The following is a 55,229-nucleotide window of genomic DNA, read 5'->3' on the forward strand; positions in this document are numbered from 1 at the left end:
CGACGCTTGCATCACAGAAAACGCGCCGCATAATCAGATCAACCAGATGAGCCAAACTCTCTCTTAGATTAGGCTGCCAGTGGTCCCAAAAAACCTGACGACGGACAATGTTGGCGTGATTGAAGAGAGCAGTGGCGTTCAGGATCACTTCGAAGAGCAGAACCGCAAAGGCTGGTGGGCCAAGTGCCGCGACGACCGCGAGCTTGATCGCCATCGAGATCACAATCTCGACCGGGTGAAAACGAAGCCCGGTTGTCGCATCGAAATCAAGGTCGGCATGGTGCATGCGGTGCAACCGCCAGAGGGCAGGGACTGCGTGAAACATCACGTGCTGCAGATAGATGGCGAGATCGAGCAGTAGCATGGAGACGAGTGCGACTGCCCAGACGGGGATTTCGAGATTGTTGAACAAGCCCCAGCCGCGATCTTCGGCCATCACGGCCAACCCAACGGCAAGGATGGGAAAGGTCAGACGCAGGATCACTGTGTCGACGATGACCAGCGCCAGGTTATTGGTCCAACGGATCACACGCGGAAAGTCCCGGTGCCGGCGCGGAGCCGCAATTTCCCACAGTGCCATGGCGGCCAATACGCCCAGAAAGGCCGTCAGGCGAATTTCGGGTTCCGCAACAAGGATGGTTTCGATCACTTTCCAGCCTCCTGCGATTTCAACCCGATACCATGGCTCGCGTGCGGGTTTGACGATGACGTCGTTGCCTCTCCTTCGTTGGCTTCGGACGCATTGGAAATGTCGAGACCTTGCGCATGCGACTCTTCGAGACAATCGGTCTCCAATTGCAAGGTGACCATGTGAAAGCCGTGCTCGTGGGTGAGCCGGTTATAGGCGCTTTCGAGAATGCTGGCGGCGTCAGCGGAATCGGCATGGCGCAAGTGGGCCGAAAACGCGTGTTTGCCACTTGTCAGGGTCCAGGCATGCACGTGATGGACATCGAGGACATGCGCCTGTTCGCGAAGATCGGCGATGACGGCCGGGAGGTCTGTGTCTTCCGGGGTCCCTTCCATTAGGATGTGAACCGCTTCGCGGATCACGCCGATGGAGGCCCAGAGGAGCACGACGCCAAACGCAGCTCCGAGGATCGGGTCGATCGCGAGAAAGCCGGTGAACTTGATGACCAGGGCGGTCACGATGATCAAGAGGCTGCCGACAAAGGTTTGGATGATGGGCCAGAGCGCGCCGCGCGCGTTCAGGTCATCCCGGCTGGACTTCCACATAAGGCTCAGCGAGATGACCTCGGTGACCAATCCACCAAAGGCCACCCAAAGCATGGGCCCCGTAGGAAGATGGATCGGATTGCCGAGCCGCATGACGCCCATCCAGATCACGAGAAGCGCCATGCCCAATAGAAAGCCGCCATTGACGAGCGCACCGATGATCTCGGCACGATACCAACCGAAACTGCGCTCCGGATCGGCAGGCCTGCGGGCGATACGCTGCGCGACAATCGCCACCAAAACCCCACCGACCGCCGAAAGTGTGTGAAATGCATCCGAGAGGACGGCAATAGAGCCGGTCCGGAGCCCCACGGCGAGTTCAATCACGAAATAAATACCCGTCAGCCAGGCGGAGATGACCAGCGCCTTGCCTGACGTGGGCATGTGTCCGGAGTGAGAATGGGATGTCATGTCAGCTCTCTTTCCTTGTAGGGCGGCGTTCGCGCCAAATCGCGACAAGCAGGGACAATGCGGTAAACCCGCCGAGGGCGACTGCCGTCCAGGTGGCGGTGCGGGCATCCCCGTTCATGGCCTCGCTGCCGAGATGCGCGAGAAGAAAACTCGCCGGGATGATTCCGGCCAGGGTCGCAAGCGCGAAGCGCCACAGATGCAATTTACTCAGCCCGGCCGCATAGCTGATCATGTCGAAGGACAGAAACGGCAACAGCCGGCTTCCGAAAACCAGAAAAGTCAGGGTGTTCTGCGACCCGAGAAAGTACGGGCCTGTCTTTTGGCCGAAGTGGCGTTCGACGAAGGGTTGGCCGAGCCAACGGGCGAGGAGAAAGGCGCCGAGTGCCCCGAGTTCCGCACCGAGGACGACAAGTAACGTCCCGAACGTGTGGCCATAAGCGGCGCCAGCAGCGAGCGCGATCGGGGCGGAGGGCAACGGACTAGCAACGATTGCCGCCGTCATGAGCGCGACCACAAGTATGGGCCCCGTAAGTCCCGCGGCATCGATCCAGCGGTCAAGGTCCTCACGTTCGGGAAGATTGATGTCAAAGCCCAGAACATCCGGCAATGCTAGAACGGAGATCGCGAGCACCAGAAGGAGCAGTAAGGCAAGCCGAAACATCATGGCCAACCCCACGGCTGCCTGGCGTCCTGTTCAGAGTTTTGTTGTCTCGCGCCTATCATGAGGCGTGACATAGGACTTCCAGTCGCTGGAAGGTCAAGGGCCAACATCACGTTGATACATTTTGCGACAAAGGAAGTTCGGGTCATTTGGGAAAGATCAATCTATTCTACGCGTTATGACATGCCGAACGAAAACCAGAGATCATAGACGCTCGCAGGGCCTGCGAAGCGCGAAGGCTTTGTGCGGGCTCCTTGGCTTGGTGATCCCGGCGAGTGGCTTCGTGCTGCCGCAAGTCGGAACGGCTCAGACGCATGCTACTCTTTTTGATCAGGTTGAAGACGTCGTTCTGCCGTCGAAACCGGGCGCGCATGAGCCGTCTCTTGCGAGCCACAATGGCCTGCTCTACATGAGCTGGCTCGAGCGCGAAGGGGATCAAACCAAAGTCATGATGGGCCGCCGGTCCGCGCAAGGCTGGTCCGAACCACGCCTTGTGCATCAGGGGTCCGATCTCTTCGTGAACTGGGCGGACTTTCCCGGCATCGCGCTCTTTGACGATGGCACGATCGCGGTTCACTGGCTTCGTGAAATCGGTCCGTCGAGTTTCGACTATCAAGTCGAGACCGCGCTGTCGCGCGACGGTGGCGCGTCGTGGAGCGAACCGCTGATCCCCCACGAGGACAGGTCTTTCGAGCAGCACGGGTTCGTGTCGATGCTGCCAGCGGGTGAGGAAACTCTGGCCGTCATCTGGCTCGATGGGCGGGCCTATGGAGCCGGGCGCGACGAAACATCCACAGTGTCTGACGCCATGCAATTGCGGGCAACGACGCTGGCAAGCAACGGCTCTCTCGGCCGCGACGTTGCCGTCGATCTGCAAACTTGTTCCTGCTGCCAGACAAGCCTCGCCGCGACCGGGAATGGCACGATACTCGCCGCTTATCGAGACCGGACGGATGGAGAAATCCGGGATATCTCCGTCGCGCGGCTGACGGTTGATGGATGGCAAAGGCCCGTGACGGTTCACAATGATGGGTGGGAGCTGGCAGGATGCCCGGTCAATGGTCCGGCAATTGCTGCCGATGGCCATGACGCGGCCGTCGCATGGTTTACAGGCGCGAACGACCTTGCGGCTGTCAACGTGGCCTTCTCTGACGACGCGGGCCGCAGCTTTGGCGCGCCTGTCCGGGTCGATCTCGGCAATCCAGTCGGCCGGGTCGATGTCGAGCTGCTCGAGGACGGGACCGCGTTGGTGTCCTGGGTCGAATGGACCGACGGGAATGAAGCGCTCATGTTGTGCCGTGCGGAAAAGGAAACCGGATGTGTTGCACAGGAGGTGCTGGCGACAAATTCGGCAGGTGCGTCCGTGAACTTTCCAACCATGGCTCGGCTGGACCGTGACATCTTCATCGCCTGGACCCAGCCTGAAGAGACGGGCGACCGCATCGCCATGCGCCGGGTCAGACTGACGGAGATCGACTGATCATGTCCGCCCCGCCACATATCCTCGTGGTCGATGATCATGCCGAAATTCGGCAATCGGTCACACGCTATCTTCAGAAAAACGGGATGCAGGCCACCGGCGCGGGCAACACGTCCGAAATGGATGACCTTCTGGGCAAGGAAACCATCGATCTGATCGTGCTGGATATCATGATGCCCGGAGAAGACGGGCTGGCAGCCTGTGCGAGGTTGCGGCGCGAGCATCGGATGACCCCAATACTCATGCTCACCGCGCTCGGCGAAGATGACGATCGCATCAATGGGCTCGATACGGGGGCCGATGACTATCTGGCAAAGCCTTTCAATCCACGCGAGCTTCTGGCCAGGATCAATGCCATTCTGCGCCGTGCGGGCGATGCACCACACGGCGGCACGCTTGCAGGAAAACGCGCGAGCTTTGCCGGAGTAACCTTTGACCATGATGCAAGCCAGGTGACCAAGCAGGACGGCACGGTAAACACGCTGACAACTGCAGAAGCGAAGCTGCTGTCGGTCCTTCTGGAAAGCCCACGCGTCGTCATCAGTCGGGATGAGCTGCTCGAGTTGAGCGCCGGGCGCATCGCCGGGCCTTTCGATCGGACGATAGACAACCAGGTCTCCAGACTACGCAGGAAGATCGAACCGGATGTCTTGCGGCCGCGGATCATCACGACCGTGCGCAATGGCGGCTATTGCTTGAATTGCGATGTGGATCTGGAGAGCTGATGCGCATGGGGTTTCGCACGCAGATTGCCATTCTCGTTGTGTCGGTCCTTTTCGTCGCCCAGGTCGTCGGCTTTTGGCTCTTCGTGGATGAACGTTCACTTGCGGTGCAGGCAGCCATCGGGAGCGAGGCGGCGGGGCGTGCCGCCAATGTTGCCCGCCTCATCGAAGCCGCACCGCCCGATTTGCGCGATGAAATCGTCGCGGCGGCGACCTCGCCTCTGGTGCGCTTCGAACTGGGTGACGCGCCGTCGGTCACGCATACGCATCATGACGAGAACGGTGCCGTGGAGGCCCGCATTCGTGCGCTTTTGAACGATGGTTACAGTCGAGACATCCGTGTGGAGGTCCATGAAATCGAACAGGGTCTTCTCCCGTTGCCGAATCTGTCGCCAGAAATGGCCGAGATGCACGCTGAAATGATGCGAGGCAGTTTGGCGGCCATCGAAATGGAGGTATCGATCGCAATTGCGGGTGGCCGCTGGTTGAACGTCGCAACAAGGTTCGAGCGTCCGCCGATACAGTGGTCCTGGGCGTCCACGCTGTCATTTGTACTGACATCGGTGGTGCTGCTTCTGGCGGTATTCTGGTTTGGCCTGACGCGGTTGACGCGGCCACTCAACGAGCTCGCAGCGTCCGCGGAGAAATTCGGTCGGGGAGGAGGGCAGGGGCCGATTGCGCCTGTCGGTCCGACAGAGGTTCGGGATCTGACGATTGCCTTCAACGACATGCAGGCGCGCCTTGCACGGTTCGTCACGGACCGCACCCAAATGCTTGCGGCACTTGCGCATGACCTGCGGACACCCCTGACAGCGCTGCGGGTCCGGGCCGAAATGGTGGACGATCCCGAGACCAAAGACGGCATCGCGACATCGCTCGAGGAAATGCAGGAGATGGTCGAAGCCACGCTCGCCTATGCCCGCGGCGTCGGGCAAGGCGAAGAGTTACAGCGTGTCGACGTGGCGGAATACCTCTCTGAACTCTACAAGAACACACAAGGCGACCTTGATCTGCAAGTGGGCCCCGAGGCAGTGGTGCAGATCAAACCCATGGCCATGCGGCGCGCGCTGCGCAATCTGATCGACAATGCACAACGCTACGGTCGCTACCCCGTTCTTTCGTGGGATGTGTCCGGGGCGAGCGTTGAAATACGGGTCGACGATTGCGGGCCCGGGATCCCTGAAAACCGCATCAGAGAGGCGTTCCAGCCCTATCAGCGGATCGAACAATCCCGATCACTGGATACAGGCGGCCATGGACTGGGGCTCTCCATCGCGCGCAGTATCGTCCTGGAACATGGCGGTACCATAGACTTGTCGAACCGCGATGAAGGCGGGTTGCGCGCTCGCGTTATGCTGCCTCTGACCGGCACGTCCGACGTTGGGGAACGCTTGGATCGGGGATCCCACGACCCACTGCAGGTGCCAGGACACGGGACCTGACCAGGCATTCCAGCTGCTCTGTTGATACATATCATTACAAAAAACCAAAGCGCCAAACGTTCCTGAATTCTTGCATGTCCGCTAGAAAACAAGGCAATCGACATGGAATGAGGCAGAACCATGCAATCAAGAAACCGATTCCTGATGTCCAGACGCGCGTTCGCGGGCAGTTTGGGTACAACACTCCTATTTGCGCCGTCCGTTGTCACCGCTGAGACCGCTGAGCCAGTTCGACGGAACGTCTCGTCCTTTCGTACCCACGCTTGGGAAGACCATTTCGACACCCTCGGGGTTGGGTTGGTCATCTCTGACACGACATCGATGGTCCTCCAACATTGGACCGCTGAGGGAGAGATGCGTCTATATCCGACGTCTGTTCCGATCTCGGATGAATTGACACGGCGCGGCTACACAGAAGTTGTAGAGAAGCGCGAGAACCCGAGTTGGGCGCCGACGCCATCCATGCGCGAACGCAACCCTGAATGGCCACTGCGCATTCCGGGCGGTGATCCAGCCAATCCGCTTGGCACGCGGGCCCTTTATCTTTCTTGGCAGTATTACCGGATCCACGGCACGCAAGACACGCGCAAGATCGGTCGTCGCTCATCGAATGGCTGCATCGGTCTTTACAATGAACACATTGAAGAGGTGTTCGATCGCGTCCCGGTCGGCACACAGGTCAAGCTGATCTGATGGGACGATACACTCTCATCGCGGTTGCTCTGGCAGCATTACTGGGCTTTGGTTTTTGGTGGTCGGGAGAAGGCGATGTACCGGATGTCGCGGCAGGCACGGATAGAATTGGTCCAGCAATAGTCGATGTCGTGGTGCCGGAGACGCTTTCAGCGAATGCAGAAATCGGCAAAGCCGCATTCGAGGCAAAATGCGCGGCCTGTCATGGCGCGAATGCAGCCGGACAGGATGGCGTCGCACCTCCCCTTGTTCACAAGATTTATGAACCGAGCCACCACGGCGACGCGGCTTTTCTTCTTGCAGCCAAGAATGGCGTCCGCGCGCACCATTGGCGCTTTGGCAACATGCCGCCAGTCGAAGGCGTGACCGATGGCGATGTGAAAATGATCGTGGCCTATGTGCGCGAATTGCAGCGCGCGAACGGGATCAATTGAGGAACAATGAGGAGAGCAAAATGCAATTGAAGACTTGGATAACAGCTGCGGCCATCTCGGCTGTTGGACTGGCGGCGCTCGCACATTCCGGCGCGACCGGGGTGATGAAAGAGCGAATGGATGCCATGGGCGAAATGGGCGACGAGATGAAGCGCCTGACGCCCATGATGCGTGGCCAGACCGCCTATGACCCGGACGTCGTGCGCAATGCGGCTGACACGATGATCGGTCACGCGGGCACCCAGATGACCGAGCTGTTCCCGGAAGGCTCGAGCGGAATGCCCTCGGAGGTGAAAGATACCATATGGACCGATTGGGAAGAGTTCGAGGCGCTGGCGGAACAGCTCCAACTTCTTTCCGAAGGGTTGTCCATGGCTGCTGACAACGGGCTAAAAATGGCGGGCGCGGACGGCGGAGCCACCATGGATAGCGGTGCCATGATGGGGGGGCAATCCATGATGGGAGGTCAGACCATGATGGGCGCCGGGTCGATGATGAATGACTTAGGAATCGAAGAGCTCGCCGAATTGCCGGCTGACGCGGTCTTCATGATGGTCAGCCAGACCTGTGCGGCGTGCCACACCAAGTATCGGGCGGAATCAAATTAGATGCGCAAGGCGCTTATCGGGGTCTCGTTTATCGCAGCGGGGGTGGCGGCGGCGTTCGCGGCCCTGTCAGTCTGGCCCATTGGCACGGACGTCGCGGAGATCGCACTGGAGGGTGATGTCAATCGCGGGGCCTATCTAGCCAGAGCGTCCGGCTGCATCGCGTGTCACACCAATTTCGAAAAAGGCGGCGCTCCTCTCGCCGGTGGTGTTGAACTCGAAACGCCGTTCGGTTCCATCTATTCGCCAAACCTGACCCAGGACCCGGTGCATGGTATTGGCGACTGGACCATCGAAGAATTCGCAAAAGCGGTTCGGCAGGGCATTTCACCAGACGGCAAGCCCTATTATCCTGCGTTTACCTATCCGTTCTACGCGAATTTCACTGATCAGGAGATCGCTGATTTATGGGCGGCATTTCAAACCGTCGCTCCGGTGGACGAGGCTTCGCAGGAACCGGAGATGCCGTTCCCGTTCAATCAGCGAAGCACTCTCAAGATTTGGCGCGCGTTGTTCCTTGAACCACCGCGCACCGACCCTGCTCCGGAAAACGGCGATCTGTGGAATCGCGGTCGCCAGCTGGTTGAGGGCGCGACGCATTGTGGCGCCTGCCATACTGGGCGCAATCTGCTTGGTGCCCGAAATATCGACACAGAACATTTCAAGGGAAGCGACATGCTGCCCGGTGGTGGCAAAGCACCTGCGATTGACTACGAGACTCTGCGCGCCCGCGGTTGGGATGTCGATAATCTGTCCTACGCGCTTCGCACAGGCATCACTCCGTCAGGTGACGCATTTGGGAACGCCATGGGCGAAGTGGTTCTCTATGGTACGCAGTTTTTGACGGATCAGGATCTCGAAGCCATTGCCACCTATCTTATGGATGATCACGGCTGACTGCAGGCCGAGCAAGGGAAATCCAATGAAACCAAACCGCCGAGATTTTCTGCTGGCGGCAACTGCCGCCTTGGGGCTCCCCAAGCTGGCTCTTGCCCAGACAGGATTTGCGCCATTGAATGCGCGCACCGCCAATATTCGACTTCTGCCTGAAAAATATGGGGAAACCCAGATTTGGGGATATAACGGTTCGGCACCGGGTCCGGAAATCCGGGTGGCTCAGGGCGCACGCGTTCAAAGGCGTGTGATCAATGATCTGCCTGATGCAACCTCTACCCACTGGCACGGGATCCGCATCGACAACGCGATGGATGGAGTTGCAGATCTCACCCAGGACGCCATCGCACCCGGGTCATCGTTTCAGTACGATTTCGTGGCACCTGATGCGGGCACATACTGGTATCACGCGCACAACCGTTCGTTCGAACAGGTAGCACGCGGCCTTCATGGCGCGCTGATCGTCGAAGAGCCGGAGCCGATTGATATCGACCGTGACGAGGTTCTGATCCTTGACGATTGGCTTGTCGATCCTGAGACCGCGCAGATCGCAGATACCTTCGGGGCGATGCACGATCTGAGCCATGCCGGGCGGCTTGGCAACTACATCACCACGAATGGAACCTATAACCTTGCACTGCCGGTAAAGCGGCACGAACGTCTGCGCCTGCGCATGATCAACGCTGCAAACGCGCGCATCTTTCAACTGGCGCTCGATGGTCTCGAAGGCTGGATTGTTGCGCTCGATGGCATGCCCCTCGCTGAGCCAAGACCGATCGATGGGAGTTTCGTCCTTGCGCCCGCGCAGCGTGTCGATCTGATCGTTGACGTGACCGCGGAAACTGGTGGCGCCGGACATATCGTGCAGATCGACCGCGACGAGAGTTTCTCGCAGGTGGCATTCGAAGTGACTGGAGACGCTACTCGAGCGCGCCGGGACGCTCCCCGCGCGCTGCCCCCGAATGTCCATGCGATGCCCGATCTGGCCGAGGCCACAAAACTTGAATTGCTCATGCAGGGCGGTGCCATGGGCGGCATGATGGGTGCGATGATGGGCGGGCAGATGTCGTCCATGCGCGACATGATGCAATCCGGCAACTTCTGGGCGTTCAACGGAGCGGTCGGCGGCATGGACGGCGCACCGCTCGCGGCCATGTCGCGCGGTGAGACGGTGCGTCTTAAGATCACCAATGACACCGCGTTCCCCCATGCCATGCATCTGCACGGAATGCACTTTCACGAGATTGCACCCGACGGCAGTCTTGGGACGCTTCGGGATACAACGCTACTGGATCGTGGCGAGGTCCGCGACATTGCGTTCGTGGCCGACAACCCCGGCAAATGGCTGCTGCATTGTCATATGCTGTCGCACGCAGTTTCGGGCATGATGACCTGGATCGACGTGGCATGAACCGGGGCACTGCCTTTGTCGGGGCTGTTTCTATCGCCATGATTGGAGCGGGGATCCTTTTCTGGATGGCCAATGCGGCAGGCTCCGATAGCGGGGTCATGCCGAAAGACGTGGATTTCACCGCGGGCCAAACCCTTTACGTCGAGAATTGTGCGTCCTGCCATGGTGCCAGTCTGGAAGGGCAGGAGAACTGGCAAAGCCCCGGCGAGGAAGGTCGCTTGCCAGCACCGCCGCATGACGAGACAGGACACACCTGGCATCACGCGGATCAGGTTCTTTTTGAGTACACCAAGCTTGGTGGCCGCGCACTGATGGCCGCTCAGGGCATGGAGTTCGATAGCAGTATGCCAGGCTTCGGGGATCAGCTTTCCGATCAGGAGATCTGGAACATTCTTGGATACATCAAGTCGACCTGGCCCGACCGAATACAGGAAATGCAAGCGGTGCGGACCGAAGGCGAGACACGGAAGAGGGAAAATTGAGATGAAAATTCTTTTGAGGCTGGTTTTGGCGTCGGTCCTCGTTGTCCCACTTGCCGTTCAGGCCGACGGTCTGAGCGAAGATCGCGTCAAGGAACTCGTGCTTGAGGCTATTCGCGAGAACCCCGAGATCGTATTGGAGGCGGTTCAGATCATAGAGCAGCGCGAGCAGCAGCGTCAGGCCGCAGCCGCTGCAACCGTTCTATCCGAGAACCGCGATCTACTGGAAAACGACCCGAATGCGCCGGTGCTCGGCAATCCAGAAGGAGATGTGACAGTTGTCGAGTTCTTCGACTACAACTGTCCTTATTGCCGCCGCGTGAAGCCGCGTATCGAAGCATTGCTGGAAGCAGACCCGAATGTCCGGCTGGTCTATCGGGAGTGGCCAATCCTGGGCGACGGGTCCGTCTTTGCGGCACGGGCAGCGCTCGCCGCACGCGAGCAGGGCAAGTACGAAGAGTTCCACTGGGCGCTTATGGGGATGGCCGGACGGGCCGAAGAGGCCTCTGTGATTCAGATGGCCGGGCAGGTTGGACTGGATGTCGCGCAATTGCGGCGCGACATGGAGGCTCCGGAAATCGATGCGCATATCGCAGCGTCGATGGAGCTGAGCCGTGCGCTCGGTTTCAATGGAACACCATCCTTCGTGATCGGCGATGCGCTCGTTCCCGGCGTTATCGAGGCGGACCAAATGATTCGCCTCGCGGAAGAAGCGCGCGCAGCCGGCCAGTGATCCTAGATTGGCGCCGCCTCGTATCCGGCAGACTTGATTGCTTCGATCACGGCCCCGTCGGTTTGGGATGTTGTGACTTCAACCGTCCGGGCGTCGAGGTCGGTTGAAACCTTCGCTGCGGGATCGAGAACTGCGATTTCTTTTGTGATTGCAGCGGTGCAATGGCCGCAGCTCATGTCTGGGACGTGGAATTTCATGTGAAGTCCTTTCCTGACTTGGGCACGAGATAGGGATTCCAGCAGGTGGAAGGTCAAGTGGAAGTTGGTGGGTAAGGCAAAACAAAAAAAATTTCATCTGCCCTATTGAGCCTCCAGTCACTGGAAGCCCTATATCCGTTGTGAACTCAGATGAGGCGAACCGACATGACTCAAAATCCGCAAGTCACTCTTGGCATCGAAGGCATGACCTGCGCGTCTTGCGTTGGTCGTGTGGAAAAGTCCCTTTCGGCGCTGGAAGGCGTCTCCGATGTCTCCGTCAACCTTGCGTCTGAATCGGCACGGCTGTCCGTCAACGATCCGGCCCGTTTGCAAGACGCTGCTCAGGCGCTGGATACGCTGGGCTACCCTGCGCGGACTGCGAGGGTCACTCTCAACATTGCGTCCATGTCCTGCGCCTCCTGCGTCGGGCGGGTCGATAAGGCGCTGGCTGACGTGCCAGGTGTCCTGTCCGTGACCGTGAATCTCGCCGCCGAGACAGCCGTCGTCGAATTCCTTGAAGGTGCAGTCGCGACGGCTGATCTGATGGCTGCGACTGCGGCAATTGGTTACCCGGCCGAGGTCGCGGAAGCGAATGCCAGCCAGTCGCGCGTTGAGCGTAAGGCAGAAGAAGCGGACAATTTGCGCCGCAACGTCCTCTTGGCGGCGGCTCTGACACTTCCGGTCTTCGTTCTGGAGATGGGCGCGCACCTGATCCCGGCCTTTCATATGGTCATTGAGAACAGTATCGGGGCCCAGACATCCTGGGTCATCCAGTTCGTTCTGGCGACGATCGTTCTCTTCGGACCCGGCAGGCACTTTTTCCTCAAGGGCATTCCCGCGCTGCTCCGCGGTGCGCCGGACATGAACAGTCTTGTCGCGGTAGGCACAGGGGCCGCTTGGATCTATTCGGTGGTCGCAACCTTCCTGCCCGGACTGCTGCCGGAAGGCGTGCGGGCGGTCTATTTCGAGGCCGCCGCTGTTATTGTCGTGCTCATCCTGATCGGACGCTGGCTCGAAGCCCGAGCGAAGGGACGGACTGGCGCGGCAATCCAGTCGCTCTTGGGACTTCAGGTCCGCACCGCCCGCGTCCTGCGTGATGGTGAGACCGTCGAGGTTGACGTCGATGTGCTCGGCGTTGGCGACACGATCCTCGTGCGCCCTGGCGAGCGGATTCCCGTCGATGGTGAGGTCGTTGATGGGACCAGCAACGTTGACGAGAGCATGATCACGGGTGAGCCCGTGCCCGTCACCAAAGCCACAGGCGCAACCGTCACCGGCGGCACGGTAAATGGTACCGGCAGCCTGACTTTCCGGGCGTCACGTGTAGGCTCTGACACGACGCTCGCGCAGATCATTCGCATGGTCGAAGAGGCGCAGGGCGCCAAACTGCCAATCCAGGGTCTGGTGGACCGGGTAACGCTTTGGTTCGTGCCCGCCGTCATGGCCCTGGCAGCCCTGACAGTTGTTGTTTGGCTATTGGTCGGCCCTGACCCGGCATTGACCTTTGCGCTGGTGGCGGGAGTGTCAGTGCTGATCATCGCCTGCCCCTGTGCCATGGGGCTTGCCACGCCGACCTCGATCATGGTGGGGACAGGACGCGCAGCCGAAATGGGTGTTCTGTTTCGCAAGGGTGACGCGCTTCAGGAGCTATCAACGGTCAATGTCATCGCGCTTGATAAGACCGGGACGGTGACCGAGGGCCAACCCACGCTGACCGATGTCGTCGTCGCAGAAGGTTTCGACCGCGAAGCTGTCCTCGGTCTGATCGCTGCAGTTGAGGAGCAGTCAGAACACCCGATTGCCGAAGCCATCGTCCGAAGCGCGCGCAGCGAAGGCATCGCGGTTCTCGCCGCGTCCGGCTTCCGGTCCGTTACCGGATACGGGGTCGCGGCCATGGTCGATGGCAAAGAGGTCATGGTTGGTGCGGATCGCTACATGATCCGCGAAAACGTCGACATCGCGTCCCTTGTCGACACCGAAAAAAATCTGGCCAGCCGGGGTCGCACCGCGCTTTACGCGGCCGTTGATGGCAAGTTGGCTGCCGTCATCGCGGTTGCCGATCCAGTAAAACCCGCGAGCCGTGACGCAATTGCCGCTCTCCACGGCCGAGGCTTTCAAGTCGCCATGATCACCGGCGACAAGCAGGAGACGGCCGAGGCCATCGCCCGCGAGACAGGGATCGACCAGGTCATCGCGGGCGTGTTGCCGGACGGAAAGGTCGCGGCGCTTGATGACCTAAGGGCAGGGGGCCGCAAGATCGCCTTCGTGGGCGACGGGATCAACGACGCGCCTGCGCTGGCGCATGCCGATGTGGGCATCGCGATCGGCACGGGCACGGACGTGGCGATCGAGTCCGCCGATGTGGTGCTGATGTCAGGCGATCTGCGCGGCGTGGTGAACGCGGTCGAGGTGTCGAAGCGGACGATGTCGAATATCCGCCAGAACCTCGTCTGGGCGTTCGGCTACAACGTGGCCTTGATCCCGGTTGCTGCAGGTGTGCTTTATCCCGCCTTCGGGTTGCTGCTGTCTCCGGTTTTCGCCGCAGGCGCGATGGCGCTGTCCTCGGTTTCGGTCCTGACCAATGCGCTGCGCCTGCGCCGTATTGCCCCCGCGATGTATGAGCCGCCAAAGACTGGGGCGCCGCTCACGCAGGCCCAGACGCAACCGGCAGAATAGGAGATTGAGACCCATGAATATTGGAGAAGTCGCGGAGCGCTCTGGTATCCCGCCCAAAACCATTCGCTATTACGAGGATATCGGTCTGATTCGCCCGCAACGCAGTGGCAACGGCTACCGGGCCTTCCGCGAGCTGGATGTGCACAAGCTTGCATTTCTCGGTCGTGCCCGCGCCCTCGGGTTTTCAATCGAGGACTGCCGGACCCTGCTCAGCCTCTATGAGGACGAAAGCCGCGAAAGCGCGCAGGTCAAGGCCATTGCAGAGGAACATCTGACCGCGATTGACGAAAAGATTACGCAGCTTCAGTCGATGCGAGAGACGCTCTCCCATCTGATAAAATCCTGCCACGGCGACCATCGTCCGGATTGTCCGATCCTGAGCGACCTGGCCGGCGACCCTACGGTCGTGCGCACCGTCTCTTCGCTTGCCAATAAGGCAGCAAAATAGCCTCCTCAATCGCGTGCGACGCTTCTTGTCGATGCACGGTCGAGCGCGTCGAGCACCAGCGTCTGGGTCAGGATTTCCGGCAGAGAGATGCCCGACGGGGCTTCTGGCCCGAACACGATGTTAAACGGAATGCCGTACCGGCCATGGCGTTCCAGGAACCTCGCAATCTCGTCGTCAGGTCTCGTCCAGTCGGCTTGCATCGCGATAACCGTCTCGTCGCTTAGTCGGTCAGCGACAGAATTCCGATCCAGCACCAACGTCTTGTTGGCCTTGCAAGTGAGACACCAATCAGCTGTGACATCCACAAATACCGTATGGCCTTCCGATACGTGTCGAGCGATGTCCTGCGGAACGAATGCCTGCCAATAGGTGGTCCCGGTCGAAGCCTCGGAGTACGGTTGCGAGGAAAACAACCCGACGCCCACGAGCGGTATTGCGAGGCTGGCGGCCATCAAGATGCGCCGCAGAGACACGGATGACCATTCCGTCATGGCCAGAAGGATGAGCACGCCGACGGATACGGCCACCAGCACCGTCGCGCGCCACCCGGCCACACCGACGAGAACGAAAAGAAGCCAGGCGGCAGTCGCGAGCAAGAGAACGCCGAGCAACATCCTGACAAACAGCATCCAGCGTCCGGGACGTGGTAAACGTTCGATCAGTGCAGGGCGCGCGGCGATCAGAACATAAGGCGAAGCCAGGCCGATGCCGAGTGCCGTGAAGACGACGAGAACGTCGACCGCGTTACCGGCCAGAGCGAATGTAATCGCCGTCCCGAGAAACGGAGCGGAGCATGGCGTGGCAAGAATTGCCGCAAGCAGGCCAGTCCCGAAATCGGCAGCATATCCGGCGCGATCGCTCCCCACACCGAGGCGGTCCTGAATGCCCACAGGCAAGGCGATCTCAAACAGGCCGAACAGGTTTGCGGCAAAAGCGGCTACCACGATGAACATCAAAGCGACAAAAATGGGGTTCTGAAACTGGATACCCCAGCCGACCGAAACGCCGATCCATTTGAGAACGAGAACAAGCACTGCGAGCATCCAGACGAATGTCAGAACACCAAGAGCTGAAAACAGAAAGCCATTGCGGATCACACGTCGGGGCTGGTCTGACACTTTCAGAACCGAGGCGAGCTTGATCGACAAGACAGGAAGTACGCAGGGCATGACATTGAGGATCAGCCCTCCGAGGAAAGCGATCGCTGCAATCAAAACCAGCTGAAACGGGCCGCTTCCAGATGCGGCACGGGCATATGGCGGGGCAGGGATGTCCGCACTCAACACCACGGGAGCCGTGACCGCTCGATCCGCATCCGTGACGGTCACGAGAGGCGCTACGTAATCGTCCGACCACGCGTTCAGCGGAATCCGAGTCCAAAGCTCCGACCGGTCTCGACTGAGCCGGATCTCCGGTTTGCCGAAAGTCACAAGCGGTCCGAACTCTGGAAAGATATCGACCGTCTGGAACGGTTGGGTGCTCTGAGCGGTCACGAATAGCGAGGAAGTCTTTGCATCGAGGGCGACTGTATCGATCTCGATATCGCTTTCTTCTGGCGCGGCCGGCACCTGAGAAACGAAAGTGGCGATTGCGTTGGCTGAGGCCCGATCAATACCTGTGCCATTGGCCAGATCCAAAGCGAGATCGAAGGTGTGCGGCACGCAGACGTTGGAACACGTCAAAAGCGCCACGCGAGCGCGCAATTCTAAAGGCTCGCCTCGATCTTCCAACATCACCCGGATTGGCAGGACGACCTCGCCAGAATACCCAAAATTCTCGATGCCGAAGGCTTCAAAGCGTTCCGGTGCGGGCCAGAGGATTTCGGCTGAAGCGAGATTGGATGAGCCCGTCCAGTCGATTTCGGGAGCCAGCCCAACTTCACCAGGCGTTCGCCAATACCCTTTCCAGCCTTCACCATATTCAAGGACCAACCCAAGCGAAATAGACACAGCGTCCGGGGCGACGCCGTTTTCAGCCGAGACAAGTCGAGCGTTGACCGCCGGGTTCGAAAATATGGTCGACTCCGCAGCACGAGCCCCCTCGGTCAGTGTGAGAGCAACCAAAGACGCGACAAGCGCCAGAAGGCACAAAGAAAACCGGGAAGCCCTGGCGCGTGTCCCCATTCAACGTAGCGCTTCAGGGAGCGCAGCGAGAGCCGTCTCAAGATCAGTTATCGGCAAGCCGCGCGCGATCCATCCAGGGCCGCGGCGAGACCCAAGCATGCCTTCCGAGACGTCGATGAAGCCCGGATATCCGGCGCGCTTGAGGGCTGCGAGCAGCCGCGCGCTACGACCCCCAGTGGCACAAATCAGAGCGACGGGTTTTTCTGCAGAAAGATCGCGGGCGGCGAATAGCCGTTGCTCGAAACCTCGCTCGTGCATGCTGATAGGCCATGCACCTTTCGCCAGACCGGTCTCGGTCCATTCCGCACGTGTACGCACATCGATCAGTGAAATGGCATCGTCTTCAAGAGCGTCAGCAACCTCCTGAGCCGACCAGGTGTCGCTGGTCACCGCCCGCGCAAGACCGGGCATCACACTGGCACCTGCAACAAGCGCTAGGAACTGTCTTCTTCGCAAGCGGTCTGCGATCCTCATTATATGCCTCTGTCGAAAGATATTCTCGGGGTGGATGGTATCACGCGGAGATACAGGCAGCATCCCAACCCTCCTCGCGTTCCAGATCGATAATTTCGCGGAGCATCCTATCGCTGATTTGCCCTTGAACGACGGTACGGCCAATGACGAGTGCAGGTGTGCCAACAAAGGAAAACACACGCGCAAGAGCGGAGCTGTTTTCCAGTTCTCGGACAACCTCGGCGCTCTCCATGTCCGAAACCAATTGATCCTCATCGACGCCAAGATCGCCGGCGAGGCGGGACAGATATTCAGGCGACGCCTGGAACGGTGTCTTCATCAGTCTCTCGTGGAACGAGACATAGGCGCCCTGACGTTTCGCTGCCAAGGCAGCTTTGGCAGCGAGGTTTGAGCTGTCACCTAGCAGAGGCAGTTCATGCCAAGCGACCGCGACTTCATTCGGCATCGAATTCGTCATCTCCGCCAGCCGCTTGGTTTGAACGCGGCAGTATGGACAGTAGTAATCTGAGAATGAGGCCATCGGCACTCTGGCCGCGCTTGTCTCGAGGTCACCATAGAGCGCGCCGCAGATATTGTCTGAAACACGTTCGAAAGCGGCTTCCTTGCGCGCGACAATCTCGGCACCCTCTGGTGTGTCCAGCCCCACAAAAAGATCAAACCCGCCCGACGTGTCGCCCGCGACATACTTTCGGAAGCCGGTTGGGTTTTCGAGCGGCTCGAGTTCCAACTTTTCGGGCAGAAGGGAGGGAATGGTGCGCAAGGCTGCATATCCCGCAAAAATCGCGCCGAGCGTCAAAAGGGTCGATCGCTTTTTGGAATCCATGCCACGCCCTTCGTTACTCCATGCCGCAGTCTGCGTATCGTAAAGTCATGGCGCTGGTCAACATTACAAACTGATACAATTCTCGCCGTGAAATCAGGATGTTGAGCACGTGTAACCTATATCATCGCTATCGCGCGACAAGCAGTGCAGGTGGAGAATACTATGTACCGATTAGGAATACTTGCAGCGTTGTTCGCTACACCGGCCTTGGCCGACCCGGATGGCTATGGCCACATGTCCGGCTGGGAATATGGAATGGGCATGATGTTCGGTCCGATCCTCTGGATCATCGTCTTGGGTCTGGTGGTCGCAGGTATCATTTGGTTCGTTCGCAGCTCTGGCGTTGGAGACCAAAAACCGGGAAATTCTGATGCCATAAGCGCACTCGACCTGCGTTTCGCCAAGGGTGAGATCGACGCAGACGACTATGCCGCCAGGAAAAAGCTGCTGACCGAAACATAGCCACGCACGGCGAGATACGGAGAGGGAAGACCTCGTCTCTCTCTCGAACAGGCTGAGTCCCACATCCAACTAAATGGAAGTAGCACAAGTGACCGGTAAACAACTTGGCATGCTCGCCGCAGGTGGATCCGCTGTCCTCCTGCTGGCCGCATTTGTTTTTCAGGCGCTTGGCCATGCACCTTGCGCGATGTGCATCTGGCAAAGATATCCGCATGGCGCGGCAATTGCTGCCGGCGCGCTCCTGGCCGTCGGATTGTTACCCGTAGGTCTCATGGTCATCGGCGCTGCAGCCGCGGCTACCACATCCGCCATTGGCGTTTTTCACACGGGTGTCGAACGAGACTGGTGGCAGGGTCCAACATCTTGCACGGGGTCGGGGCTGGATCTGTCGAACCTTTCCGGATCGGACCTCCTTCCGTCAGCATCATCAGGTCCATCAACTCTGGTGATGTGTGACGAGGTCGCATGGGAATTTCTCACTCTGTCAATGGCCAGTTGGAACGCCTTGTGGAGCGCTGCTCTCGTCGGGCTATGGCTCCTCGCATTCGCTCGAGAATGGCAACATCGCCAGGCTCAGAGTACATATTCGGCCACCTAGCCTTGCAAGTATGCGATAGTTTCGGCGACGACCGTCAGTAACGCTACCGAAAGCCCAAAGCTCAGGATTGCAATAATGGTCACGGCAAAATTCCGTGGGCCAAGTCTGACGTATGGCCGTAGGACCTGGGACTGTTTGATTGTTGTGATGTACAGCGGCAGCGCACTCACCATCGTGGCGTAGAGATAAACACCCGAGATGTTTTCAAAGAATGCAGAGCGCGCAAGCGTCGGCGCGACAACGCTCAAAGCCGTTTTGCGACTACCACCAAACGACCCGAACCAATCCGCTGACAGGACATAGATCAAGGCGTGCAGCGCGAGAAACAGGAAGACCCGAATGCCTATATCCACCAAGACAAACATGCTTGGATCGCGGTGACGTCCCGTTCGCTGTTGCGCAACGGCAAATAGAAAGAAGCTCACATAGTTGATGACAAAGACGACCAGCAGACCGTTGGTTGCAACCTGTCTGAGAAACCGTCCAAGCGCTGGACCCCCTCCAAGCAACGCTGAACCAAAACCCGGGGCGAGGAAGACATAAAGAAAGAGAACTGGAATCAGTGCTGCGAGGCTGAACAGCAGGACGTTTCTCACGAAACGAACACCTGGCATATCCGTGAAAAAAAATCGTTCCATGTGGCTAGGCTGACATAGCGATCACAGCAAGTCGACCTGCATGCATCTGGCTTTCAGAAGGGTCAGTTATCACTCGTGACCGGCAGGGTTCGTGTGGTCCACCGGAAATGTCTGCATGGCGCGCTTCGAGATGCTGCCGACGTTACACAAGCGCGTGTGAAACAGACTTTCTTCTTGAATTACCAGTACATGTAGAATGTACCATCGGTTGATCCGAGCGCGCCGCAGGCTCGCCAATTGACAAAGAAAACCGGGACTGGACCAAATGCTTACGAGACGACATTTCATCGCGACCGGCACAGCGCTGTTTTCGACGCCGATCGCACCTCCCGTGCTCGCGAGCACTTGGCCGACAGCGTCGCAAAAAGCGGCCTGGGATGCACAGGTGACACCGGCGAATTTCGATCTCGAGACCTCGAACCCCTGGGGTCTGCAACCGCGTTTCTTGCCGCGGCGGGTTGAAGCGCGAGCTGGTCTGACGCCCGGAGACATCCATGTCGATGCGGTGGCACGGTATCTCTATCATATCGAAGAGGGCGGGACAGCGATGCGCTATGGCGTGGCGATCGCCCGCGGCAATCTTTACGAGCCGGGGACCTATACGATCCGACGCAAGGTCGAGTGGCCGCATTGGACGCCAACCAAGTCCATGATCGAGCGCAATCCGGAATACGCCCAGTTCGAAGACGGGCAGGAGCCGGGTCCAACGAACCCCCTAGGCTCGCGTGCACTGTATCTGTTTGTCGGCCAGCGCGACACGTACTTGCGGATCCACGGATCACCGCAATCGAGGTCGATTGGCGGGCGGGCCAGCTCTGGATGTGTTCGAATGGTCATGGCGCACATCAACGAACTCTATCCCAAGGTCGCAGTTGGCTCGACGGCCCACCTCTACTCTGCCGAAGATAGTGTCACCGCCCGCAGCTAGGTTGCCGGCTTGACGCAGATCGGATTGCCGCCAGCCGTCCTGAGCGGCAATGGCGTTGTTTCAACCGGACCCGCATGCATGTACCAGTAGCAGTTGTCCTCGGGCCGAAAGTACGCGGTCGCGAGGTCCTGGTTTGGTGCTGCCAGTTCTACGATATTTTCCGGTAACTGCGGGCGTGACGACGCGCCTTTTGAATTCGAGAAAGACTCCGAGCAAGCCCCCAAAGCCAAACCGGTTGCGAGGAAAATCGTGCTTCTTATGTACATAAATCGAAGATCCGTCTGGCTGGTCTGACATCGGTTGCATTGTGTCACAGGTTTCCGAACCATAAGAAATAGTCTTCCCTGCGTCAAATCGCTATCGCTCAGAAAAGATAGGCCCAGCGAGTAAGGCTTCTGTCGAGAACCAAAGTATAGCAGTGCGTACGAAACCTTTCCAAGTGGGGCAGATCACGTTAATCCGAAGTGTATCAGAATGTAACGCACCCAAGTCATTGACCGACTAGGATTTTACCTTCATCGTTGTGACAATGAACGGTTTCTTTGGGATATCTCAAGTGCTTGCTGCAGCTTTAAACCTACTGGCAGTGGTCTCTTTGGTTCTGGCATCATCCGGTGCGGGCCACGCTGAAAGCCATTCCCTTGGGCACGCACAGACAGAGACGATTGTTGGACATGGCGCAAGCGCCGCTGACGAAGTACCAGACCACTCTTCTATCGCTTCATTTGCCGCGTGTAATACTGATAAAACGACCTCGGCTGGACAGCAAACGTCAGATAATTGTTGCAGCGGATTCTGCATGTCTGTTGCGTTGCATCAATCGCACAATGCCGCGTCACATTTTGCGTCCGTCGAAAGCTACGTGCATCATGTCGAACGCGAGACGTCGGTAAATGCACTTGCTTTAGAACGCCCCCCTCGACACCTGATCTGATCCTTAAGCTTTGAGTTTTGTCATGCGGTTCTAGTGCCGTCGTGTCACACGTCTCTTACAAATCAGGTACCATCCATGAAATTCTATATCTTTCCGGGGGCCGCTGCCCTCGCGCTCGGCGCGTGCAGTGTTGACCCCACACCCTTGCCTAGTGTGGCCGATCAACAGGCAGTTTCAAACGCCTCCGTGTCATCACCAATTCAATATCAGAACCCCTTGGCCGGCTACACCTATCGTGCGCCGACCGGCCCACGTGATTGGCGATCTGTCAACGAAGAACAAACGGAGGGTAACTGATGCGTGTTTCAAGACTATCTCTAATTATCGGGTTTCCACTGTTCTTGGGCGCCTGCGCGACGGCTGTTCCGGGTATCTACACCGAGCCAAAGGCCGGGTTCGCAAATGTGTCGAGCCAAACGACGGCAGCGATTGGCAAACGTACCGCCTTTGCAGAAACGCAAGCTGAGAACGAAGCCTTGAAAAAGCAAGTTCGAGCATTGGTCTACCGCAAAACCTTATCCGCAGACACAGCGGTTCAGGTTGCTCTGCTGAACAATAAAGGTCTGCAAGCCGCGTATGCCAACGTCGGGCTTTCGGCTGCTGAGGCATGGCAACAGTCCACGCCCCAGAATCCAATTGTTTCAATTGGGCTCGTTGGGATTGGAGCACCCGAACTGGGGCTCTATCGGAGTATAGAAGGTCTGATCCGAACAAATATTCTGGACGCGACGACTCGAAAGCAACGAATGGCAATCGCTGAAACTGCATTCCAGCAGGCCCAGCTGACAGCAGTGAACGATACGCTTTCCTTGGCCGCTGAAACGCGTGCTGCCTGGATTGATACCGTGTCCGCTTTCGAGACAGTCAGTTATCTGAGGCAAGCAAAGGCGACTTCCGATGCTGGCTCTGAATTGGCCCTGCGCTTGGGAGAGACAGGGGCTCTGAACAAGGCAGGCCAGGCGCGGGAACAGGCGTTCAACGCTGAACTCGCAGGGCAGTTGGCTCAGGCTCGCCTCAGTGCAGCGCGTTCGAAAGAGAACCTTGCGAGACTTATGGGGTTGTGGGGATCAGACGTTGAGTTCTTTGTTCCTGACGCTTTGCCCCCGCTTCCAGGATCGATTGGCCGTGTCACAAACATCGAAGCCAAGGCTTTGGCGAACCGGGTAGATCTGCGCGTCGCCCAGTTGGGTTTGGAGGCCCAAGCGCGCGCTTTCGGCCTTACAGACAAGACCAGAATCGTCAGCGATCTTGAACTTGTCGTTGGCATTGAGTCGGAACGGGAACGTGAGGACGGTCAAACCGAAACCGAAACGCTGCCGCAGCTTGAGTTGGAATTTGCAATCCCAATTTACGATACGGGCAAAGCGCGCATGCGAAAAGCGGAGCTGATGTATTTGCAATCGGCGAATGTATTGGCGGAAAAGGCCGTCAATGTGCGCTCTGAAGCACGCAGCGCAGAGACTTCCTACCACGCATCCTACCAAATCGCACGCCATTACCGCGATGTTCTTGTTCCACTTCGAACAACCGTCGAAGAGGAGGGTTTGCTGTCCTACAACGGCATGATCACCAACACTTTCGAGTTGCTTACTGACGTGCGCGAAAAACTAGGCGCGTCACTGGAAGCAGCAAATGCAAAGCGTGAATTCTATTTGGCCCAAGCTGACCTGACCGCTGCCATCTACGGCGGTGGTGAAGGCAGTGCTGGCGCTGGTGGAGAAGGCGCATCACTTGCTGCCGGTGGCGGCGCAGGACACTGAAAGGAACTGACATGTTAAACAGACGTCAATTACTCGGAGCCGGTGCCGCTGGTGCCACACTGGTTTCTTCGCAAGCATGGGGTCAGACCCTGAACATGGGCTTGCCTGAGGCTGCTCAAATGGACAGCGCCGCTACAGCGGTCACGCCCAGGCCGTCGTCAGGTGTGGATTACAATCCTGTCGTCACACTGAATGGCTGGACCTTGCCGCACCGTATGAACAACGGGGTGAAAGAATTTCATCTTGTAGCCGAGCCGGTCGAGCGAGAGATGGCCGACGGAATGATCGCACACCTGTGGGGTTACAACGGGCAATCTACTGGCCCTACTATTGAAGCGGTCGAAGGTGACCGTATCCGTATCTATGTTACCAACAAGCTTCCCGAAGCGACTTCAGTCCATTGGCACGGCTTGATCCTGCCGTCAGGTATGGACGGTGTTGTCGGGCTCAGCCATCCGGGCATCAAACCTGGCAAGACATTTGTCTATGAGTTCGATCTCATCAAATCGGGCACCTTCATGTATCACCCGCATGCGGATGAGATGACCCAAATGGCTATGGGCATGATGGGCATGTTCGTGGTCCATCCCAAGGACCCGACTTTCATGCCCGTCGATCGGGATTTCCTGATCATGCTAAACGCTTTCGACATCGATCCTGGGACCTATGTACCGCGCATCATGACGATGACCGATTTCAATTTGTGGACTTGGAACAGCCGGATTTTTCCGGATATCGACCCGCTGGTCGTGAACCGGGGCGACAAGGTGCGTGTCCGGGTGGGCAACCTGACGATGACCAATCACCCCATTCACATGCACGGGTACGACTTCAAGGTGACGTGCACGGATGGCGGTTGGGTTCCTGAATCGGCTCAATGGCCTGAAGTCAGCATCGATATTCCGGTAGGTGCGATGCGCGCCTACGAATTCGTCGCCGATCATCTAGGAGATTGGGCGATCCATTGCCACAAATCACACCATACGATGAACGCCATGGGTCACGACGTGCCGACGTTCATTGGCGTGAATAAGAAACCACTCACCCAGAAGATCCGCGAATTCCAACCCGAATACATGCCGATGGGAACTGCTGGGATGGGGGACATGGGCAAGATGACCATGGAATTGCCAGACAATACCATTCCAATGATGAACGGCTGGGGTCCGCATGGCCCGCTCGAGATGGGTGGCATGTTCTCGGTCGTGAAGGTGCGCGAAGGTATCGGCGCGGACGATTACTCCGATCCCGGCTGGTACGAAAACCCTCCTGGCGAGCAAGCCTATGAATGGACAGGCGAGTTGCCAGAGTTCGCCTCCAACAACAGCCCCAAGACTATTCTGACACCTAAACCAACCTCGAAGGGCTGATCGGTACTTTGAAAATCAACCAAACTATAAACTCTAATCATACAGGATAACCCAATGAAAAACCTTCTTCTGACCACCGCATTCTCTCTTGCTCTTGCCACGCCGGTTTTCGCTGCCGGCACCCATGGCGGAGGCCATGGGGAAGCGAAAGCAGAGAGTCATGCCGCGGATCACGCGGCCATGATGCTCGTGGGCCAGCCCGGCAAAGCCGAGGGTGTCGACCGCACTCTCGAAGTCAGCATGCGTGAAACAGACGACGGCACCATGATCTTCGAACCTTCCACGTTTGAAATCCAGCCAGGTGAAACCATACGCTTCAAGGTCAGGAACGATGGCGAACTGGAGCATGAGTTCGTCATAGATACGATCGAGCAAAACGTCGTGCACAAGGCACAGATGGCGCAAATGGACATGGAGCATGACGACCCGAACTCCATCCGTCTGGATCCTGGTGCTGACGGTGAGGTGATCTGGACATTTGCTAACGAAGGCACGTTCGAGTTCGCCTGCCTGATCCCTGGCCACTACGAATCCGGAATGCATGGGCCGATAAACGTGGGCATGAAAATGGCACAGGCGAACATGGAGTACACAAAAGGGACGGTCAAGAAAGTTGATGCCAAGGGCGGCAAGGTCACGATCAATCACGGGCCGCTGCTCAACCTTGATATGCCTGCCATGACAATGGTGTTCCGGGCCGACGAAGCCTTGATCGCCAGAATGTCCGAAGGTCAGGACATCGAGTTTGTCGCGGAGCCGGTAAAAGGCAAATTGACCGTCACTCAGCTTAAGTAACCACCTAAGGGGGCGATGCCTTAGATCGCCTCCTTTCATCCCGCCTTTGCAATGAAGGGGCTGTGCATGCCGTAACCCTTTTGGATAATTAATTTACATAAACTTCATTATGCGTATTTATACTTAGTGTTGCGATAGTATATTATCGTATGTAGGATGAACCCTGTCACAGAGGTTCCTCAGCATGCATCAACTATTCAAGAAGCTCCTCCCCTCGGTCGCAGTCGCTTTGACTGTGACGATTTCGTCGCTACCGATGCCCGCCCGCGCGCAGACATACCCGATTGATTGCGCGATCCTCCTGTGCCTGTCTGGCGGCTGGCCTGCTTCCGTGCCATGCACCAGAGCCCGAGCCGAATTCATCCGACGCATTACGCCTTGGCCGGTGGAACCTCCGCTTCAAATCTGGCGCTGTCCCTTGGGCGCCACCTATGAGAGCGATCGGCCATTAGACAACGCTGGCCGCATCTTTGAAGCCTTGTACCAGACGGACAGCCGTCGACCGCATCAATCCTTGCCAGTCGACGATCTCGCTCCCGCCGACCAGACCCTCCAGCTCGTTCAAGATCGCGCGGACATCGATATCAGCGGACCTGAGTTCAACTTCGCGCGGTCCATCCGCGTCTTTGATGTCCGATATGCGCGACAACACGAATCCGGACGTGACGGCGATTGCAACCGTAGCGCTACCGTAGTCCTCGGCACTTACGGGACCCAAGGCGATTTCTCATGGCAACGATCTTCCATAACTGCCCTGCCCGAAGCCCATGCGGGACTTGAACGATGGGGCCAGAATTGCCCTAGTATCTATCATCGGTCCGTCTTCGTCGATTGGCGTGATTACGAGGGCAACTACGGCTTTGAACAGGTGAACTACTAACCAAAAAATGCTGCGGTTCCAGTGGATTGAGGGGAGTGCTCAAACATTTGCGCAGAGTTGCCGTTTATCTGGGCAGCGCGCCATTCCACTGTGGAGAAAACGCAATTTCGCGGCGCTCGCGCCGATGTCCGATTCTACGGCTTTGCGATCTTTGCGTTTCATTGCACATGATTTGCAGATTGTTACTGGTTAAAGCCTGACTAAATACGACTGGTTGAAAGAACCCGGCCAGACCTCTGGGATCTGACCGGATTGGCGATACGACGCGGAGATTCCGCTGCCGCAACTTGGGGAACTGCTACGGCTTATAGGCTGCGTCCTGCTGCCACCCGGTGAAGCCGGTCTGCATGACCACGACGTTCGATCGTCCCGCCACCCGCAGCGCAAACGCCGCTTGAGATGAAAGGCTGCCGGTGTTGCAGAACAGGATAGTCATACGGTCCTCGGGAATCTCGTCAATCCGGTCGAGCACCTCGCGCCACTCGATGTTGACAGCGCCAGGGATCGTGCCCTCCTCGAACTGGCCCGCGTCGCGGGTATCGACGAAGAGCGCTGTCTCGAAGACGGTCTGGTCGAGTTGCTGGGGCAGGATGATGCCGCCCTCGTATTCGGAGAACATCATGTATTCCTGCATGGCATCGATGGCCTCGTCCTGCGCCAGTGCAGGCGCAGTGTGCACGCCAAATGCGACGGTCGTCGCCAAAAGTAGTTGTTTCAGGGTCATCCGGGTGTTCCTCCGTTTCGGATTTCTGTTTTCTTGGCCGGCCTCAAAACACCAGCGCTTTGTCGGCAGCTAGCGTCGCCTGGGCGAGGTCGTCCATGTTCGATCGGGTCTGCCCCTCCATCATGTCGTCATCGACGCGGTAGAGCACGTCCATGCGGGTGCTGTACATAAGCAAGCGCCCTTCGGCGGACAGGATCCGAAGGAGCATAGGCTCGAGGTGTAGTGGCCATCGGGTGGTTTTCTGCCCTGCCTTGGCGCAGAGCACCGCATCGGCAACTAGGAATACGGCTATTTCGGCCTCCGGGTCTTTCTTGGCCAGTGTGTGAGCCATGCGCTGGCCATCGAAGCAGCACTCGGTCACATAAGGTGTGTCGTTTGGAAGGATCAGGTTGTTTCACTCGCCTCGCTTTTTTCCAGTAAGACTCGGGTCCAGCGCACCACCTCTGGCGGGGCCGCGCAGAGGCTGGACCAGCATCCGGTCGAGCCAGAGATCGCGGCGCGTGCGGAACTGTTCGATGCCGATCTCCATCCCCTCATGTCCCTTGGCGGGCTGGGCGATGTAGGTGCCAAGCAGCCGGTCCCACCACGGCAGGTTGAAGCCGTAGTTCGAGTTGGTCTCGCGCGGATCGATCGAATGGTGGACGCGGTGCATGTCGGGGGTGACGACGATGAGGCGCAGCACGCGGTCCACCGGGCGCGGCAGGTCGATATTGGCGTGGTTGAAAAGCGCGGTGGCGTTGAGGATGACTTCGAACAGCAACACCGCGACGGCGGGCGGTCCGAGCGCCGCGACCACCGCCAGCTTGATCCCCATCGAGATCAGGATTTCCACCGGGTGAAACCGCAGCCCCGTCGTCGCGTCGAAGTCGAGATCGGCGTGGTGCATGCGGTGCAGGCGCCACAGGCCCGGCACCGCGTGGAACATCACGTGCTGGAGGTAGATCGCCAGATCGAGGACCAGCATGGAGACGACGATGGCAAGCCAGGAAGGCACGTCGATGTTGTTGAAGAGGCCCCAGCCGCGGTCCTCGGCCATGACCGCGAGCCCGACCGCGATGATCGGGAAGCTCAGTCGCAGAATCGCGGTGTCGAGTACCACGAGCGCAAGGTTGTTCGTCCAGCGGATCACGCGCGGGATCTCCCGCCGGCGGCGCGGCGCTGCCACCTCCCACAGCGCCATCGCCACCAGGACGCCAAGAAAGGCGACAAGGCGGATAGTCGGTTCGGCGGCAAGGATGGTCTCTGACATGGGTCTTGGACTTCGGGCTTGTGGGGCGCGATGGAATCGCTATCATTCAAGTCATCGCTTGAATGATCTACCGTCTGGAGACGTCCAGTGTCAATCTGCCCGAAGCTGGCTCTGCTCGAAGAATACGCGCTCGTCGCACGCGCCTTGTCGGCTCCGGCGCGGCTGTCGCTCCTTGAACAGCTCGCGCAAGGGGAGCGTGGCGTGGAGGCGCTGGCGGTAAAGACGGGCCTGACCATCGCCAATTGTTCGCAGCATCTGCAGCAGCTCCGCCGCGCGGGCCTCGTCACCAGCCGTCGTGACGGCAAGGCGGTGATCTACCGGCTGACTGACGCGAAAACGCTGGAGCTGATGGACCTTCTGCGCATCGTCGCGGAGCGGAACCTCGCGCAGGTCGAGCGCATCTTGCAGGGGCTTTCGGGTGGCGCGGACGCCCCCGAACCCGTCAGCCGCGCGGATCTTGCCGCACGGCTCGCGGAAGGCTCCGTCACCGTGCTCGATGTCCGGCCCGCCGACGAATACGCCGCGGGGCACATTCCCGGCGCGCTGAACGCGACCCTGGCGCAACTGGAGCAGATACTCCCGACGCTCGCGCCGGACGCCGAAATCGTCGCCTATTGCCGCGGCCCCTACTGCGTCTACGCCCATCAGGCCGTCGCCGCCCTGCGCCGCCATGGCCTCAACGCGCGACGACTGGAAGGCGGTCTGCCGGAATGGCGCGAGGATGGAAGGCCCGTGCTCATCGACGCGGGCTGAGTGTTTGTGTGCTCAGGCAAGCGAGCGCCTGATGGGCGCATACACTCGACGCAAGGCGCCTTTGAAGATCGCAAGATCATCCGTGTCCAAGTTGACCAGTTCGAGACCACCCGCGAGGATGGCTTGATGGTACCACTGTGGTCTTAGAAGTCTGGCAAGCTGCAAAATGACGGCGCAGCCAGTGTTGGTGCGCACTGGATGAATGCGGACATTCATCACCAGCGCATGATCAGTCACAATGGGCTTGTTTGAGAACTTCGCTGCGTGCGACCCCAAAGTCTGATATGATCGGCGGACTCTTTCCATCAATATGAGCTGGCGGCTAGCTGAGAAGCCTATCCGTCTTCACCTCTTCCGATCCGCTTCAAATCATCGAAGTCGATTTCCTGCTTCTGTTCCGCAGTGAGATCCGGCCGGGTTTCCGACACCGGCTGGGGCCCGTGGACGTCCCACATCACCGCATGCCCGCCTGTACTCCAGCGATAAACCCAACCAACAATGTTGCACCCATCGGTCCCGATCAGATTGGCGATCGCGACGCCCTCACCTTTATCATCGTTCACTGTTTACTGACTTCCTGCACTGAGGCTCTGATTTTGCAGCGTGACGAGCCGCGGTGCTCGCCTGCACCGCATGCCGCGCTTGGGGGATGTTGGCTAACCGCTCTTTCTTGAGGAGCTCACTTCACTTGGGGACGCACAAAGCGGAGCGTCCCAAAATTACATTGCTTTCAAATCTTGTGGTCGGGCTCCGTGGCGGCTTCGACGATCGACAGGACTTCATTTTTGTCAAAGCCAATGACTCTCGCCAGAACTGTAAATTCCACGACGTCGATACGACGCTCCCCGCTTTCGAGACGTGCCACAAACGACTGGTGGCGTTTGAGCTTCGCCGCCAACTGCTGCTGGCTGAGACCCGCATTCTGACGCGCATCAACCAACGCACGGACGAGCGCCAACTGGCCATTTGTTCTGATTGTTTTCGCCACGCGTCACATACCTTTTGTGACGTCGCTAGCGGATGAAATCTGTTATCTAAAAAGTAGATATTTGAGGGTGTTATCGGCGTCTGGTTTCCAAGGGGTGCAAGTCTGGTGCGTGCCCAGTGGCCCATCAATCCCCCACCAGTTCGAGAAACCGACCGTAGTCCTGACTGACTTCACGGGCTTCTTCGAAGGCGCGCGCACGCTCCTGCTCGAGGCAGCGAAAGTAGTCCTGAATGTCCGCGATGTAGACCTCGAAGTCCCGACGGATGATGTCGGCATAATCTCGGGCGGCCTGCGAATCGCTTGGAACGAAAGGCCGGACCGGGGCGAGACAGGACCCGGCCTGGCTTGCGACCGGAACGAGCAAAAGCAGTGCTACAGACTGCATGCACACCCATCGGCTCAACCGCAGGTTTCTGAAACCCCTATTTTCCTTGATAGACGCCAATGGCCGTGCCTAGAGTTTGAGTAACCGAGATACAGCCGTATCTGCCGCATTATATCTTGCGGTTAATAATATACTATCGTAACTCTGGGCTTCAAGTGGGAATGCCCGGGCGTTGCGCGTTTGAAGAAAGCGTGAGCCGGGCCATGAACTGGGACATCGAAGCACCAAATGTGGTTACGGAAGCACGTTTCCGCGAACTCGTGGAAAGTGGCTATAGCGCTGAAATCCTGTGCCAGGAGTCGGCACACAAGAAGGGCCCGAGTTATTACGGGGTCTGGATCATGCGTGTCGTGTCAGACGAGGGCGTGGAAAAGCTGCTGGTCACGGCCCGCACCCGGACGACCTATAACGACATCAAGATCCGCGAGTTCAAGACCATTACGGGCGTGGTCTCCTTCCTCATCGGGATCGGCTTCTCTCATGCCGATGTTCCGCTCGAAGAAGGCCAGCGGACGACACACAAGCTGGCTGCGACCGACAAGGGCGGCAGCAAGTAGCCTTCTCCTTGTCTGGTATCTCGCGGGTCCAGCCACTGCCCAAATGGTGCTGGTCATGGAGAGCGATGGCTCTCTGACCCCGTCTCGCTCCCAGGACAGCTTTGCCCGCAACTACAATGACGGCATCGGCCAGGGATCCGCTGCTGATGAGCTGGCGATCCTCGGAGAGACTGAGCTTGGGCCAGACGAAATCCAGATTGCAGCCCTCTCGCGGCCTGCGCCCCTGCCCCGCGCCGATGTTCTCACTGCCATCGAGGCCACCGCGCTTCGCTACGCCGGGCATCCCGGGCTGCGCCGCACGGATCTCTCGGTTCGCGATTGGCTGACCCTCTTCCGCGCCAATATCGAGGTCGAGAGCGCCTACCGGCAGGACGCTGTCTCAAGCGCAGGCGCCATTGGCCTTGGTCAATTGATGCCCGCGACGGCGCGGGACCTCGGCGTCGACCCGCGTGATCCGCTGCAGAACCTCGACGGGTCCGCACGCTACCTCGCGATGATGCTCGAGACGTTCGGCGATCCGCGCCTTGCCCTCGCGGCCTACAACGCCGGACCAGATGCGGTCCGCCAGTACGGCGGCATTCCCCCCTACAGAGAAACCCAGAACCACGTGGCCCGCGTCATGGCCGTCGTGGCCCGATTGGAAGGATCAAATTCATGAGACAGATTTCAAACCTATTCGTCGCCTCGTTGGCGCTCTTTCTGCTCGTCGCAGAGCCGGCGCTTGCTCAAAGCATCGATCTCTCCCCGATCCAGAGCCTGTTGCAGGGCATTGTGGATGCGCTGACCGGCCCGCTTGGTGTCGTCATCGCAACGCTCGCCGTTCTGGGCGTTTTCTTGAGCTGGTTCTTCAACATCATCGATCTGCGGCAGGCGCTTTGGGTGCTTGTCGGCATTGCTGGTGTCGCTGCCGCCCCCACCATCGTTGCCGCGGTTTTTGCCGGTGGCTGAGCGCGCGCCCCTCTTTCTGGGTCTCGTGCGCCCGCCCAAGCTGCTGGGCCTGCCCATCATGTACGCCATGGTCTGGCTCTTCGGCTCGGTGCTCTTGTTCGTCTGGGTCCAGCATATCGCGGTGCTGGCTGTCGCGGCACTACTCTACCCGGTGCTTTGGAAGGCCGCGGATTGGGACCCGCGCTTCATCGACGTGATGATGACAGCGCTGCAGGAAAGCCCGCCGACGCGGAATCGCAGCATTCACGGTGGGGACAGCTATGCGCCCTAACAATGCCTTGGACGAAGCGCTCGATCTCCGCACGATGACGCCGAACTGGTATGCCCGCGAAACCCGCCTCGCGCACATGCTGCCGTACGTCAGCCTGGTCGATGACCGTACCGTGCGGACCCGGGTCAACGAGCTTTTCCAGTGCATCCGGCTCGACGGGGTCAACAGCTACACCACGGATGATGCCTATCTCGACAAGGTGACCGCGCTCTTTGCCCGGATCATCGCGCAATTAGGGCCGGAGTTCAGCTATTACGTCCATAAGGTCTCGAAGGCGATCACGCCGGACCTCGAGCCGCTGCGCGAGGACAATTTTGCTGGAGAAGTTGACCGGCTCTGGCGCTCCAAACTCGAGACCAGCGGCCTGCGAGACAAAACCTTGACCCTCACGGTCATTCACCGCCCGCCTCCAAAAAGCGTCCTGCCATTCCTGAACCGCAGCGCGCCGGATCGCCTCAAGGAAGCGACCGAGAAACGCCTTCGCCGATTGGGCGAGGCCGTGAGTGTGTTCGTGTCGGGCCTGACGGAGCTGAATCCGCGCGTGCTAACAGCAAAAAGCGGCGAGTTGATCGGCTTTCTGGGCGCGCTCAATACCGGCCAGGAATTGCCGCTCTATCCGGCGAACACCTTTGGCTTCCTCTCCTTCAACGTCGCCAACACCCGGGTGACGTTTCAAGGCGATCACTTCGAGCTCTCCGAAGGAGTCGTGGGGCATCGCTACGGCAAGAGTTTTACCATCGGGGAATACTCGGAAGGCACCTCCTGCACCATGTTCGACATGCTGAACCTGCCGGTCGACATGATCGTCACCCATTCCTTCACGCCGATCAATTCGAACCTCATGGCGGGCCGCATCAAGCGGCAAAAGCGTCAGATGCAGGCCAGCCAAGATGCGGCGCTCTCGCTGATGGAAGCACTCGACATCGCCGCCGATGATCTCGAGGCCAAGCGCCAGAGCTTTGGCGAGCACCACATGATCGTGACGATCTTCTGCGATACGCTCGATGAGCTGCAGACGCTTAGCGCCGAAATTGTCAACGCCGCCGCCGCCGAAGGCGTGAAGATGATCGGCGAGCGCGTCGCGGCCAAAGCGCATTACCTCAGCCAGCATCCTGGCAACCAGCCCAAGCGCGTGCGCGCCAGTGCCATCACCAATCGCAACTTCGCGGATTTCGGGGCCTTCCACCGGACCCAACTCGGCAAACCCGCCACGAAAACCCCCTGGGGCCGGGTCATCACCTATCTGCCGACCCCCGAACAGAGCGCCTACCGGTTTTCCTATCACGAGCAAGGCTCGCCCGACAAAGAACCCACCAGTGGGCATACGCTCATCATGGGGCGGCCCGGCTCGGGCAAATCGGTGCTCTCGGCCTTCCTCATGACGCAAGCCCGCAGGGCGGGGGCGCGGATCTTCGTCTTCGATTACCGTCTCGGTATGGAGATGGCGGTCCGCGCCAATGGCGGGCGCTACGCGTCTTTGAACGCAGGCCAGCCCACGGGGCTCAACCCGCTCTGGACCGAGACCGATGCGCGGGGCACCGCCTGGCTCTCGGATTGGCTCACATCCCTGCTCTACCGCGCCGACAAGCCCCTGACGCCCGCACAGACCAACCGCATCCAGGAAGTCGTGCGCCAGAATGCCCAGGCCACCAACCCGGCCCTGCGGAACTGGCGGGATTTCGCATCGCTTTTTGTGTCTACGGATGACGGCGGCGATCTGCACCAGCGCCTGCTCGAGTGGTCTGAGGACGGCCGCTACGGCTGGATCTTCGGGCAGAGCCTCGAGGACACGTTCTCGCTCAAGGGCGATGTCGTGGGCTTCGATCTGACCGGCATTCTCGACAGCGAGGCCGACAAGGAACGGATGGCGGTCCTGTCCTATCTCTTCCGCCGGGTCGAGCGCGAGATCGAGGACCGCCGCCCCACCATCATCGTGATCGACGAGGCCTGGAAGGCGCTCGACAACGCGTATTTCGCCGAGCGGCTGTCGAACTGGCTGGTGACCGCGCGCAAGCAGAACACCGTCGCGGTGATGATGACGCAATACGCCAGTCAGCTCGAGCGCACGCGGACCGGCAAGACTATCGTCGAGGCGGTGCCGACGCAGATCCTGCTTCCGAACATCCGCGCCCATGCGGCCGACTACGCGATGCTGAACCTCTATGAGAAGGAACTCGATGTGCTTCTCAACACCGGCAGCGACAGCCGCCTTGCTCTCATCCGCGACGACCAGGGATCCATCGTCGTCGATGCCGATCTGAGCGCCCTCGGGCCCAATCTCACCATCCTCGGCGGCATGGAAAAAGGCGAGGCGCTGGTCGGCGCCGATTACCGCGACCGCCCAGACTTTTGGAGGCTTTCATGATTCGTACTCTGTTTCTTCTCACCGCGCTCGGCGCTTTGGCCTCCTGCGCCCAGTACCAGGAACCGCAGGCGAACTGCTTCACATTCCTCGCGTCCACGGCACCTGTCGCGCCTGATTGCACCTTTACGCCTCTAGATGCGCCGGAGGGCGACATTGAAGTCTAAACTGCCCCATATCCTCGTGCTTTGCCTGCTGCCCGGCATCGCCCTTTCCCAAGGCGTGCCGACCAATGACAGCGGGCTGACCGCGCGTGACATCGTCGAGACTGGCGATCGCGAGGCTGACTTGGCCGTTCAGGCGGACAAGCTTGCCGTGCGCGAACTCATTGCCGAGATCGAACGGGAGCAGCTGGAAACCCTGCAACGCATCCTCGATGCCCAGACCAGCTTCGGCGGTCAGGGCCTGACCGCGATGATTTCAGGGCTGGAAAACGGAAGCGGCGATCCAGCCCGTTCCGTCGAAACGGTCTACGGCAATGCCGAGATCGACCCCAATCCCGGCGGCGCACAGATGTTCGGGGATGCCGCCGAAAACATTGAACAACTCATCATCCGCGTCGCCCAGGAAACCAGCGGCTTTGCCGGCGTTGGCCGCGCGGGCCTCTCCCCGGTTCAATGGCGCGCACTCCTACAGGCGCTCATCTGGCAGGAAAGCCGGTTTACCATCGGCGCGCGCTCGCCGGTCGGCGCCTTTGGCCTCACCCAGATTATGCCCGGTACGGCCAGCGATCTCGGCATCAACCCGGATTACTATGACAGCCCCTACCTGCAGGTGCATGGCGGCGCGCGCTATCTCGCCACCCAACTCAACACCTTCGATGGCAACATCATCAACGCCCTCGCGGCCTACAACGCCGGACCCGGTCGCGTGTTCGAATATGGCGGTGTCCCGCCCTTTGCCGAGACCCAGCACTACGTCCAGGTCATCCCCGAACGCTACAATCTCTATCTGAGCCGCATCGGTGGGATCGAAGCGCTCGGCACGATCGATCCGGCGCTTCTAGCCAATGCGAACCTCTCAATCACCGGGCACGGCGCGGCTTTCTATGGCAACAATTCCCCTGCGGCGATTAGGCAGGCCGCCTTGCGTATTGCGGACATCGTCGAGCGGATTTCCGAGACGGAAGACATGCAGGAAAGCGTCGCGCTCAACACCTATGCCCGCGCCGAACTCGTGCGTCTCGTCGCCGCGCGTATTCGTCTTCAAGCGGCGCGGACCCGCGTGCTTTCGGCCGAGGAATTGGCACAGGCCAGCGCCCGCATGGCCGAGGGCGCCTTCATGGAATTCACGATCAGGGAGATAGACTGATGAGAGACTTACTCGTGAGGACGGCCTTGGCCACGACGCTTGGGATCGGTTTGTATGTCGGCACCCTGTCCCCTGCCCTGTCACAGGGCGTACCCGTCGTCGACACCCAGAATATCGCGCAAAACATCCAGCAGCTCCGGCAGATGATCGAAGACGAGATCCTGCAAAACGAGCAGCTGACGCAGCTCCGCGAACAGCTCGGCCTTCTCACGGACCAACTCGCGGAGCTGCAAAGAACCTACGAAGCCCTGACCCGCCTTGCTGAACTGCCGGAAATCATCCGCACGGAAATGGAAGACGAGTTGAACGGCCTGCTCGACCAAGAGTTCGGAGACATCCTCGCCACGATTGAGGCCATCAAGACGGGGGATTTCTCCGGTCTGTCCGGTTCCGGTGCGGGCGAGATTGAAACCCAGATGGACCGGGTGCTGGCCGATCTCGGCTTTGACGACGACACCCTCTCGGAAATGGCCACCAGCGGAAATCCCGGGGCCAATCGTGTGGCGACGCAAGCGACGACCGGCGCGCTCGTCTCGGCCGCTGCCCAGAACAGTTATGAAGACGCAGGCCAATCGCTGGAACGCGTCGACAGGCTGGTCGGTCTCATCGACGACATGGACGAACTCAAGGAAAGCATCGACCTCAACACGCGGGTGACGGCGGAACTGGCGATCGCGCTCGTGGCCATGTGGCAGCTTGAGGCCGTGCAAACCGTGGGGGACGGCACAGGCGGCGTGATCGATGCCGCCACCATCGCCGAGGAGCAGCGGTTTATGGACTTCACGCTGCCCGAGTTGCGGGCAGACTGATCAAGGGTTGTGACAGGTGGCGAGTGAACAAGAAATCATCGAAGAAGAGCTGGTCTATGGTGCGCTGCGCCGCGAACGGCTCTGGCAGCGCCTTGGGCTCATCGGGCTCATCTTCGGCATTCTCGGATGCCTGAGCGCGGCGACTGTCGCAATTCTCGATGTCGATCCGCCGCCTGTGGTCGTGCCCTATGATCCCGCCACCGGCTTTGCACTCCCCGAAGCCTCGGTCGGCGCCTCCTCGGTGACCGCCAACCAGGCGATCATCGAGGCGGAGGTGTTCCGCTATGTGACCGACCGGGAGGTCTATAACCAGCTCGACAACGATCTGCGCATCCGCAACGTCCTGCGCCGCTCGGACGGAGCTGCCGAGAGCGGGCTGCGCCAGATCTGGAACAGCGCCAATGAGAACTACCCGCCGACGGTCTATGGCCCCAATGCGCGGCTCGACGTGGAGATCCTCAGCATCAACCGGATCGGAACCAACCGCGCGACGGTCCGCCTGCGCAAGCGCCTGAACTCCATCAATGGCGTCCAAACCGGGCTTTTCACCGCCACGCTTCTCTTCGAGTTCCGCCCCGAGACCCGCCGCTCCATCGATGAGGTCTGGACCAACCCCTTCGGCTTCACGGTCCTCGAATATTCCATCCGCTCCGACAGATTGGAGAATTGAATTTGTTCCCTGTTCGACTTTTCATATTGCTGATTGCCCTGTTGCCCGGCCTTGCTTTCGCCGAAGCCATCCCGCGTGGCGGTCCCAACGACAGCCGAGTGCGCTTGGCCACCTACCAGGAGGGTCAGGTCTACCGTCTCAGCGTGTCGCTCACCCATGTGACCACCATCGAGTTCGGCGAGGGCGAAAGCATCCGCTCGATCATTGCGGGCGACACCGAGGGCTTCGAGATCGACGGCGTCCCGGGCGGTCAGGCCTTCGCGATCAAGCCTGTGGCGCGCGGGGTGCATACCAATGTGACCGTCTACACGAACAGGCGCAGTTATTACTTCAACGTCGAGGAGACCCGCAGTCCGACCTTTTACGTGGTCCAGTTCCGCTACCCCGAAGACAATACGCGGCCCACACGTGCCATCGCGGCCCAAGCGCCGAACTATAATTACGGTGCCAGCGCGCGGACCGAGTTCACCCCCACCCGTGTCTGGGATGACGGGACGTTTACGTATTTCGAATTTCCGCGGAACGCGCCGGTGCCTGCGATCTTCCGCTACGCCAATGGCCGTGAGCGCACGGTCAACACGCAAGCCACCGAGGACAGCGTGATCCGGGTTTCAGGTGTGAACCGACAATGGGTGCTGCGGATCGGGGAGGAGGTGGTCTGCATCGAGGCCACCCCACCTGCGGGGGTAGGCTCATGAGCGATACTGGAAACGCAGACCTCGAGAAACGCCTCGCTGCTCTAGAACAAGGCAAGGGCGCTGGTTCGCCCCCTGCCCCACGGCGCTCACCGCTGCTCGCTTTGGTCGTCGTCCTCGTGATCGGCGCGGGCGGTGCGTTGCTCTATCTCATGTCCCAACCCGAGGAAGAGGAAGTCCTTCCCACGGCCACGCCGGACGTGTTCCAGAACGAAGGCGACGGGTTCGGCGCCATCGAGACCTTGCCCCCGCCCGAGCCCGAGGTTGTGTTCGTCGCACCCGATCCGGTCGAGCCCAATGCTGAGCTTCTGGCACAGCTCGCAGCCCTTCAGGCCCAGATCGAGGAATTGCGCAACGCCCCTGAACCGGTCGTCGAGGAAGACACCGCCGCCGCAGAGGCGATCGACGCGCTGACCGCTCAGATCGCTGCGCTCCAAGCCGCCTCGGAAGCCGCACAGCAACGATTCCAGGACGAACTGACGGCGCGGGATCGCAGCCTTGAGCAACTCCGCATGGATCTGGAACTGGCCCAACTCGAGGCCAACCGCCCCCTCCCCGCACCCACTGGGCCCACCGAGGACGAGTTGCGCGCGCGGGAAGAAGAACGGCTGCGCCGCGAGGAAGAAGCACGACGGCTCGCGGAACTTGAACGCCGCGCTGCTGAGGAGCGCGCGTTTCAGGAGCGCCGCATCACCTCGCCCACCATCGCCTTTGGCGGCACCTCAGGCGCAAATGAAACTGCTTTGACCGAACGGACTTTTGGGCAAGTGACGGATTTTGTGCTGAATGGTGCGCTGCCCACTTCGGTGACGCAAGCTGAGGTCATCGCCAACCCCTCCAACACGATCATCCAGGGCACGATGATCCAGGCCGTAATGGAAACCGCCCTCGACAGCTCCCTGCCCGGCCAGACCCGTGCCGTGGTCTCTGAAGATGTGTTCAGTTTCGACGGTTCTCGGCTCTTGATCCCGCGTGGATCCCGCCTCATCGGGCGGTATCGTTCGGGCGTTGATATCGCGCAGCGCCGCGTCACCATCGCATGGGACCGGATCATCCTGCCCGATAATCAGACCGTCCAGATCAGCTCCTTCGGGGGTGATGAGTTGGGGCGTTCAGGTGTGACTGGCTTTGTCGATACGCGCTTTGATGAGCGCTTTGGCTCGGCAGCGCTGATTTCACTGATCTCCGCCGCACCAAGCGCCGCCGCCGCAAATGTCCAGGACGAAACAGCCGCGGACGTGCTCGAAGACGTGGGCGATGATCTAGCGGATGCCACGGACAGCGTGATTGGCGACTATCTCTCCATCGGCCCCGTCATCTATGTCGACCAGGGCGCGCGCGTCACGGTGATGGTCGACCGCGATCTGGAGATATTCTGAGCCCATGTCGCTGAGCTATCTCGAAACCTCCCTCGACCGGATCGAAGCCGCCGCCCGCGACGATGTCATCGAGATCTGCATCAACCCCGACGGCTCCTGCTGGGGCGAATTCCAGGGCGATCATTTCATGCGAAAGCTGGACCAGGCGTTGACTGCAACCGAAGTGAAAGACCTCGGCAACCAGATCGCCTCCTCCGCCAACACCACGATGAGCAAGGACCGCCCCATCATCTCGGTCTCGATCACCTACAAGGGTCGCCCGATCCGAGCACAGGTCATTACCCCGCCCGCCGTGCTCTCGGCCATGTCGATCAGCCTGCGGTTCTTTTCAAGCCTGCCGCTTGACGGGCTTGCGCTTGATTTCCTTTTTGGCAAGGAACGCAAGCTTGAAGAACTCCGCCTCGAGAAAACCCACGAACTGCGCGAAGTGGTGGCCGCGGGCGTGATCGACGATGCGCTGGCCTTTTGCGTCGCCAACAAGCTTAACATGATCGTCTCTGGCGGCACCTCCACCGGCAAGACCGTGGCTGCGCGCAAGATCCTCTCGCACGTGCCATCCGAGGAACGCATCGTCACCATCGAGGAAGCCGCCGAGCTTCTGCCGACCCAGCCCAATGCCGTGACCCTCATCGCCAATCGCGATGCGGAGTTCCAGACCGCCGATGTGCTGCTCACCGCAACGTTGCGCATGCGCCCCGACCGGATCATCCTGGGCGAGGTGCGCGGCAAGGAGGCCATGACCTTCCTCGAGGCGATCAACACTGGCCATGGTGGGTCCATGACCACGCTGCACGCAGAAACCCCGCAATTGGCCGTGCAGCGTCTGGCCATCGCCGCACTCAAGACCGAGATCCCGATGACCTATGCCGACATGATCCAATACATCGAGAATTCCATCGATGTGATCATCCAGGCCGGTCGCCACGACGGCAAACGCGGCATCACCGAATTCTACCTTCCCGGCAACAATGAGATCGGAGCCTCCCAATGAAAACCTTTGAATACGATATCCTGTCCTTTCCCATGACCCGCAAAACCAGTCTTGCCGACATGCAGGCCAGCCTAAATGTGAAGGGGGCCGAAGGCTGAGAGGTCGTGTCGATCAGCTCCTCGGAATTCGCCAATGTGGGACACACTGTCTTCCTGAAGCGCGAGACCACACCCGCCAGAGCCACGGCATGAGGCAGGCGGGCTGTACCCTCGTACTGACTGCGCTGGTCCTGGGCCTGACGTCGGCACCCGGCTTCGCTGAGCGCAATCTCGTGCCGACCCTCGAGCGCAGTTTCGACGTCTGTCCAGAACGGCCCGCTGAACCCGTGTGGATGCAGGAGATCCCCCTGCGCCAAGCCTATCAGCGCGTGCTGGTTCAAGACATCTACCGAGCCCAAAATCTTGAACGCATCGTAGAGACTGGCAGCTGCGACTGCGAAATCCGGTTCCCGTCCTGGGACGATGCCGAGGGGGCGTTTCGTGAGCGCCACGCCAGTGACGAACGCTGGGAAATGCTGCAGGCCTCGGACGCCTACAACCGCCGCGCCAGCGCCGTCCGCCCTGCCGCCAAAGCCCTCTGCGAAGCTGCAGGCAATTGGTAGGGTAGTCCCGTTATGAGCGTCGTCACTTATTTCGTTGAAACCTCACAGGGCTATCTCGACACCGCGGCGGAAACCCAGTTCGGGTCGGTCGCGGCGACAGTCGGCACGCTTCTGGTGCTGGGAACAACTCTGGTGGTGATCCTCGTCTTCCTGAACATGATCTACCAGTATAAGGCGATGGACGGGCGCACGGCCTTTTGGCTCGCAGTCAAGATCGGGTTGATCGGAATATTTGCGACCAATTGGGTGCAGTTCAACGCGCTTTCCGCCGCTATCCTTGCAGGGATCGACAGCATTGCGGGGGCGCTCGTGGCTTCGGTCGGTGGTGGAACTCCCGGTCCTTCTGGAACTTTCGCCGAAGAATTCGACCGGTTGATCGCCGAGTTGGGGGACTATCTGAACGCTGCCGGGTCCGAGCTGAACTGGATGGCCGGCGCCATGCTCGACATCGTCGGTGTCCTGCTGCTTTCCATCCTCGGCGGGCTCGCCGCCTTCATCCTCGTGGCCTCCCGACTGATGATCGCGCTTCTGATCGGGATTGCCCCGGTGATGATTTTTTTGACCCTCTTCGAGGTGACCAAAGACTACTTCGCACGCTGGCTGTCGGCGTTGGTTTCCTTCGCGCTCTACCCCATCGTCGTGGCCGGCGTGTTCGCGACAATCACGGGCGTCTCCTCCGCACTCATCGGCGAGCTTGGCGACCCGGAAGGGGCCTCCAACATCGGCGCGCTCATCCCCTTCTTCATGATGGTCCTCATGGCCAAGGGCTTCATCATTGCCACGCCCTTCATCGTCCGCGCGATCTCCGGAAACATCATGATGCCCGCCCTCTCCGGTGGTCTCGGCGGCGGCTACAGCTTTGCCCGCGCCGCAATGGGCAGCAAGCAGGCCTACAATCGCTACCTGATCGGTGGGGCAAGTGGCGCAGAATACGCAGCCCTCAGGGCGCGGCAGTTCTTCGGCGTGCAGCAGATGCCCGTGAGGCAAGGCATGGGGCAGACGGGTTCCGCAGGAGGCACAGGATCCGCAGACTCGGGGTCAAAAATGCTGGCGCAGCTGGCGAGACTGGGTCGACTTGGCCGACGGTGACGGCCCTTAGCCGACCTTCAGGCATCCCGTAGCGAACGTCGGGTGGGAGCCTATTCTGTTGAAAAACTCACCCTTGATCGAGGCCGAAGTCACTGATTCAATTTCCATATTGAACGGGGGATTGAGTGATGATGGGACCGAGACAAGAAGCGCAGGCGGCTTTGTTTTACGAGTTTTCGCTGGAAGATCATGTGCCTCAAGCCCACCTGTTGCGCTCGATTGATCGGTTTGTCGATCTGAGTGGCATTCGCACCCATCTTGCGGAGTTCTACAGCCACACGGGCCGCCCTTCTGTCGACCCTGAACTCCTGATCCGCATGCTTCTGGTGGGGTATTGCTTTGGCATCCGCTCCGAACGCCGCCTGTGCGAGGAAGTGCATCTGAACCTGGCCTATCGATGGTTCTGTCGGCTCGACCTCAATGACCGCGTGCCCGACCATTCGACCTTCTCGAAAAACCGACATGGGCGGTTTCGGGAGAGCGAACTGCTGCGCCATTTGTTTGAGACGACTGTTACCCGTTGCATCGCAGAGGGTCTCGTGAGCGGCCAACGTATGGCCATCGACGCCAGTCTGATCGAGGCTGACGCCAACAAGCAGAACTCGACACCGAAGGAAGAATGGGACGCGACAACCATTGATCCCATGGATGCACCACGCGCCGTTCGAGAGTATCTCGACACATTGGATGAGGCGGCCTTTGGCGCTGCCAGCAATGTGCAGCCGAAGTTCACATCACATTCCGACCCCGCCAGTCAATGGACGGCAGCCCGCAAAGGTCCTGCATTCTTCAGCTATTCCGACAATTATCTGATCGATACGGATTATGGGGTCATCGTCGACGTCGAGGCCACACGATCCATTCGGCAGGCCGAGGTTGGGTCCACCAAAACAATGCTCAGGCGCGTGAAAGACAGGTTTGATCTGCACCCGGAGCGCCTGATCGCAGATACCGCCTATGGCACCGGGCCGATGTTGGGCTGGCTTGTCGAACGCAAGATCGCCCCACACATTCCTGTCTTTGACAAGTCCAGCCGCAGCGATGGCACATGGACGCGTGCTGACTTCGAATGGGATGCAGAGAACGATCAATACATCTGTCCGGAGGGGCACGCGCTGAAGCAGTTCCGTCGCAACTATTCCGACCCGAACCGAGGACCCACCGGCAAAGGCACAGCCCGCTATCGCGCATTGAAACTGACCTGCCAGGCCTGCCCATCAAAGGCCAAATGCTGCCCGAATGCCGACGCTCGCAAGATCACACGTGAAGAACACGAAGACGCACGTCAAGTCGCTCGCGACATCGCCAAGACCCGCCAATACGAGATCTCAATGAAGCTCCGAAAGAAGGTCGAGATGCTCTTCGCTCACCTCAAACGCATTCTCGGCCTCGGGCGGCTCCGATTACGCGGACCATGCGGTGCAAATGACGAATTCCTCCTCGCCGCAACCGCCCAAAACCTCCGCAAACTGGCAAAGATCTTTCCCGCACCGCAGCAAACGCGCAAAGCCTGATAGAAAAGGCGCTCGCGCTATGTTCAGCACCGCGCTTTCTGCGTCAGCAACACGTTGTTTTTCCACAGAATCAGCCCAAAGTGAACAATGCTGCATCGCGTTCCAATGTAGGCTCTCATAGCCGAGGATGAAAAAGTGACAAAATCAAACCGAGTTTCGCCAAGGGTTTGTGGCAGAGTATCGACACCGGTAAGATCCAAAATGCTTGTAAAATTGGCCTGTGATCTGTCAGATGCCAGCGGCAGAAGGAGAGCCATCCCTTCACGAGGACTTGATCATCGCTCATAAATGAGGCCTTGAACCTATAGTGGCTTGAGGTTCTACAAGGCACTCGAGGCATCCAAGCCGCGGCTGGAGGTGCACAAACAATTTCTTTGGAGTAGGACCTATGCTGACCCGGCGCCATTTCATTTCCACGTCCACTGCGATGTTTTCGTTACCGATCGCGGGACCGGCTTTGGCCAGTAGCTGGCCAACGACCGGCCAAAAAGCGTCGTGGGATTCTCAGGTAACGCCCAGCAACTATGACCCGGCGACATCCAATCCGTGGGGGCTGCATCCCCGTTTCTTGCCGCAACGTGTTGCTGCGAAAGATGGCCTTGTGCCAGGTGACATCCATGTCGATGCAGTCGCCCGCTATCTCTATCACATTGAAGAAGGTGGTACAGCGATGCGGTATGGAGTGGCGATCGCGCGTGGAAATCTCTACGAACCAGGAACCTACACCATTCGGCGAAAGGTCGAATGGCCACACTGGACCCCAACAGCGTCAATGATCGAACGAAATCCGGAAAACGCAGAATTTGCGGATGGGATGGAGCCGGGGCCGAAGAATGCACTCGGGTCACGTGCTCTTTATCTCTACGTTGGCAACCGAGACACTTACCTTCGCATCCACGGGACACCTAAACCTTGGTCGATTGGCGGTCGAGCGAGTTCTGGCTGCGTCCGGATGGTCATGGCACATATCAATGATCTCTATTCAAACGTCGCCATAGGGTCGACCGTATACCTGTATTCTGCCGAACAGAGTGTTGTTTCGGACAGCTAGTGCAGGATTGTGACGCGTTGATCTTCGCTCCGGCCCTCAACGTGGGCCGGAGATGTCAGGAAGATCGTTACGTTTACCGAGCAACACAAATCGGGTTGCCACCAGCGGTTCTGAGGGGAAGCAAGGTCTTTTCTACGGGTCCGTTGTGTTCATACCAGTAGCATCCGTCTTCTTCGCGGAGCCGGGCTGTTGCAAGGTTTTGACTTGGATCAGCCAGTTCCACGATAGCCTCTGGCACGTTTCCGATTTTTTGGGATCCGTTCTGATCTGTCGTCGCGCATGCGCCAAGCAGCAGTACCCCAAGTAGCGGTAGTCCGATCGGTCCGGCAAATTGCTGAGTCTTCATAAATTCCTTGTCGCCTTTCTTCGTTGATTGCGTGTCCGCCGATTGGTTTTATACTCGCGCGCCCCTTGGCAGCCGAAAACTATATACGAAACAAAATACCTCTTGAACCTCTAGCGACTGTAGGAGTTATGGTCCAGCCAAGCAATGATTCTGGAGATGCCGAATGGCCGCCAAAACTGAAACTGTGGTATCTGAAGTACACCCAACTGATAGAGCCAAGTCAGAAACATGTGCAAGTGAACATGCCTGCTGTGGAGGAAGCCATTCACACGAAGAGTTTGGTCCCGTGCCACAAGATGGAGCGGGCCGGAGTTTTCAGGTCAGCGGTCTTGATTGCGCAGAAGAAGTGGCGATCCTCAACAAGGTCGTTGGACCGAAAGTGGGCGGGGCGGAGCACCTGGCATTCGATGTCATCAACGGACGCATGATCATACTCCACAGCGCTGCCGCAGTGTCGGATGGAGAGATCACTCAACTGGTTGCGACCACGGGTATGAGCGCAAAACCCTGGGATGCCGAGAACGCTTCGGAGGATCAAGCTGCGCATCTTGCCCGTCAGCGCCTGTTCACAATGCTGAGCGGAGGCTTTTGGGCGGCAGGATTTCTGTATCACATCGCAGAAACCGGGATGGGCGGTGCGATCGGTCTCTTTTCCGGCCATGGAGAAGCAGTGATGCCTTTGGTCGAAGCGGGGCTTTTTGCTATCGCGATCCTGGCTGGCGTTTGGCTTGTCGCCCCGAAGGCGTGGTCATCCGCGCGGCGCGTATCGCCCGACATGAACCTCTTGATGGTGGTCGCTGTGGCCGGGGCTATCGGCCTTGGCGAGTTTTTCGAGGCGGCAACGGTCGCGTTCTTCTTCTCTCTCTCGCTGTACCTTGAAAGCTGGAGTGTCGGGCGGGCGCGGAACGCTGTCTCGGCTTTGCTCGACCTAGCGCCACCTACTGCAAGGGTTGTCTACGAAGATGGTTCTGAAGCAGATGTTCCGGCGTCAGCCGTCGCCATCGATGCACATTTCGTGGTGCGTGGCGGGGACCGCATTCCATTGGACGGGCAAGTGATCGAAGGCGCCGGGGCCGTTGATCAAGCCCCGATCACTGGCGAAAGCGCATTGGTGCCGAAGGAGCCGGGTGACGAGGTCTATGCGGGCACGATCAATGGCGAGGGCACGCTGACGGTACGCGCGACCAGGGCGGCCTCCGACACGGTGCTCGCCAAGATCATCCGCATGGTAGGCGACGCCCACACCCGCCGCGCGCCCGTGGAGCAATGGGTGGCGAAATTTGCGCGCGTCTATACGCCCATCGTGATGGCGCTCGCCATTGCCGTCGCGATGCTGCCACCGCTCGTATTTGGTGGAGCCTGGGATGACTGGTTCTACAACGCCCTCGTCCTTCTGGTGATCGCCTGCCCTTGTGCGCTGGTCATTTCGACGCCCGTGTCCATCGTCGCCGCGCTCACAGCCTCGGCCCGCGCCGGGGTGCTGATCAAGGGCGGTGCTTATGTCGAAGCTCCGGGACGCACTTCAGCCTTGGCCATGGACAAGACCGGTACGATCACCATCGGCGAGCCTGAAGTTGCTGCAATGTATCCGCTAGGGAATGCGTCGACGCAGGATCTGATGGGCGTAGCGGCGGCGCTTGAAGCGCGATCCTCCCACCCGTTAGCGCGCGCTATCCTTGTACGTGCAGAAGTCGACGGCCTTGATGTATCCGCGGCGGACGATACGCGGACCGTACCGGGGCGTGGGCTTGAAGGCAGGGTACAGGATCGGGCGGTCTGGCTCGGCTCTGACCGGTTCGCCGAGGAAAAAGGGCTTGGAAGTGCCATTCCGACAGACCTTCGGCACCGTATCGAAGTTGCCGGTAGTACGTTGGTGGCTGTTGGTGATGCAAATGGGGTGATGGGTATTCTGGAACTGCGCGACCGCATCCGCCCCGACGCCAAGGGAATCGTGGCTCGTCTGCATGCGCAGGGCGTGAAAACCATCGTCATGCTGACGGGCGACAATGAACGCACCGCGCGCGCGGTCGCGACAGAGGTCGGCATCGACGAGGTGCGCGCGGAGCTTCTGCCCGAGGACAAGGTGACGGCCATCGAAGACCTGGTCGAAGCGCACGATATGGTGGCCATGATTGGCGATGGCGTAAACGATGCCCCCGCCATGGCGCGGGCCCACTATGCTATCGCCATGGGCGCGGTTGGTTCCGACGCGGCCATCGAGACGGCGGACATTGCCTTGATGACTGATGACATTGGCAGGGTGCCCTGGCTCATAGGCCATTCCCGCCGTGCGATGTCGATCATCCGTCAAAACATCGCAACCTCGCTGGCAACCAAGGCCGTTTTCGTGGTGGCGACAGCGTTTGGGATGGCATCGATGTGGGGGGCCATTGCCGCAGATGTTGGCGTGTCACTGCTGGTTGTCGCAAATGCGCTCAGGCTGTTAAACGGACACCACGCGGAGACTCCGCCCAAAGGCGGTGACCGCGTCGGCGACAGACTGGCCGAAGGTGCTTTGGCGCACGGCCATTGAACGGGCTGGCACAGCACGCTAGTGTCAAGTTTGAAAAACCTCATGAAAGAGGCATTGAGCAGTGAATTTTCGAGTTACACGTCGCACAATCCTCCTGGGAGCTCTGGCGACAATTCTTTCTGGATGTGCAAACAAATTCCGCACTTACAGGGGGCCGGAGGTGACCCGGGTGCGGGTCTACAAGGGGCAGCGCATGATTGTCCTTGATGGACCAGAGGGTGTTTTGCGCACTATCCCAATGGGCCTTGGCTTTGCGCCTGAGGGTCACAAGCAATTCGAAGGGGACGGGCGCACGCCAGAAGGATCATACGTGATTGACAGGCGAAATCCCGAAAGCCTGTTTCATCTTTCCATCGGGATCTCGTACCCGAACGAGGCGGATATCGCATACGCAAAGGCTCAGGGCCGTTCCCCTGGTGGAGATATTTTCATCCATGGGGGGCCGCGCCCTGGCATTGACCCGACAAACAAGCGCGACTGGACGGCCGGATGCATTGCCGTTTCGGATCGGGAGATAGAAGATATCTATGCAATGGTGAAGAACGGGACACCTATTGATATCTACTCATAACCGAATTTGTCTGGAAACGGTGGCGGCTGTGCTTCTCAAAAAAACTGTTGTCGGTGCGGCAGACTGACAGTTTCAAGGTAGACTGATCAAACCGAAGAACACAGGTAATGAGCAAGATAGGCGAACCCCAGTTCAGTGGGTCTGGCGAACGATGAATGGTAGGGAAAGCTCTTCGAATGGCACTACGAAACTGAAAACGCTGCGAAATCTGAATTTTCCGACCTTCCTTGATCAAAATCGTCACGAAAACCGCTTTTGTAAAACCGAATTTAGACCTTCGAACAGCAGCACAAGAGCGATGATGGCAAGCGTGACAGTTGCAGCTTTGTCGTATTGGAACGAACGCACGTAAGTCTGAACGTACAGACCGATGCCCCCGGCGCCAACGATACCTAAGATCAAGCTTTCGCGGAGGTTCAGTTCAAAGCGGAAGACAGTGTCGCGGAGCACAACTGGTGCCATCTGTGGCCAGATCGCCCACCGCAATAATTGCGCTCGGCTGGCACCTGCGCTTTCCAATGCAGCAAGTGGTGCGGCACCGACATTGTCGATTGCTTCAGCATAGAATTTGGCCAGCATGCCGGTGGCATGAAAAGTGATTGCAAGAATACCGGGCAGTGGGCCCAGCCCGACTGCCCCCACCATCAGCATCGCCACCAAGATCAGCGGAATCGACCGGATCACTGCCAGCAGCGCACGTACCGGGCGCCAGATGGCTGCGGGTACAAGGGTCTCAGACGCAAGTACAGCCAGCCCCGCCGACAGGACGACCGCAAACAGCGTCCCAAGAATGGCGATTCTCAGTGTCTCGGTTAGGCCTGTAAGGACTTCCGGCCAGACAGAAAGGTCCGGTGGTATCATCCGGCCTAGAAATTCTGCTAGCCTCGGACCCGCTCCGGGCAGTTTTTCCAAGCCGATGTCAGCGTTTCCTGCAGCCCACAGCACAGCAAGCCCGAGTACCATCCAAACCAAGATCCGGCTCATCAGCTCACCACCCGCAATCCGTCACCAGGTACTGTTCCATGGTACAAATCGCTGATGTCATCGTTGCCGACCATCGCGGAGGGCTTGTCAAACAGCACCGCGCCCGCGCGCAATCCAACGATACGGTCGGCAAAGCGCCGCGAAAGCTCTGGCTGATGCGAACTGAAGACTACAGCGATGCCGCGATTTCGCGCTGTGTTGGTGATCAGTTCCAGAATGCGTTCGGCGTGGGCTGGATCGAGGTTGCTGACCGGTTCATCCGCCAGTATCAACTCAGGCTCCTGCGCCAGGCAGCGGGCGATGGCCACTCGCTGGCGCTGACCACCTGAAAGCTGATCTGCACGGCGCTGTGCCAACTCCGTTAGGCCGGTGTCCTCCAGCGCGATGGTCGTCTTGAGGTGATCCTGCGCACCGTATCGCCCCCAAAGCGACGGCCAGAGGCGCATTCGCCCCAGCCGCCCGTTCATCGCATTCTGGTAAACGCTCTGCCGGTCAACCAGGGCGAACTCCTGAAAGATGAAGCCAGTCTCTAGCCGGGTTTTTCGTTCTGGTGCCCGATCATTTGGAAGCCGGTTGCCCAGTACCTCAGCCCGACCGCGCCATCCCCGGACCCGCCCATCCAGCAAGGCCAGCAGGGTCGACTTGCCGGCGCCCGAAGGCCCCAGCAAGGCCACACATTCCCCCGGTGCCACCTGCAGCGACACATCCTGCAGGGCCTCAGCGTCGTCAAAGCAATGCGACACAGCATGGAGGGCAAGCGCTTGGGTCATTTTAGATAGCCGTAACGGCGTGCCATCTGCCTGACCCCGTCATAGACCTTGGGATCTGCTGCCACATAGCCGTCTGGGCCGTAGAGATAGGCCAGCAAATACTGGTTCTCAGCCTGGTTCAGGCGCAGCATGGCATCCACGAAGCGGGCCTGCAAGGCCGCATCTAGACCAGGCCGGGCAATGATGGCATGGCTGGGGATCTGCGCGCTTTCGCCCAGCACCCTGACCTCGGCCTGCTGCTCAGGCGTCAGATAAAGATCGGCATACTGGCTGGCACCCGCAGCATCCACTAACCCGTTGGCCATAGCCTGCATTGCCTGCTGATAACCACCGGCAAAGAACTTCTGGCCAAAGAACCGGTCCGCATCGCCTGCATCCGCAACGAGTCCTTCGCGCACAAACAGGTCGAGCGGATAGAGATAGCCGGACTCCGACACCGGATCGGCAAAGGCAATGTCACGGCCCTGCAGGTCGGCCAGCGTCTCGATGCCGCTGTCCTTGCGCACAAACACCCGGCCCGAATAGCTCGGCTGGCCGCGGTAAACCTCGGACAGAAGTGGCACCGCCCCGATCTGGTCTTCTGCCAGCACAAAGGGCAAGGCACCCATGAAGGAGATATCGGCATCACCATTGCGCAATGCCTCAACTGCCGCAGCATGATCAAAGGTAACAAAGCCGGTGACTGGAACCTCCAACTGCTGGGACAGCCAGGCAGTGATCGCCTCGATATCCCCCAACAGCTTCTCTGGGTTTTCTTGCGGAATGAAGGCGAGTTTCAGTGCCTCTTCCGCAGAGGCAGTTGCTGGCACTGTTAGGGCGGCAGCGACAGTGGTCAAAAAGGTACGGCGCGACAGCATCAGAACATCCTCTCATCAATCTCGGCTTGCATGGTTTTGAAAGCGTCCCACTGGAGGCTCGCCTCAGCCCAGTCGCCAGCGGCGCTGGCATCGCCAACTGCCTGAAGAATTGCGGCAAATCGGTAGATTTCTGGCTTAGCGTTTTGATTGATCATAACGCTCGCATCTGCCGCCAGATCCGGTGCAACAGTATCAATCAATACGGCGATGTTCTCCGCATCCCGCATCGGGATCAGTGTGTCCAGCGTCGAAGCAAAAGTGGTAAGCTCTTCCCACGACAGGCGGAACACGCTGTCTCGGCCTTCAAAGCGCTGGTAGGGCTCCTCACCATCTCCTACCGCGCGCAGATAGGCAGTTAAATCGGCGCGCTGTTCCGCATCCAAGCCCAGATCCTTGGTATCGTTGAACCAGTCTACAACCCCCGCTAGGGTCGCCAGCGATCCGTCATGCATGTAGGGCGCGGTGAAGTTGACATTGCGCAATGTGGGCGTTTCGAATGGGGTTGCGGTGCCGCCCGGGAACGGCGGCTCGGCCGAGCCAATGTCATAGGTCTGCCCATCTCGGAAAAACCGGTCCGGGGTGTGGCAGGAGGCGCAGGACCTGTCGCCAAGCCCGGCAAATTCGGTATTGAACAGTACCTCACCGCGTTTCGCAGCCTCAGAGGCCTTGTCAGTCAGCCGCCCGGCCTCGTCTATCTGTGGGTTGGGCAGAAAGTCAAAGGCGCGCAAGTAGGCGACCATCGCATCGAGTTGGAACGGCGTTGGCTCCGCTCCGGCAAACTCGGTCACGATCACATTGCGTACAAAACTGCGCAGGCTCGGCTCGCGCCCATCACGCCCGTAAGGCGCTGTAAAGCGGATGCCTCGCATTGACGGCGTATCCAGGTGATCGTCTTCCCGGTCATTGAACATCGGATTGAAGAAGGAGCTGTCCACATCCATCCCGCCAGCATGGCTAGAGAGGCCGGGGATAAAGAAATCCCGGTTCACATCGGACCGGTTGTGGCAAGTTGAACAGGCAATGCCCAGGTCACGTGCTGGGGAACCAAAGATTTCAGGGCTGTCGAACAGCATGTCGCCATAGGCCACAAGCGGCAGGTTGGCCTCATCCTCGCCAGCCTCTTCAAACTGGAGCACCAGCCGGGGTAGCTCGCGCTGATCAGCAATATTGGAGCCCGGTGGGAGTGTGGCGGGCAACACTACCGGCGTACCGGAGCGCACTGCGCTCTCCGGTGCCGGGGTCAGCTTGCCACGTTCGACAAAAACGGAGGGCAGATAGTTTGTCTCAATGTACTCCACGATAACTTTTTGCGCCTCAGCAAATCGCGCCACATTCGGGTCTTGAGCGCCATTGTTCAAAATACCGGTGCTACCCAGAGAAGAATTCAGAACCAGCCAGGCGCGACCTAGGTCGTGTGCGGCCTGCTTGTCCGCCGCCAGGATGCCGTCCTCGAACGCGCGGTACAAGGCCGCAGACTGCGCAACCTCAAATGCGGCTTCAGGCTGGCCAAGTGTCGCCTCGGCTGCCTCTAGGTGCTGCAGAATACCTTTGGCCAATGCCGTTGTAATGGCAGCAAACAGGGCCTGTCGGTCTTCCGCAGCCAGCGCTGCACGAATGTTCTGGGCGTCGCTATCCGATACCCGTGACAGTGCCTCCACCGCAACTGCGCTGCCGGGTGCCGGAGCAGTCCAATTGTTTTCAATCTTCTCCCAGGGAACGGGTGTCAAGTTCGCCATGAATAGGCTCAGCCGGTAGGCTGCGGCCCGAGGTGCCCAAGGGGCTTCTTCAATGGCAGTGGCCCCCACACTAAGCGGAAGCAGGCCAATCAAGGCAGATGCAATCAGGTGTTTCATGGTTCAGTCTATAATTATTAGCCTTGGCTAAGTTTTGTAGAAAAGTCTATGTCATTGTCAAGGCCCGCGTCGCTGGTGCATACACAATAAGGCGCGGCAAGCAGGGTTCCGCACCAGCAATAGACACCGAGAGCAGAATGACCGATCAGAAACCACAACTATTCGGACGTAAACCTGACGACCAGGTGAGCGGTTTCGAGGCAGCCCGCGCCGCCCGACAAAGCGAAGTTGTGGAGGATTATGTCGAGCTGATCGCGGAGCTGATTCACCAGAACGGTTCAGCGAGGCCCGTGGAGATTGCCGAGCGGCTCGGCGTGACCCAGCCCACTGTGTCCAAGAACCTGACCCGGCTTAAACGCGAGGGCTTCATTGTGCAGGAACCTTACCGATCAATACGCCTAACGGATGCTGGGCGGCGATTGGCCGAGGCTTGTCGAAAGCGGCACCGAATTGTTGTGGAGTTCCTTATCGCCCTGGGTATTTCCAAAGACGTGGCCGAGCACGATGCTGAAGGTATCGAGCATCATGTAAGCGAAGAGACGCTTCGCGTATTCAAGGATTTTTCACAGAGTAAAATGAGCCGATAGCGAGTTGGTTCATGCTATTGCCATTTGCCATAATGATGCGCTCAGGGGAGGATTGCATTCGATCCTGACATGCAAACCATGGCAATGCAGGGGCGCAAGGCCCCTGCGACCGAAGTTCAGTCAAGATCTGAGTTTTGCTCAGGAGCCGTCATCGTCTGCTTGAACGATTAGTTTGGCCTCGACGGGCAAGCCCCCAACCATTAGCGGGCTGTGGCTGTTGCCATTGAGGGAAACTTTTATCTCAACGTCGCCATCCGGCAGTGATGGGAGGTGTATCCAGTTGGCATAAAGGCGCCCCAGCTTTTCGCCGTTGATATAGACATGCGCGTGACCTTCACCAAGTATTTCCTCAGTAGAGGCATTCTCAGGAGAAAATCGGAAGTTTTGCGGTGTCACGTGCAAGTTCCAACCTGCCATCGGATCTTTAATCATCTTGATCGCCACGCTGGGGGCATTGCTGTCGGCCGGTAAGTTAGTGACAGCAGAGTGGTCATGGGCTGCCATCTCCGCATTGCTACCATGTTGAGACGGGTCAGCATGGTCGTGGCTGTCAAAGGTGCTGCCGCTGCCGGCCGCGATCACAAAGCCGACGCCGCCGCCAAAAATCAGCCCGATGGCGAAGAGAGCGAGTGAACGGGACATTTTGTCCTCCTCAATAAATGAAAGCTCCCGCCGGCGGTGACCGGCGGGAAAGCAATAGAGGAAAGGAATCAGGCGGCGGCGTTCGCGCGTTTGCCTTCAGCCTGCCAGAAGTATCCGGCAAAGCTTCCCAGCAACACCCAAGCGGCCATGCCGATGCCAAAGGCTCGGGCGGCAAATAGCGCGCCGATCTCGGTCGGAACCGGGCCAGCGAAGGTGTCGGGTTCAGGCGCACCGACGACGTGAGGCGCTATCAGCAGTCCAGCGGCGATCAGATAGCTCACCAAGTTGCCTCCAAAGGCGATCAACCACATGGCGACGCCAGCTGTGGCAACAGTAGCAGTCCACCATACTTGGCGCACACCGACATCTGCTGCGGCTACGCCTGGCACTTCAGGCGCCAGCGACAAGCCAGGCGCAAAGTGGAAGGCAACAAAGCCAGCCAAGCCCCAAAGCAAACCGGTGCGACCGTTAATCTCACGACCCTGTTGTTCGGCAATCGACATAAGCGCCACAAGGGCCAATGCATAGCCAGTATACGTCAGCATCGTGAAGATGATGCTTAGGCCGTCGCGCACCGGCTCGGCGAACATGCCGGGCAACTCGGGATGCGCAGTCACAGGATCAGCGCCAAAATGCACCAAATCGCCACCCTCATAAAGTTCGGCGTGGAGAAGTACAGGCTGCACGAAATAAAGCTGCAGCAAGGCGGCAATCAGCCCCGCTGCAGCACCAGCGAACAACGCGCTGGTCAGAATACGACTGAACATGGTCTTAGTGGCAGGGAAAGCCAGTTGCGTGGCGCACATCGTGAGCAGCGTCATGCAGGCCAGAAGCTTGAGCATGGCCGGTCACAGTAACAACACCCAAACCCAGAATAAGGGCGAACACTGCGGGCAGAATGGTTGATCCTACAGCGGATGCTTTGATAGCGTTTGTCGTCATTTTAGTCCTCCTTGCCGTCACACCCGACGGCGCAAGTTACGTTCAATATACGGCCGGTCTCCTGACTCGCGGGTCGATGCCGTCTTCCCCCTTCCCAGCACTCTCGCACCAGTGGAAATGGAAGGTAGCTCGCCGCTCACAGTCGCGGGGGCGGTTGAGGTTTCGGTGCCGCGATTTGGTCCACCGTCCTCATTCCCGTTTCAGCTCTAATGCATTTGCACCTTTGAGCACCGTAATGACTGTTTCTGTCCGATTAGGCGGTAGCAGGTCAAGTACGAAACCGGCATGCCTAAGTTCCGCAGCGCCAAATTGATTTGAAATCTGCTGCTGTCAACACTGTACTGAATGCAATAATTCACCGCAGGAGCTACTAATATCGTGGTGCGGGTGGTTTACTGCACATCTGCGGGAATGCGAGCAATAGCCTTGAAACGCAGCTTTCCAAGTGGCCTTGCATCCGCGAAGTTACCGTCTGGGCTTTCCTGATACATCC

General features: G+C 59.1%; 63 protein-coding genes, 1 pseudogene and 1 riboswitch (1 of these 65 running past the window's edge). Of the genes and pseudogenes, 40 read left to right on the plus strand and 24 right to left on the minus strand.

Features of this window, described 5'->3' with window-relative positions; genetic code table 11:
* The 3 genes from DI396_RS14000 to DI396_RS14010 form a co-directional block, all read right to left on the minus strand.
* The coding region (locus DI396_RS14000; RefSeq protein ID WP_235851885.1) for a sterol desaturase family protein at positions 1-649 on the minus strand (649 nt) is incomplete at its 3' end.
* Positions 646-1,617, minus strand: coding sequence for a cation diffusion facilitator family transporter (locus tag DI396_RS14005; protein WP_456237231.1), 972 nt, complete (start codon positions 1,615-1,617; stop codon positions 646-648). The genes DI396_RS14005 and DI396_RS14000, both read right to left, overlap by 4 nt.
* A 28-nt stretch (positions 1,618-1,645) precedes the next feature.
* Positions 1,646-2,308: a TVP38/TMEM64 family protein gene (locus DI396_RS14010; RefSeq protein WP_110796839.1), complete on the minus strand. Its 663-nt coding sequence runs from the start codon at positions 2,306-2,308 to the stop codon at positions 1,646-1,648.
* A gap of 259 nt (positions 2,309-2,567) precedes the next feature.
* Between DI396_RS14010 and DI396_RS14015 the strand changes: the two genes are divergently transcribed.
* From DI396_RS14015 to DI396_RS14060, 10 genes are all read left to right on the plus strand, one after another.
* Positions 2,568-3,785: a sialidase family protein gene (locus DI396_RS14015; protein WP_235851892.1), complete on the plus strand. Its 1,218-nt coding sequence runs from the start codon at positions 2,568-2,570 to the stop codon at positions 3,783-3,785.
* A 2-nt stretch (positions 3,786-3,787) separates the two neighbouring features.
* The gene (locus tag DI396_RS14020; protein WP_110796841.1) at positions 3,788-4,510 is read left to right on the plus strand and encodes a response regulator; all 723 of its coding nucleotides are present in this window, start codon (positions 3,788-3,790) and stop codon (positions 4,508-4,510) included.
* Positions 4,510-5,949, plus strand: coding sequence for an ATP-binding protein (locus DI396_RS14025; protein ID WP_110796843.1), 1,440 nt, complete (start codon positions 4,510-4,512; stop codon positions 5,947-5,949). The genes DI396_RS14020 and DI396_RS14025 overlap by 1 nt, the downstream gene beginning before the upstream one ends.
* Positions 5,950-6,093: 144 nt before the next feature.
* Positions 6,094-6,642, plus strand: a complete 549-nt coding sequence (locus DI396_RS14030) for a L,D-transpeptidase (RefSeq protein WP_235851893.1) — start codon at positions 6,094-6,096, stop codon at positions 6,640-6,642.
* On the plus strand, positions 6,642-7,076 hold the full coding sequence (locus tag DI396_RS14035; protein ID WP_110796846.1) for a c-type cytochrome: 435 nt from the start codon (positions 6,642-6,644) through the stop codon (positions 7,074-7,076). Before DI396_RS14030 ends, DI396_RS14035 begins: the two co-directional genes overlap by 1 nt.
* A 20-nt stretch (positions 7,077-7,096) precedes the next feature.
* Entirely contained in the window at positions 7,097-7,684 is a 588-nt protein-coding gene (locus tag DI396_RS14040; protein WP_110796847.1) for a c-type cytochrome, read from the plus strand.
* Positions 7,685-8,578, plus strand: coding sequence for a c-type cytochrome (locus tag DI396_RS14045; protein WP_110796849.1), 894 nt, complete (start codon positions 7,685-7,687; stop codon positions 8,576-8,578).
* 25 nt (positions 8,579-8,603) lie between these two features.
* Complete coding sequence (locus DI396_RS14050) at positions 8,604-9,986, plus strand: multicopper oxidase family protein (RefSeq protein ID WP_110796850.1); 1,383 nt, start codon at positions 8,604-8,606, stop codon at positions 9,984-9,986.
* Positions 9,983-10,468, plus strand: a complete 486-nt coding sequence (locus tag DI396_RS14055) for a c-type cytochrome (RefSeq protein WP_407936315.1) — start codon at positions 9,983-9,985, stop codon at positions 10,466-10,468. Before DI396_RS14050 ends, DI396_RS14055 begins: the two co-directional genes overlap by 4 nt.
* Before the next feature lies 1 nt (position 10,469).
* On the plus strand, positions 10,470-11,198 hold the full coding sequence (locus tag DI396_RS14060) for a DsbA family protein (protein ID WP_110796852.1): 729 nt from the start codon (positions 10,470-10,472) through the stop codon (positions 11,196-11,198).
* A gap of 2 nt (positions 11,199-11,200) precedes the next feature.
* Here the strand turns inward: DI396_RS14060 and DI396_RS14065 are convergent, their stop codons facing one another.
* A complete protein-coding gene (locus tag DI396_RS14065; RefSeq protein ID WP_110796854.1) occupies positions 11,201-11,395 on the minus strand; it encodes a heavy-metal-associated domain-containing protein in 195 nt (64 codons plus the stop codon).
* A gap of 165 nt (positions 11,396-11,560) precedes the next feature.
* Between DI396_RS14065 and DI396_RS14070 the strand changes: the two genes are divergently transcribed.
* Both DI396_RS14070 and cueR read left to right on the plus strand, forming a co-directional pair.
* A complete protein-coding gene (locus tag DI396_RS14070) occupies positions 11,561-14,071 on the plus strand; it encodes a heavy metal translocating P-type ATPase (protein ID WP_110796855.1) in 2,511 nt (836 codons plus the stop codon).
* A gap of 13 nt (positions 14,072-14,084) precedes the next feature.
* Positions 14,085-14,519 carry a Cu(I)-responsive transcriptional regulator gene (gene cueR, locus DI396_RS14075; protein WP_110796856.1) on the plus strand — a complete coding sequence of 145 codons (435 nt, stop codon included), beginning with the start codon at positions 14,085-14,087 and terminating at the stop codon, positions 14,517-14,519.
* 5 nt (positions 14,520-14,524) lie between these two features.
* Here the strand turns inward: cueR and DI396_RS14080 are convergent, their stop codons facing one another.
* The 3 genes from DI396_RS14080 to DI396_RS14090 are packed head-to-tail and all read right to left on the minus strand — an operon-like array spanning position 14,525 to position 17,939.
* Complete coding sequence (locus tag DI396_RS14080) at positions 14,525-16,642, minus strand: protein-disulfide reductase DsbD family protein (protein WP_110796858.1); 2,118 nt, start codon at positions 16,640-16,642, stop codon at positions 14,525-14,527.
* Entirely contained in the window at positions 16,643-17,116 is a 474-nt protein-coding gene (locus DI396_RS14085) for a rhodanese-like domain-containing protein (protein ID WP_235851887.1), read from the minus strand. It lies immediately after the preceding gene.
* A 40-nt stretch (positions 17,117-17,156) separates the two neighbouring features.
* The gene (locus tag DI396_RS14090; protein ID WP_110796862.1) at positions 17,157-17,939 is read right to left on the minus strand and encodes a DsbA family protein; all 783 of its coding nucleotides are present in this window, start codon (positions 17,937-17,939) and stop codon (positions 17,157-17,159) included.
* Positions 17,940-18,101: 162 nt separating this feature from the next.
* Here DI396_RS14090 and DI396_RS14095 point away from each other — a divergent pair, with 162 nt between their 5' ends.
* Positions 18,102-18,401, plus strand: a complete 300-nt coding sequence (locus DI396_RS14095; protein ID WP_110796945.1) for an SHOCT domain-containing protein — start codon at positions 18,102-18,104, stop codon at positions 18,399-18,401.
* A 109-nt stretch (positions 18,402-18,510) separates the two neighbouring features.
* Entirely contained in the window at positions 18,511-18,999 is a 489-nt protein-coding gene (locus tag DI396_RS14100) for a disulfide bond formation protein B (RefSeq protein ID WP_110796863.1), read from the plus strand.
* On the opposite strand, the gene DI396_RS14105 is transcribed toward DI396_RS14100, so the two are convergent.
* Positions 18,996-19,637 (minus strand): hypothetical protein, encoded by a 642-nt coding sequence (locus tag DI396_RS14105; RefSeq protein WP_110796865.1) that lies wholly within the window; start codon positions 19,635-19,637, stop codon positions 18,996-18,998. The genes DI396_RS14100 and DI396_RS14105 overlap by 4 nt on opposite strands.
* Positions 19,638-19,902: 265 nt before the next feature.
* Between DI396_RS14105 and DI396_RS14110 the strand changes: the two genes are divergently transcribed.
* A complete protein-coding gene (locus DI396_RS14110) occupies positions 19,903-20,565 on the plus strand; it encodes a L,D-transpeptidase (RefSeq protein ID WP_110796866.1) in 663 nt (220 codons plus the stop codon).
* Here the strand turns inward: DI396_RS14110 and DI396_RS16790 are convergent.
* Positions 20,562-20,831, minus strand: coding sequence for a hypothetical protein (locus DI396_RS16790; protein WP_110796946.1), 270 nt, complete (start codon positions 20,829-20,831; stop codon positions 20,562-20,564). The two genes, DI396_RS14110 and DI396_RS16790, sit on opposite strands and share 4 nt — an antisense overlap.
* Positions 20,832-21,795: 964 nt before the next feature.
* On the opposite strand from DI396_RS16790, the gene DI396_RS14125 reads away from it, so the two are divergent.
* The 4 genes from DI396_RS14125 (at position 21,796) to DI396_RS16795 (ending at position 26,304) form a co-directional block, all read left to right on the plus strand.
* Entirely contained in the window at positions 21,796-23,259 is a 1,464-nt protein-coding gene (locus DI396_RS14125; RefSeq protein ID WP_110796870.1) for a TolC family protein, read from the plus strand.
* Positions 23,260-23,270: 11 nt separating this feature from the next.
* A complete protein-coding gene (locus DI396_RS14130) occupies positions 23,271-24,629 on the plus strand; it encodes a multicopper oxidase family protein (protein WP_110796871.1) in 1,359 nt (452 codons plus the stop codon).
* Between the two features lie 54 nt (positions 24,630-24,683).
* Positions 24,684-25,424, plus strand: a complete 741-nt coding sequence (locus DI396_RS14135; RefSeq protein WP_110796873.1) for a copper-binding protein — start codon at positions 24,684-24,686, stop codon at positions 25,422-25,424.
* A 184-nt stretch (positions 25,425-25,608) separates the two neighbouring features.
* The gene (locus DI396_RS16795; RefSeq protein WP_235851888.1) at positions 25,609-26,304 is read left to right on the plus strand and encodes a hypothetical protein; all 696 of its coding nucleotides are present in this window, start codon (positions 25,609-25,611) and stop codon (positions 26,302-26,304) included.
* Positions 26,305-26,602: 298 nt separating this feature from the next.
* On the opposite strand, the gene DI396_RS14145 is transcribed toward DI396_RS16795, so the two are convergent.
* The 3 genes from DI396_RS14145 to DI396_RS14155 are packed head-to-tail and all read right to left on the minus strand — an operon-like array spanning position 26,603 to position 28,277.
* Positions 26,603-27,028, minus strand: a complete 426-nt coding sequence (locus tag DI396_RS14145) for a rhodanese-like domain-containing protein (protein WP_110796875.1) — start codon at positions 27,026-27,028, stop codon at positions 26,603-26,605.
* A gap of 43 nt (positions 27,029-27,071) precedes the next feature.
* Positions 27,072-27,416 carry a DsrE family protein gene (locus DI396_RS14150; protein WP_328588352.1) on the minus strand — a complete coding sequence of 115 codons (345 nt, stop codon included), beginning with the start codon at positions 27,414-27,416 and terminating at the stop codon, positions 27,072-27,074.
* 6 nt (positions 27,417-27,422) lie between these two features.
* On the minus strand, positions 27,423-28,277 hold the full coding sequence (locus DI396_RS14155) for a sterol desaturase family protein (RefSeq protein ID WP_110796879.1): 855 nt from the start codon (positions 28,275-28,277) through the stop codon (positions 27,423-27,425).
* An 87-nt stretch (positions 28,278-28,364) separates the two neighbouring features.
* Here DI396_RS14155 and DI396_RS14160 point away from each other — a divergent pair, with 87 nt between their 5' ends.
* Positions 28,365-29,030: an ArsR/SmtB family transcription factor gene (locus tag DI396_RS14160; protein WP_110796881.1), complete on the plus strand. Its 666-nt coding sequence runs from the start codon at positions 28,365-28,367 to the stop codon at positions 29,028-29,030.
* Positions 29,031-29,365: 335 nt separating this feature from the next.
* On the opposite strand, the gene DI396_RS14170 is transcribed toward DI396_RS14160, so the two are convergent.
* The 3 genes from DI396_RS14170 to DI396_RS14180 form a co-directional block, all read right to left on the minus strand.
* Positions 29,366-29,593 (minus strand): hypothetical protein, encoded by a 228-nt coding sequence (locus DI396_RS14170; RefSeq protein WP_110796883.1) that lies wholly within the window; start codon positions 29,591-29,593, stop codon positions 29,366-29,368.
* A gap of 167 nt (positions 29,594-29,760) precedes the next feature.
* Positions 29,761-30,018, minus strand: coding sequence for a helix-turn-helix domain-containing protein (locus DI396_RS14175; protein ID WP_068241761.1), 258 nt, complete (start codon positions 30,016-30,018; stop codon positions 29,761-29,763).
* A 124-nt stretch (positions 30,019-30,142) separates the two neighbouring features.
* Positions 30,143-30,403, minus strand: coding sequence for a hypothetical protein (locus tag DI396_RS14180; protein ID WP_110796884.1), 261 nt, complete (start codon positions 30,401-30,403; stop codon positions 30,143-30,145).
* Between the two features lie 203 nt (positions 30,404-30,606).
* Here DI396_RS14180 and DI396_RS14185 point away from each other — a divergent pair, with 203 nt between their 5' ends.
* The 17 genes and pseudogenes from DI396_RS14185 to DI396_RS14260 all read left to right on the plus strand — a co-directional run bounded on the left by DI396_RS14185 (position 30,607) and on the right by DI396_RS14260 (position 44,651).
* Positions 30,607-30,960 (plus strand): hypothetical protein, encoded by a 354-nt coding sequence (locus DI396_RS14185; RefSeq protein WP_012187165.1) that lies wholly within the window; start codon positions 30,607-30,609, stop codon positions 30,958-30,960.
* A gap of 43 nt (positions 30,961-31,003) precedes the next feature.
* Complete coding sequence (locus DI396_RS14190) at positions 31,004-31,618, plus strand: lytic transglycosylase domain-containing protein (RefSeq protein ID WP_110796886.1); 615 nt, start codon at positions 31,004-31,006, stop codon at positions 31,616-31,618.
* Positions 31,615-31,908, plus strand: a complete 294-nt coding sequence (locus DI396_RS14195; RefSeq protein ID WP_050532492.1) for a TrbC/VirB2 family protein — start codon at positions 31,615-31,617, stop codon at positions 31,906-31,908. The genes DI396_RS14190 and DI396_RS14195 overlap by 4 nt, the downstream gene beginning before the upstream one ends.
* Entirely contained in the window at positions 31,901-32,179 is a 279-nt protein-coding gene (locus DI396_RS14200) for a VirB3 family type IV secretion system protein (RefSeq protein WP_110796887.1), read from the plus strand. Before DI396_RS14195 ends, DI396_RS14200 begins: the two co-directional genes overlap by 8 nt.
* Entirely contained in the window at positions 32,169-34,544 is a 2,376-nt protein-coding gene (locus tag DI396_RS14205) for a VirB4 family type IV secretion/conjugal transfer ATPase (RefSeq protein ID WP_110796889.1), read from the plus strand. The genes DI396_RS14200 and DI396_RS14205 overlap by 11 nt, the downstream gene beginning before the upstream one ends.
* Positions 34,541-34,708 carry a hypothetical protein gene (locus tag DI396_RS16640; RefSeq protein WP_162841715.1) on the plus strand — a complete coding sequence of 56 codons (168 nt, stop codon included), beginning with the start codon at positions 34,541-34,543 and terminating at the stop codon, positions 34,706-34,708. The genes DI396_RS14205 and DI396_RS16640 overlap by 4 nt, the downstream gene beginning before the upstream one ends.
* A gap of 55 nt (positions 34,709-34,763) precedes the next feature.
* The gene (locus DI396_RS14210; protein WP_110796950.1) at positions 34,764-35,852 is read left to right on the plus strand and encodes a lytic transglycosylase domain-containing protein; all 1,089 of its coding nucleotides are present in this window, start codon (positions 34,764-34,766) and stop codon (positions 35,850-35,852) included.
* A complete protein-coding gene (locus tag DI396_RS14215; RefSeq protein WP_110796891.1) occupies positions 35,852-36,661 on the plus strand; it encodes a type IV secretion system protein in 810 nt (269 codons plus the stop codon). The genes DI396_RS14210 and DI396_RS14215 overlap by 1 nt, the downstream gene beginning before the upstream one ends.
* A 16-nt stretch (positions 36,662-36,677) precedes the next feature.
* Positions 36,678-37,331, plus strand: a complete 654-nt coding sequence (locus tag DI396_RS14220; RefSeq protein ID WP_110796893.1) for a VirB8 family type IV secretion system protein — start codon at positions 36,678-36,680, stop codon at positions 37,329-37,331.
* A 2-nt stretch (positions 37,332-37,333) separates the two neighbouring features.
* Positions 37,334-38,029 carry a TrbG/VirB9 family P-type conjugative transfer protein gene (locus DI396_RS14225; RefSeq protein ID WP_110796896.1) on the plus strand — a complete coding sequence of 232 codons (696 nt, stop codon included), beginning with the start codon at positions 37,334-37,336 and terminating at the stop codon, positions 38,027-38,029.
* The gene (locus DI396_RS14230) at positions 38,026-39,405 is read left to right on the plus strand and encodes a TraB/TrbI/VirB10 family type IV secretion system protein (RefSeq protein WP_110796897.1); all 1,380 of its coding nucleotides are present in this window, start codon (positions 38,026-38,028) and stop codon (positions 39,403-39,405) included. Before DI396_RS14225 ends, DI396_RS14230 begins: the two co-directional genes overlap by 4 nt.
* A 4-nt stretch (positions 39,406-39,409) precedes the next feature.
* A complete protein-coding gene (locus DI396_RS14235) occupies positions 39,410-40,396 on the plus strand; it encodes an ATPase, T2SS/T4P/T4SS family (protein WP_110796899.1) in 987 nt (328 codons plus the stop codon).
* Positions 40,393-40,587, plus strand: a pseudogene (locus tag DI396_RS16890) (hypothetical protein). Before DI396_RS14235 ends, DI396_RS16890 begins: the two are co-directional and overlap by 4 nt.
* Positions 40,584-40,997, plus strand: coding sequence for a hypothetical protein (locus tag DI396_RS14245; protein ID WP_110796900.1), 414 nt, complete (start codon positions 40,584-40,586; stop codon positions 40,995-40,997). The pseudogene DI396_RS16890 and the gene DI396_RS14245 overlap by 4 nt, the downstream one beginning before the upstream one ends.
* Positions 40,998-41,009: 12 nt before the next feature.
* A complete protein-coding gene (locus DI396_RS14250; RefSeq protein WP_035252574.1) occupies positions 41,010-42,086 on the plus strand; it encodes a TrbL/VirB6 family protein in 1,077 nt (358 codons plus the stop codon).
* A 128-nt stretch (positions 42,087-42,214) separates the two neighbouring features.
* Positions 42,215-43,600 carry an IS1182 family transposase gene (locus DI396_RS14255; protein ID WP_035253452.1) on the plus strand — a complete coding sequence of 462 codons (1,386 nt, stop codon included), beginning with the start codon at positions 42,215-42,217 and terminating at the stop codon, positions 43,598-43,600.
* Between the two features lie 388 nt (positions 43,601-43,988).
* Positions 43,989-44,651, plus strand: coding sequence for a L,D-transpeptidase (locus DI396_RS14260; RefSeq protein ID WP_046212120.1), 663 nt, complete (start codon positions 43,989-43,991; stop codon positions 44,649-44,651).
* A 73-nt stretch (positions 44,652-44,724) separates the two neighbouring features.
* Here the strand turns inward: DI396_RS14260 and DI396_RS16800 are convergent, their stop codons facing one another.
* Positions 44,725-44,997: a hypothetical protein gene (locus tag DI396_RS16800; protein WP_081806555.1), complete on the minus strand. Its 273-nt coding sequence runs from the start codon at positions 44,995-44,997 to the stop codon at positions 44,725-44,727.
* A gap of 184 nt (positions 44,998-45,181) precedes the next feature.
* On the opposite strand from DI396_RS16800, the gene DI396_RS14270 reads away from it, so the two are divergent.
* Together DI396_RS14270 and DI396_RS14275 are read left to right on the plus strand one after the other, a co-directional pair.
* On the plus strand, positions 45,182-47,530 hold the full coding sequence (locus DI396_RS14270; RefSeq protein WP_081806556.1) for a heavy metal translocating P-type ATPase: 2,349 nt from the start codon (positions 45,182-45,184) through the stop codon (positions 47,528-47,530).
* A gap of 94 nt (positions 47,531-47,624) precedes the next feature.
* Entirely contained in the window at positions 47,625-48,101 is a 477-nt protein-coding gene (locus DI396_RS14275) for a L,D-transpeptidase family protein (RefSeq protein ID WP_046212149.1), read from the plus strand.
* Between the two features lie 240 nt (positions 48,102-48,341).
* On the opposite strand, the gene phnE is transcribed toward DI396_RS14275, so the two are convergent.
* The 4 genes from phnE to DI396_RS14295 are packed head-to-tail and all read right to left on the minus strand — an operon-like array spanning position 48,342 to position 52,565.
* Entirely contained in the window at positions 48,342-49,085 is a 744-nt protein-coding gene (gene phnE / locus DI396_RS14280) for a phosphonate ABC transporter, permease protein PhnE (protein ID WP_046212119.1), read from the minus strand.
* The gene (locus tag DI396_RS14285; protein WP_035253388.1) at positions 49,085-49,855 is read right to left on the minus strand and encodes a phosphonate ABC transporter ATP-binding protein; all 771 of its coding nucleotides are present in this window, start codon (positions 49,853-49,855) and stop codon (positions 49,085-49,087) included. The genes phnE and DI396_RS14285 overlap by 1 nt, the downstream gene beginning before the upstream one ends.
* Positions 49,852-50,712 carry a phosphate/phosphite/phosphonate ABC transporter substrate-binding protein gene (locus tag DI396_RS14290; protein ID WP_035253390.1) on the minus strand — a complete coding sequence of 287 codons (861 nt, stop codon included), beginning with the start codon at positions 50,710-50,712 and terminating at the stop codon, positions 49,852-49,854. The genes DI396_RS14285 and DI396_RS14290 overlap by 4 nt, the downstream gene beginning before the upstream one ends.
* Positions 50,712-52,565 carry a cytochrome c peroxidase gene (locus tag DI396_RS14295; protein ID WP_035253393.1) on the minus strand — a complete coding sequence of 618 codons (1,854 nt, stop codon included), beginning with the start codon at positions 52,563-52,565 and terminating at the stop codon, positions 50,712-50,714. Before DI396_RS14295 ends, DI396_RS14290 begins: the two co-directional genes overlap by 1 nt.
* Before the next feature lie 137 nt (positions 52,566-52,702).
* Between DI396_RS14295 and mntR the strand changes: the two genes are divergently transcribed.
* Positions 52,703-53,152, plus strand: coding sequence for a manganese-binding transcriptional regulator MntR (mntR, locus tag DI396_RS14300; RefSeq protein ID WP_035253395.1), 450 nt, complete (start codon positions 52,703-52,705; stop codon positions 53,150-53,152).
* A gap of 138 nt (positions 53,153-53,290) precedes the next feature.
* Here mntR and DI396_RS14305 read toward each other — a convergent pair whose 3' ends face one another.
* The 4 genes from DI396_RS14305 to DI396_RS14320 form a co-directional block, all read right to left on the minus strand.
* A complete protein-coding gene (locus DI396_RS14305) occupies positions 53,291-53,794 on the minus strand; it encodes a hypothetical protein (RefSeq protein WP_035253397.1) in 504 nt (167 codons plus the stop codon).
* A gap of 68 nt (positions 53,795-53,862) precedes the next feature.
* Complete coding sequence (locus tag DI396_RS14310) at positions 53,863-54,561, minus strand: CbtA family protein (RefSeq protein WP_035253423.1); 699 nt, start codon at positions 54,559-54,561, stop codon at positions 53,863-53,865.
* Positions 54,562-54,565: 4 nt separating this feature from the next.
* Complete coding sequence (locus DI396_RS14315; protein ID WP_074964317.1) at positions 54,566-54,736, minus strand: CbtB domain-containing protein; 171 nt, start codon at positions 54,734-54,736, stop codon at positions 54,566-54,568.
* A 34-nt stretch (positions 54,737-54,770) separates the two neighbouring features.
* A riboswitch (cobalamin riboswitch) is annotated at positions 54,771-54,984 on the minus strand.
* Between the two features lie 144 nt (positions 54,985-55,128).
* On the minus strand, positions 55,129-55,229 hold the end of the coding sequence (locus DI396_RS14320; RefSeq protein WP_035253399.1) for a DUF1636 family protein. It continues 235 nt past the right edge of the window; the window shows 101 of its 336 coding nt (coding positions 236-336); the start codon falls outside the window, past its right edge; the stop codon is at positions 55,129-55,131.

Source organism: Litorivita pollutaquae (genome assembly GCF_003205515.1).
Taxonomy (GTDB): Bacteria; Pseudomonadota; Alphaproteobacteria; order Rhodobacterales; family Rhodobacteraceae; genus Litorivita; species Litorivita pollutaquae.

Bases quoted from the DNA above. Each gene is read 5' to 3' on its own strand.
- DI396_RS14005 (WP_456237231.1), bottom strand. From the start codon at position 1,617: ATGCCCACGTCAGGCAAGGCGCTGGTCATCTCCGCCTGGCTGACGGGT.
- DI396_RS14010 (WP_110796839.1), bottom strand. From the start codon at position 2,308: ATGATGTTTCGGCTTGCCTTACTGCTCCTTCTGGTGCTCGCGATCTCC.
- DI396_RS14020 (WP_110796841.1), top strand. From the start codon at position 3,788: ATGTCCGCCCCGCCACATATCCTCGTGGTCGATGATCATGCCGAAATT.
- DI396_RS14025 (WP_110796843.1), top strand. From the start codon at position 4,510: ATGCGCATGGGGTTTCGCACGCAGATTGCCATTCTCGTTGTGTCGGTC.
- DI396_RS14030 (WP_235851893.1), top strand. From the start codon at position 6,094: ATGTCCAGACGCGCGTTCGCGGGCAGTTTGGGTACAACACTCCTATTT.
- DI396_RS14035 (WP_110796846.1), top strand. From the start codon at position 6,642: ATGGGACGATACACTCTCATCGCGGTTGCTCTGGCAGCATTACTGGGC.
- DI396_RS14040 (WP_110796847.1), top strand. From the start codon at position 7,097: ATGCAATTGAAGACTTGGATAACAGCTGCGGCCATCTCGGCTGTTGGA.
- DI396_RS14045 (WP_110796849.1), top strand. From the start codon at position 7,685: ATGCGCAAGGCGCTTATCGGGGTCTCGTTTATCGCAGCGGGGGTGGCG.
- DI396_RS14050 (WP_110796850.1), top strand. From the start codon at position 8,604: ATGAAACCAAACCGCCGAGATTTTCTGCTGGCGGCAACTGCCGCCTTG.
- DI396_RS14055 (WP_407936315.1), top strand. From the start codon at position 9,983: ATGAACCGGGGCACTGCCTTTGTCGGGGCTGTTTCTATCGCCATGATT.
- DI396_RS14060 (WP_110796852.1), top strand. From the start codon at position 10,470: ATGAAAATTCTTTTGAGGCTGGTTTTGGCGTCGGTCCTCGTTGTCCCA.
- DI396_RS14065 (WP_110796854.1), bottom strand. From the start codon at position 11,395: ATGAAATTCCACGTCCCAGACATGAGCTGCGGCCATTGCACCGCTGCA.
- DI396_RS14070 (WP_110796855.1), top strand. From the start codon at position 11,561: ATGACTCAAAATCCGCAAGTCACTCTTGGCATCGAAGGCATGACCTGC.
- cueR (WP_110796856.1), top strand. From the start codon at position 14,085: ATGAATATTGGAGAAGTCGCGGAGCGCTCTGGTATCCCGCCCAAAACC.
- DI396_RS14080 (WP_110796858.1), bottom strand. From the start codon at position 16,642: ATGGGGACACGCGCCAGGGCTTCCCGGTTTTCTTTGTGCCTTCTGGCG.
- DI396_RS14085 (WP_235851887.1), bottom strand. From the start codon at position 17,116: ATGAGGATCGCAGACCGCTTGCGAAGAAGACAGTTCCTAGCGCTTGTT.
- DI396_RS14090 (WP_110796862.1), bottom strand. From the start codon at position 17,939: ATGGATTCCAAAAAGCGATCGACCCTTTTGACGCTCGGCGCGATTTTT.
- DI396_RS14095 (WP_110796945.1), top strand. From the start codon at position 18,102: ATGTACCGATTAGGAATACTTGCAGCGTTGTTCGCTACACCGGCCTTG.
- DI396_RS14100 (WP_110796863.1), top strand. From the start codon at position 18,511: ATGCTCGCCGCAGGTGGATCCGCTGTCCTCCTGCTGGCCGCATTTGTT.
- DI396_RS14105 (WP_110796865.1), bottom strand. From the start codon at position 19,637: ATGGAACGATTTTTTTTCACGGATATGCCAGGTGTTCGTTTCGTGAGA.
- DI396_RS14110 (WP_110796866.1), top strand. From the start codon at position 19,903: ATGCTTACGAGACGACATTTCATCGCGACCGGCACAGCGCTGTTTTCG.
- DI396_RS16790 (WP_110796946.1), bottom strand. From the start codon at position 20,831: ATGTACATAAGAAGCACGATTTTCCTCGCAACCGGTTTGGCTTTGGGG.
- DI396_RS14125 (WP_110796870.1), top strand. From the start codon at position 21,796: ATGCGTGTTTCAAGACTATCTCTAATTATCGGGTTTCCACTGTTCTTG.
- DI396_RS14130 (WP_110796871.1), top strand. From the start codon at position 23,271: ATGTTAAACAGACGTCAATTACTCGGAGCCGGTGCCGCTGGTGCCACA.
- DI396_RS14135 (WP_110796873.1), top strand. From the start codon at position 24,684: ATGAAAAACCTTCTTCTGACCACCGCATTCTCTCTTGCTCTTGCCACG.
- DI396_RS16795 (WP_235851888.1), top strand. From the start codon at position 25,609: ATGCATCAACTATTCAAGAAGCTCCTCCCCTCGGTCGCAGTCGCTTTG.
- DI396_RS14145 (WP_110796875.1), bottom strand. From the start codon at position 27,028: ATGACCCTGAAACAACTACTTTTGGCGACGACCGTCGCATTTGGCGTG.
- DI396_RS14155 (WP_110796879.1), bottom strand. From the start codon at position 28,277: ATGTCAGAGACCATCCTTGCCGCCGAACCGACTATCCGCCTTGTCGCC.
- DI396_RS14180 (WP_110796884.1), bottom strand. From the start codon at position 30,403: ATGCAGTCTGTAGCACTGCTTTTGCTCGTTCCGGTCGCAAGCCAGGCC.
- DI396_RS14185 (WP_012187165.1), top strand. From the start codon at position 30,607: ATGAACTGGGACATCGAAGCACCAAATGTGGTTACGGAAGCACGTTTC.
- DI396_RS14190 (WP_110796886.1), top strand. From the start codon at position 31,004: ATGGTGCTGGTCATGGAGAGCGATGGCTCTCTGACCCCGTCTCGCTCC.
- DI396_RS14195 (WP_050532492.1), top strand. From the start codon at position 31,615: ATGAGACAGATTTCAAACCTATTCGTCGCCTCGTTGGCGCTCTTTCTG.
- DI396_RS14205 (WP_110796889.1), top strand. From the start codon at position 32,169: ATGCGCCCTAACAATGCCTTGGACGAAGCGCTCGATCTCCGCACGATG.
- DI396_RS16640 (WP_162841715.1), top strand. From the start codon at position 34,541: ATGATTCGTACTCTGTTTCTTCTCACCGCGCTCGGCGCTTTGGCCTCC.
- DI396_RS14215 (WP_110796891.1), top strand. From the start codon at position 35,852: ATGAGAGACTTACTCGTGAGGACGGCCTTGGCCACGACGCTTGGGATC.
- DI396_RS14230 (WP_110796897.1), top strand. From the start codon at position 38,026: ATGAGCGATACTGGAAACGCAGACCTCGAGAAACGCCTCGCTGCTCTA.
- DI396_RS14235 (WP_110796899.1), top strand. From the start codon at position 39,410: ATGTCGCTGAGCTATCTCGAAACCTCCCTCGACCGGATCGAAGCCGCC.
- DI396_RS14245 (WP_110796900.1), top strand. From the start codon at position 40,584: ATGAGGCAGGCGGGCTGTACCCTCGTACTGACTGCGCTGGTCCTGGGC.
- DI396_RS14250 (WP_035252574.1), top strand. From the start codon at position 41,010: ATGAGCGTCGTCACTTATTTCGTTGAAACCTCACAGGGCTATCTCGAC.
- DI396_RS14255 (WP_035253452.1), top strand. From the start codon at position 42,215: ATGATGGGACCGAGACAAGAAGCGCAGGCGGCTTTGTTTTACGAGTTT.
- DI396_RS14260 (WP_046212120.1), top strand. From the start codon at position 43,989: ATGCTGACCCGGCGCCATTTCATTTCCACGTCCACTGCGATGTTTTCG.
- DI396_RS16800 (WP_081806555.1), bottom strand. From the start codon at position 44,997: ATGAAGACTCAGCAATTTGCCGGACCGATCGGACTACCGCTACTTGGG.
- phnE (WP_046212119.1), bottom strand. From the start codon at position 49,085: ATGAGCCGGATCTTGGTTTGGATGGTACTCGGGCTTGCTGTGCTGTGG.
- DI396_RS14285 (WP_035253388.1), bottom strand. From the start codon at position 49,855: ATGACCCAAGCGCTTGCCCTCCATGCTGTGTCGCATTGCTTTGACGAC.
- DI396_RS14290 (WP_035253390.1), bottom strand. From the start codon at position 50,712: ATGCTGTCGCGCCGTACCTTTTTGACCACTGTCGCTGCCGCCCTAACA.
- DI396_RS14295 (WP_035253393.1), bottom strand. From the start codon at position 52,565: ATGAAACACCTGATTGCATCTGCCTTGATTGGCCTGCTTCCGCTTAGT.
- mntR (WP_035253395.1), top strand. From the start codon at position 52,703: ATGACCGATCAGAAACCACAACTATTCGGACGTAAACCTGACGACCAG.
- DI396_RS14305 (WP_035253397.1), bottom strand. From the start codon at position 53,794: ATGTCCCGTTCACTCGCTCTCTTCGCCATCGGGCTGATTTTTGGCGGC.
- DI396_RS14310 (WP_035253423.1), bottom strand. From the start codon at position 54,561: ATGTTCAGTCGTATTCTGACCAGCGCGTTGTTCGCTGGTGCTGCAGCG.
- DI396_RS14315 (WP_074964317.1), bottom strand. From the start codon at position 54,736: ATGACGACAAACGCTATCAAAGCATCCGCTGTAGGATCAACCATTCTG.